Here is a 57,671-nt window from a genome sequence, read left to right on the forward strand (position 1 = left end):
ACAATTATAAAATTATTTAATCCAATACCTAATTTGTTTATTTAAATAGTTTTGATACAAACTAAATTAGTATCATGAGTAAATTAATTTATAGTCAATTTGACATGGAAGTACAACCTCCATACTTAGCTCCAGAATACAAATCGACAATACTAAGATCACCTAGTAAACCTTTAATAATTACCAAAAAGACCTTGTCAGAATTATCGGGTCCAATTTTTAAAGATTTTGAACTAGGAAACTTAGATCATGACTTAACAAAAAATGCCATAAAAGATGGCGAACCTATTGGCGAACGCATAGTGGTTAATGGTAAAGTAACTAATGAATTAGGCCAACCTTTGCCTCATACATTGCTGGAGATATGGCAAGCCAATTCAGCAGGGAGATATGTACATAAAGTAGACCAACACGATGCTCCTCTAGATCCTAATTTCTTAGGAGCTGGAAGATGTATGACTGATGCAAACGGAAACTATAAATTTTACACTATAAAACCTGGCGCTTACCCTTGGGGAAATCATTCTAACGCATGGCGACCTAATCATATTCATTTTTCGCTTTTTGGAGGCGATATTTCTAACAGACTCATTACACAAATGTATTTTCCAAATGATCCTCTATTAGAATTTGACCCTATATACAATGCCATTCCAAAAAGAGGAAGAGAATTATTAATTTCAAGTTTCGACCTTTCTGTAACAGAACCAGAATATGCTTTAGGGTATCGGTTTGATATTGTTTTAAGAGGACATAACGCAACACCATTTGAAAACAAATAACTATGACTACAAAAAATAAAATATCACCTCAAACTCCATCTCAAACTGTAGGTCCTTATTTTGCGTACGGATTAACACCTGAACAATATGGGTATAATTTTAAAAGTTGGGTTGACAATAAAATGGTCGATCCTTCAAAAAACCCAAATGCAATAAACATTTTTGGTAAAGTTTATGATGGCGAAGGAAACACAATAAATGATGCCATGATTGAATTATGGCAAAATGATGGCGAAAAGAAACTATTTGGGAGATATGGCACAGGTACCGATGAAGATAATCAATTTTCGTTTTCAACCATAAAACCAAAATCTGTTGATGGTCAAGCTCCCTATATAAATGTCATTCTTTATATGCGTGGTCAATTATTACATTCTTACACACGCATTTATTTTTCAGACGAACAAGAATTAAACCAGACAGATAGCGTTTTAAACTCTATTCCAAATGAAAGAAGAGATACTATAATTGCTAAGAAAACAAATATTGGTTATGAATTCAACATTTATATGCAAGACGCTAACGAAACTGTCTTTTTTAAAATTTAATAGTCAATATTTATGTCTTTATACTCTGAAACATTTTATTCTAATGAAATAAATCAGCTATTCTCCAATAGATCTGTAATAACCAATATGCTAACTGCTGAAGCTACACTTGCAAAAGCACAAGCAGAATTAGGTTTAATACCTGTTGAAGCTGCTGAAATTATTGAATTTAGCTGTAACGTTGAATATATTGACATAGACAAATTAATTACTGACATAAAACTAGGTGGCAATGCAGCTATTCCATTAGTTCAGCAATTAACAAAAGTTATAAAGAATTCAAATTTTGAAGCTTCAAAATATGTTCATTTTGGAGCTACTAGTCAAGACATTATTGATACCGCTTCAATACTATCTATAAAAGAAGTTATCTCATGGATGGAAGATAAATTAATTACTCTTGAACAAGCTCTATTAAATATTACAAAAAAACACCAAAATACAATTATGATTGGTCGCACTTTAATGCAACAAGCTCGACCAATTACTTTTGGATTAAAAACTGCAAATTGGCTAGAAAGTATAACCCGTTCAAAACTTAGATTACAAACTGTTAAAACTGATGTTCTACAAATACAATTAAGTGGCGCTGTTGGTAGCGGCAATAACAATATTACTGACGAGGTTCAAATAAAATTTGCCGAATATTTAAATTTAAGAAATGCCTCACTATGGCAATCGCAAAGAGATGACTTAAATGAATTTGCTAGCGTTTTAGGGATTTTAAGTGGTTCTCTTGGAAAAATTGCTAAAGACATTTCTTTAATGATGCAAACGGAAGTTGGAGAAGCATTTGAAGGCGCACAAGAAGGGAAAGGGGGCTCTAGCACTATGCCTCATAAAAGAAACCCAGTAACATGCGCACTAATATTAAGCAATAGTACAAGAACACCAGGCCTAGTATCTACAATGCTATCTAGTATGATACAAGAACACGAGAGATCTGCTGGGTATTGGCATGCCGAATGGGAAACATTGACTCAATTAATAGGTTTAACATGCGGATCTCTTGAAAAAAGTATTGATTTAATTGAAAATTTAGAAGTAGAAACAGAACGTATGCTCCAAAATATTGAAATAACAAACGGTCTCATTTATGCAGAAAAAGTAGCCTTCGCTTTATCAAGTACATTAGGCAAAATGCAAGCACATGAAGCTATTAAAAAAGCATGTAAACTATCCATTTCTACTGGAAAGCATTTAAAACAAATAATTATAGAAACGCATACAGAAATAGATAATATTGACGAGCTATTTCAACCTGAAAATGCTATTGGAAATAGCATAAAATGGGTTGAAAAAATAATATATAGGTATTCTTAAATTTAATTAAAAGTTTCAACATAAAACTAAATAAAATGTCTAAAAAATACACCACATTCACCATGAATGAATCTTTTCCAATGAATGCATGGTATGCAGTAGCTTGGGATACAGAATTAAAACATGAGTTATTACCAAGAGTCATTTGCAATAAACCGTTAGTGCTTTATCGTAAAAAAGATGGCACTCCTGTAGTTTTAGAAGATGCCTGTTGGCATCGTTTACTTCCTCTATCCAAGGGGAAATTACGAGGAGACACAGTAGTTTGTGGTTATCATGGTTTAGAATTCAATAACGAAGGACAATGCACATATATGCCTTCTCAAAAAACTATTAATCCTTCAGCTTGTGTGCGCTCATATCCTGCTGTAGAAAAATATCGTTTTATTTGGGTGTGGATGGGCGACCCTGCAGTTGCAGACAGTAGTAAAATACCAGACATGCATTGGAATAATGATCCTGAATGGGCTGGTGATGGTAAAATGATTGAAGTTAAATGTAATTATAGATTGGTAATAGATAATTTAATGGATCTAACACATGAAACTTTTGTTCATTCTGAAAGTATTGGTGATCGAAATGTAGCCGAGGCTCCTTTCGATGTACATTATGATGAACATACAGCTACAGTAACCCGTTGGATGAAAGGCATAAAACCACCACCATTTTGGCATGGTCAATTAAATAAAAAAATAAAATATGACGGCTTAGTTGATCGTTGGCAAATTATAAAATTTGAAGCACCTTGCACTGTAAATATAGATGTTGGTGTTGCCGTTGCAGGCACTGGTGCTCCCGAAGGGGATAGATCTCAGGGAGTTAATGGTTATGTATTAAATACCATTACACCTTCTACTAATCAAACATGTTATTATTTCTGGGCCTTTAGTAGGAACTATAATCTTAAAGACCAAAGCAATACCACCGAACTAAAAGATGGCGTAGCTTCAATATTTGCACAAGACGAAGACATCCTTGAAGCTCAACAGAAAGCTATAAACACAAATCCAACGCGAGAATTTTATAATTTAAATATCGACGCTGGAGCTATGTGGGCTAGAAGAATTACAGACAAAATGGTTAAAAATGAAAATCAAGACTAATGCGATATAGAAACACTTGGGTTAACGCTACTATTACCAATACCGAATTGATAGCTAAAAACGTCGTAAAAATACAGTTAACACCAGAAAATGGTGCTAAAAAATTCACTGTTGGTTCACATATAGATGTTTCTTTTTTAATAAATGGAGTCACAGAAATTCGAAGCTACTCTCTGGTAGGTCAATATAACCCAAAAGAGCCCTATTCAATTGCTATAAAACGTCTACCCTCAAGTCGTGGTGGATCAAACTATATGTGGTCTTTAAAAAAAGGTAGTCAAATAAAAATTTCTCAACCTACCAATCATTTCGAATTAAAACACAATGCTAGTGATTATTTACTTATTGCTGGAGGTATTGGAATCACTCCATTATTAGGCATGGCAGAGCAATTGCACTCCAAAAAAGACATCAATTTACGGATGTTGTATTTAGGACGAAACGAAGAAGAAATGCCTTTTGCTGAACATTTAAAAACCCTCTTAGGAGATAGACTAGAACTACATTACAGTGATGAAAGCGGGTATTATGATATTGGTAAACTCAACTCTATAGCAAATAACCAGACGCAAATATATCTATGCGGACCTTTATTACTTATGAACAGCGTTCGTAAAATATGGGAAGCAAGTCCGTTTGAAAATGCACATTTACATTTTGAAACATTTGGAACTACAGGTTTATTTTCACCGCAAAATTTTACAGTAAAAATTCCACGTTTTAACAAAGAATTTGTTGTGGGTGAAAACCAAACCTTATTACAAGTTTTAGAAGAAAATAATTTAGAAATCATGTACGATTGTAAAAAAGGGGAATGTGGCTTATGTCAAGTTGATATATTGGAATACAAAGGCGATATAGACCATCGTGATTTATTTTTTAGTGAAGAAGAAAAAAGTAAAAACTTAAAAATGTGCGCTTGTGTGAGCAGAGTTGCCAATGGACATGTTGTAATTGACACCGCTTACAGAAGTAACATTTAACATAAAAAATGAAAACTAATTATAAAATTCAAGGCACGCCGAATAGTCCCGTATTGATGTTTTCTAACTCATTGGGTACTGATATGAGTATGTGGGATGAATTAATTCCTTACCTACTTCCATATTTTAGAGTTTTACAGTATGACACACGAGGTCATGGCAGTAGTGAAGCAACACAACACCCATATACTATTTCTTTATTAGGTCAGGACGTTATAGATTTATTAGATAAATTAAATCTTGACAAGGTGTACTTCTGTGGTCTTTCTATGGGCGGCTTAATTGGACAGTGGCTTGGGATAAATCACCCTGACCGCTTATTAAAACTTATTATAAGCAATACCGATTCTAAAATTGGAAATAATCAAGGTTGGAACGATCGCATAAAAACAATTTCAGAACATGGAATGAGCGCCATTATTGACAGTACATTAGAAAGATGGTTTACTGATAATTTTAGAAAAACAAATTCTAGCACAGTTGAACAAACCAAATCTATGTTTCTAGCTAACAATACTTTGGGATACACAAACTGCTGTGCCGCTGTAAGAGATGCCGATTTTAGAGAGACACTAAAAAATATTTCAACAGAAACGTTAATCATCACTGGTAATGAAGATACAGTTACTGGTGTTAATGCAGCAAATAAAATGGCTTTAGAAATCCCAAATTCAAACGTTGAAATCGTAAATGCTCGGCATTTATCCAGTACAGAGCTTCCCGAAATATATTCAGAATTACTTATTAATTTTATTATTGGAAACAATGTTTTTGATAGAGGCATGCACGTTAGACGCACCGTGTTAGGGGATACTCATGTAAACAGATCAAACTCAAATAAAAATAACTTTAATAGTGAATTTCAAGAATTTATTTCCAACTACGCATGGGGCGAAATCTGGACAAGACCGGGATTATCTAAACATAATAGAAGCTTAATTACACTCGCGATGCTAATAGCATTAAATAGAACGCCCGAATTTAAAATGCATCTTAGAGCCGCTTTTAATAATGGTGTTACTAAAAACGAAATTAAAGAAGTTATTATGCAATCTGGTATTTACTGTGGTCTTCCAGCAGCAAATGAGGCAATTCACATCGCAGAAGAAGTATTTAAAGAATTAGGATTATAATATTAGTAAATGAAAACAATTAAAACACAAGTTGGCATCATTGGTGCTGGACCAGCAGGACTGGTTTTGGCGCATTGGTTAAAAAAACACGGCATATCTTCTGTAATATTAGAACTACGTTCTAGGGAATACGTTGAAGGCAGAGTACGAGCAGGATTGTTAGAACAGAATACAGTAGATATTATTAAACACTTAGGTTTAGGAGATCGATTAGAAAAGGAAGGCATTGAACACGACGGGGTATACCTGAGTTTTGATGAAGAACGCATTCACGTACCGTTTTCTGAACTTACAAACGGAAGGAAAATCACTATTTACGGACAACAAGAAGTTGTTAAAGACCTTACAGATATCTGGCTGGAACAAGGTGAACAACTCTATTTTGAAACAGGAGCTAAAGAGATTGTAGATTTTGATACAGATAGTCCGAAAATTCATTTTGAAAAAAATGGTGAAGCAGGCATTCTAGAATGCGATTTCGTAGCCGCTTGCGATGGTTTTCATGGTATTGGCAGAAAAACAATGCCAAAGGATAGTTATAAATCCTATGATATCACCTACCCTTTTAGTTGGTTAGGTATTCTAGCAAATGTAGCCCCTTCAACAGACGAATTAATTTATGCTTATCATGAAAACGGATTCGCATTACATAGCTTGCGTTCAGAAACCGTAAGTCGTTTGTATTTGCAAGTTGATAATGATGAAAATTTAGACGACTGGCCTGATGACCGCATTTGGAAAGAGCTTTCTACCCGCTTAGGAACCAAAGGTTGGAAGCTAAAATCGGGCCCTATCTTCGATAAAAGCATCACACCCATGCGAAGTCATATGATTGATAATCTTCAATCTGGAAGGTTGTTTTTAGCAGGTGATTCTGGTCATATTGTACCTCCAACAGGTGGAAAAGGATTGAATCTAGCCGTTGCAGATGTTAAACATTTGGTAGATGGATTTGTAGATTTCTACAAAAATAACACCACCGAATTCCTTGATAATTATACCGAACAAGCCCTGAAAAGAATTTGGAGAGCACAAGATTTTTCAAACTTTATGACAACACTTTTTCATAAACAAGATAATCATGGTTCGTATACTTACAGATTACAAAAAGCAAAAATAGATTATATAAAAATGTCAAAAGCCTATAAAACAACCATTGCTGAGAATTATGTTGGATTGCCTTTTGAATCGTTTGAATCATAATATTATATAAATGAAAGAAGTACCACAAATAACCGCAAAAGAGGCTGCTACCTTAGTAAAAGATGGTGACATCATACTAGGTGGTGGTTTTGGCATGACCGGAAATCCGGTGCATGTCATTCATGCATTGGCTGAAACAAAAACAAAAAATTTAACATTTATAGCCAACAATGTGGGTGAACCTAACATGGGTGGTGGCCGTTTATTAAATAATGGGCAATTAAAAAAAATGGTGGGTTCGTTTTTTACATCTAATCCTGAAGCCGTCAAAGCCGCACAATCTGGAAGCATTGAATACGAATTATTGCCTCAAGGCACTCTAGCTGAAGCCATTAGATCTGGAGGTGCTGGTATTGGTGGCTTTTATACACCAACTTCGGCAGGAACTTTAATTGCAGAAGGAAGAGAGACCAAATACATTAACGGTAAAGAACAAGTTTTTATTGAAGGTATACGAGGTAATGTGGCAATCATCAGAGCTTGGAAAGCAGATACTTCAGGCAATTTACAGTACCGAATGACCGAGCAAAACTTTAACCGAGCCATGGCTACGGCAGCTGATATTGTAATTGCTGAAGTTCAGGAAATTGTTCCTGTAGGCTCTCTAGACCCCGATGAAATTCACACTCCTGGTTGTTTTATAGATTATTTAGTTGTAAAGAAATTATCTGAAGAAGATTTAGGAACTTCAGCTTCTGTAGGATTGTCTAAAGTCATTGATGAGAAGCGGATGAATATGGCTAAAAGAGCTTTCGCTGAATTAAATAAAGGAGATGTTGTAAATTTAGGTATTGGCATTCCCACTTTAGTTGCTGATTTGATCAAACCTGAAGACGGCATTATTTTACATACAGAAAATGGGATGTTAGGCGTTGGCCCAGAACCAAAAGATGGTAAAGGTGCTATGTTTTATCCGGTAAACGCAGGTAAAGTTCCAGTTACAGCATTACCAGGAAGCAGCTATTTTGATAGTGCCGATAGTTTTGCCATGATACGCGGTGGGCATATCGATGTTGCCATAATGGGAGGATTAGAAGTTGATGCCTCAGGTAATCTAGCCAATTGGTCCGTTCCAGGAAAGCCTTTATTAGGAGTTGGAGGCGCCATGGATTTAGCATCAGGTGCTAAAAAATTAATTATAACTTTAAGTCACTCAGATAGGTCTGGAACATCAAAAGTAGTAAACAAATGTACCTTACCTATTACTGATTATAATTGTGTAGATATACTAATTACCGAATTAGCGGTTTTTAAATTTATTGATGGCCAATTAACTCTAATTGAAATTTTACCAGGAAGTTCACTCGAAGAAATTAGAGCTAAAACGGAAGCTAAATTTATTGAAAAACTTAATTAAAAAAAAATGAGAGAAGCCTTTATAGTTGATGCATTAAGAACACCCATAGGAAGTTTTAAAGGGATTTTAGCTCCCGTAAGAGCAGATGATTTAGCTGCTATTCCGATAAAAGCATTATTAGAAAAGTATCCAAACATACCAAAAGATGCCATTGATGATGTTATTTTGGGTTGCCATAATCAAGCAGGAGAAGACAACCGTAACGTTGCTCGCATGGCTTTGTTATTAGCGGGTCTACCCTATTCTGTACCTGGAGAAACAATTAACAGACTTTGCTCCTCTGGGATGTCGGCTATCATTCATGCCAATAGAGCCATAAAAGCCAATGATGGCGATCTATTCATTGCTGGTGGTATGGAGCATATGTCTCGTGGACCTTTTGTGATTTCAAAAGCATCATCGGCTTATGGGAATGATTCTAAGATGGAAGATTCTAGTTTCGGATGGCGTTTTGTAAACCCCAAATTACATGAGTTGTATGGAACAGATGCTATGGGAATCACTGCAGAAAATCTAGCAGACATGTTTTCTATTTCCAGAGAAGACCAAGACTTGTTCGCGTTCAATTCTCAAATGAAAGCAACTAAAGCCCAAAAAAATGGCGTTTTGGCTGAAGAAATTATTTCTGTTGAAATTCCTCAAAGAAAAGGAAATTCTATTATTGTTGATACAGATGAATTTATAAGACCAAATACAACCCTAGAGACTTTAGCAAAACTTCGTGCCGTTTTTAAGAAGGACGGCACTGTAACTGCTGGTAATGCCTCTGGATTAAATGATGGTGCAGCTGCCATGTTAGTGGTTTCAGAAGAAGCACTAAAAAAATACAACTTAAAGCCTAAGTCTAGAATTGTTGCGTCTGCAGTTGTTGGTGTTGAACCAAAAATTATGGGAATCGGTCCTGTAGAAGCAACTAAAAAAGCACTAAAAAAAGCAGGATTAAAACTTAGTGACATGGATGTTATGGAATTTAACGAAGCATTTTCTGCACAAGCATTGGCTTGTACAAGACAATTAGGATTAGACGATAATGACCCTAGAGTTAACCCCAACGGAGGTGCTATTGCTATTGGTCACCCATTAGGAATGTCAGGCACACGAATTGTTCAAGCTGCTACAAACCAATTAATCCGTTCAGGAGGAAAATATGCGTTAGCTACCATGTGCATTGGTGTGGGTATGGGATATGCTGTTATTATTGAAAATATCACTGTTTAGATCATAATTTCTATCATTTAGCTAATGAAGTACATAAAAAAAAGATTCGAATATAAAAAACTGATCGAATATAAAAAGAGGAATAACCTATATGATTATTAACACCATAGCATTCACTCTTATGAATGCTATGGTAAAATATTTAAAACACATTCCTTCCATGGAACTTGTATTTTTTCGCTCTGTAGGTTCTAGTATATTGGCGACCAGTTATCTTTTAAAGCATAAAATCCCTCTATTTGGCAACAAACGTAAATTATTGATTTTAAAAAGTATTTTAGGATTAATGGCTATGAGTCTTTTTTACCTCCCTAAAATATTTACCAATTGGCATTGCCGTATCATTACGTTATTTGGCACCAATTTTCACAACTATTATTGCTGTATTTTTTTTAAAGGAACGGATACGTTTTATACAATTGTTTTTTATAATACTGGCCTTTACTGGTGTACTAATATTAAAAGAATTTGGGAATGATGTAAATATTTATGGTCTGGTTTTAGTATTATGCGCTTCCGTTTTAAGCAGTATTGATTACGTTATCGTTAGGAAAATAGGATTATCCCATGGTTATTGTAAATTATTTTATGGTTTTTTCAACTATTGTGGCCTTACTATTTTCATTAAATCATTGGGTACCCCCAGTGAATGGCAAAGAATGGCTTATCTTAATAAGTCTTGGTATTGCTGGAAATTACGGACAACTATATGTGACAAAAGCCATTCAGATTGCAGCCATCCATATTGTAACCCCAATAAATTATTTAGAAAGTGTTCTTGCCATTATTATTGGCATTTGTTGGTTTGGAGAGGGGTATGGCTTTTTTAGTATTTTGGGCGTAACAATAATTATTGCAAGATTAGTATTCAATACTTTGTATAAGCAAAAACTCAAAATTTAAATCTTTATTAAAATAAAATTTCTAAGATGAAGGCCTATATAAAATTTGAAAGGTTATTTGCAAAGTCTGATGAATTTGTCATTTTTATACATAATGTTTAAAATTATGTATAGAATTATAAAGTAATCAGACGGTGGACTTACTACATTAGACTGGACAAAAAGTTGTGAGATTTAAAGTTGCATAAATTAACTTTGAATCATAAAAAAAAGAAACAGAAATTACAGCACATCATTTAAACAAAAGGCAGTAGAATTAAGCTATGCCCGTGGTCATGTTAAACAAGTTTGTAAGGAACTGGATATTCCTTACTCCGTACTGCACCGCTGGCGACGAGAATCCCAAGATTATGGCAAGAACAGTTTTCCAGGTAGAGAGGTTCCAAAATTGACAGATGAGCAAAAAGAAATAGTACGACTAAAGAAGTAATTAAAGGATATATCGGAGGAACACGAGATCTTAAAAAAGGATAACTTTATAGAAGTTTTGGAAAATTAAACAGTTCTAAACAAGGGAAGCCTACAACTTATGAAAACACAAAATGAACACTGGCGAAAAAAAACAGCCAAAAAGCAACTTTAGAAACCAAACTTTTAGTCGTTGGCCAAATTCTAAACGATCCAATATATAATTTATACCCTATAAGGTACAAATACATCAATATAAAAATATTTACACCCTTTGAGGTATAATTATAAAATATTTTCCTATATTGTACCCATAAAGGTATAATAAAATGGAATGGATTAGAGATAATACAATAGCCCAATTTGTAAGGGATAGACGTAAAAAAGCAAATCTAACGCAAGTAGAATTATCAGACTTCACAGGTGTAGGCTTGCGTTTTGTACGCGAACTCGAACAAGGAAAACCAAATGTAATGACCGATAAAGTAAATCAAGTATTATTATTTTTTGGGCACACACTAACACCAACACCTATAAGCGATGAGACAAGGAGAAATCTGGGTAAATAAAACCTTAGCTGGTATATTAACCGAGGACGATAATGGCTATCATTTCAAGTATGACAAAGCATACCTAGGAAATGAAAGTGCATTAGCAGTGAGTTTGACGTTACCTTTACAAGAAGAACCGTTTAGTGCCGAACACCTATTCCCTTTCTTCGATGGTTTAATTCCAGAAGGTTGGCTATTAAACATTGCACATAAAAATTGGAAAATAAATCCAAGAGACCGCATGGGCTTATTATTAACCATATGTAGAGATTGTATTGGCAATATTAGCATTATAGAGAAAGTATGAACTACTGTTTAGCATGTCATAAAAAACTAGAAGATGGTGACATAAACTACCATCAAAAATGTCTAACAGCATTTTGGCAAGAAGACACGCCTGTACTAAAATTAGAATATGAGATATCCCAAATCGAAGCGTTGGCAAAAGAAAACGTAGCACAACGCATCATTGTTACAGGCGTACAACCAAAATTATCATTAGGTTTTACACAAGAAAATGCTCAAAATAGGTTAACCATTGTAGGTGCATTAAATGGCAGGTATATTTTAAAACCACCATTTCATATGTATCCACAAATGCCAGAAATTGAGGCGCTATCTATGTTATTGGCAAAAGCTTGCGGTATAGCAACAGTACCCTTTTTATTAATCCCATTAAAAGATGGCGCTTTAGCCTATTTAACCAAGCGTATAGATCGTACAGCCAATAACGAAAAGTACCCAATGGAAGATGCTTGCCAATTCACAGAGCGACTCACAGAACATAAATATCGTGGTTCATACGAGCAAATAACAAAGGGCATTATAACCTATACACAAAACCCATTACTGGATGCTGTAAAATTTTATGAGCAAGTTATTGTTTCTTTCCTTATTGGAAATAACGATATGCATTTAAAAAACTTTTCACTCATTGCAAAAGACAATAAACATTATGCTTTGGCACCAGCCTATGATATGGTAGCGGTTAAATTATTAATTCCAGAAGATCAAGAGGAATTGGCTCTAAACCTCAACGGAAAAAAGCGAAAAATTAAACGTCTAGATTTTAACGAAGCCATGGCCAAAGCACAAATACCTGCAAAAGCGATTGAAAACCTATGGAATCGTATAGAAAGAGGTATGCAACAGTGGCTAGGTTTAATAAATAATAGTTTTTTAAGTTTAGAACAAAAAGAAATATTTAAAGAGCTCATTGAAACAAGAGCTAAACAAATAAATTTAAGTTTTATTAATAACAAGAATAATGATTAGAACTTTATTAACTTATTAAGACTGATGAAATAATGAGATTTTAAAAAAATTCAAATTCCAAATAATCCACTTGATCAATATAAAACATTTATTGACACTCTAGATAACCAAATCCAACTAAAACTATCCATTTTTTATTTAGAATGAACATAAATTAAGTTGCGGTGCGTAACTAGGTGCGTATTAAAAACATGATGCTTTTAACATACTATAAACATTGGGGAAAATAGTTTTTTGGATAGTTCCTCTTTCTCCGCTTAGAGATTAACAAATCTCACCAAAAGCCGATAAACACTATGTTTATCGGCTTTTTTAATTTTATTTAATACCAAATAAATTCATATAATATCAAACAAAAAGTGCGGGATTCGGTGCGTAAATTTCTAATTAAAAATACGCACCGAATAAATCTTTAAACGGATCAAGATCAATTGTTGTGTTTAAGCGAGTATTGTTCTTAATCTAAAAAGGAAAAAGTTTAGATTTTTGATACCTCTAATCCTGATAGTTATTGGGAGTTGTATGGATGCTTTTATTTTAGTGATGAAAGACTCTACACAAGCATTAGTACTTCTATTTAGGATTGACTTATGATTTATGGTTATAAGCTTTGAATCCTGTTTGTTCTACATCTTTGTACCAATGTGCAAATTTGGCATAAGCAGTTTGAATAGATGTAGCAGCAAATATATTTCTTATTCCTTGTATTAAACTAAATGAAATTTAGAGGATAGAAATGAGAGGTACTACAGTTAATTATGACCAACAATAATTTTAATAGATTGATTATTTAATCTTAGAATATAAATCCCATTCGATATATGTTTAACAAATTTAATTTTTGAAATTTTAGTATCTTCATTAAATTCTAATTCAATACTTAAAAATCTTCCATTTATATCAAATAAAGAAATATCATCATTTTTAGAAGTATTAGTTATAAAAATCTCGTTAGAATTGTTTGAAATCGGATTAGGATATACTATAGCTTTATTTAAATTGTAATCATCAATTTTCTTATTATCATCAAAATATTTAACACCATAGTAGAAAGCCTTTTTTCCTATTTTTTCTCCTATTATTCTACCAGGTATATCATCTAATGGTGGATGAATACCTCCCCAAATTCTTGACAAACTACATTGATCTGAAGCATCGCGATACGTTGCCCATTGCAATTTCACATCTACCGACGGACCTTCTTCAAATACCAAAAACTCATTCTTTTTTGCCAAAAACTCACCCATACCTCCTGGAAAATAGGCATCACCTGTTAATAAGGTCATTACTTCGGCTGCAGCTCTTGAATAGGTGGAATGCCCAGAAACATAGCCTGCAAATGGGGGTGTTACAAAAGTGGGACGTTGGTATGGCCACCAATTCTCTGCTAGTATCCAACCTACTCCTGCTTCATCTACTTCTGGATTATTAATATAATCATGTCCTTTCCAAGAAAACAGCTTGATTTTACCAAGGTTTTCATTAGAATCACCCACCAATGGGTCACCTTGTTCTATCAGCTCAATATAACCTTCTTTTAATGGGATTCCCGAAATATCAAAATTTCCCTTAGTTTGATCTGTACATTGCCCTTTTGCACACATATATCGTATGGCAGAAATAGGTCTTATATAATCATACCATCCTTTTATACTCCATGATGATATAGCTGCATCGTGCATGGCTCCACCAAGTATAAAATAGGCTTTCACATCCCATTCTAAATTTTCTAAAATATCGCCTTCACCTTTAAATTTCTTTTGAAATAATTCGTGGTCATTTACATAATTAAGAATCGTAAACCAATGTCCTGGTGGTGTTTCTGAATCTGGACCATCTGCCCAGAATTCTGCTAGTACTCTGGTATAATCACCTCTTGGTACTATTTGTGCTTTATAGGGTGTATTTGTATATGGGTTTACATCATAACCATCTCCTATATCCCCACCGCCTTTTTCATTATAAAAACTTTTATAATCAGAAAACTGTTGTGGAAATTGATTGGATGAAATATTACCGATAGATTTAGGAGAAACATCCCATAGTACGCCATCTCTAGGGTCTAGATGCGAACCCCATTTTGAAACCATAGCAAATGCCCACTTATAATCATCACTTAAAATTGAAGGCGGAGTTCCTGGGTCATAATAAATATGATAATCATTTCCAGATCTATTATAAGTAGTCTTGTCAGCATCTTCAAGTGAAAAAGGATATACATTTCCCCATTCCGGACTTAAAAAACTTGGAGTAGCCCCGCCTATTACATTACCACTTTGGTCTATAAATGAATTAAAACTTAAAGGTTGCCATCTGTTAGGGTTTATCTCAACTATATTTGCTGGCTGAGACAGGTTTAATGGTGTATTTACAGGTTCGTAATAAAGATTCTCGTAATGGTTTATTTCGTTTGAACCATCATGCAAACCATAACTGATAATTTGATTCGCTATATAATTACCCAATGCTATGGGATTACCATTTGTATAATCAGTTTCAGTCATCAACGTATCATAACCCAATTTATTCATAACAGCATCTATGATATTTTGAGATAATACAGGATTTGGTGCTTGCTTAAAACGTTCAGATAAAAGCCTGTATGCCGCATAACTTATGGTTTGTTTTCTCGCTTCCTCTAAAATTTCTGTTGTTTCAAAACCTTTAAACTCACTTTGAAAACCATGTATGGTTTGCCCTAATAAATATGGGGTTGCCTTTTCATCATAAACCGCCCAAGCATCATACATGGCAATACTTGTGTGCAATAAATTTCTAGCATGAACAGTAGGTCGTGCATAATCCTTTCTGATTAAAGACAATAAGGTTTCATTCCACAATCGGGCTACTGACTGTTCTTTAATAATAACTTCTTCTTCCAATAAATTAACAGATAATTCTACCAATTCGCTTATACAAGTACCATTTGACTCCATAAGAGTAACTTTACCTGTATCGCCTGTACCCCATTGTATAATGATGGAATTCTCGCTTTGCTTATCTACAATTTCACCACCAACAACCTGCCAATCTAATGATATTCCAGATTTCAAAGGATACGTATAAAGTTCAATACTATTTTTTTTAGCTTTTATACTACCTGTAATCTTACTTGCTTTTAAATAATTACAAACACCTGTACTAACTACTGCATTTGGATTAAAATTACATGCGTTAGGATCTGTACAACCGTAAGGTTTTATACTAGGCTGAATATCGAGGATCTGATAACCATTACCTTCTATAGCTTTAATAGTCTTATCAGCCGGAATATTAGAATGCAATTCAACCAATCCAGATGGCCAGGTTATTTTAAGCTCTAAAATTTCGGTATCGGCACCTAAACCAAAATGCACAGGTTTTAAACTTTGAGATAAAAAGCCCTTTCCTGAATAATATCTGTGTAAAGACCCTTTCTCTGTTTTAATTGAAAGTTTCGTTCCTATCGCATCACGATTTGAAGTTGTCCCCTCTAATTTTACCTTAAGCCAATGTAATTCCTGACTGGGTTTCACGAAGTCGGTTATTTTATTTTCATAGAAATATGCCCCTGTATTATTATTGGTTACAAAAACATCCAAATCACCATCATTATCATAATCAAAAACGGCTTCAGAAACACTTATTGTAGTTTCTCCCAACTTCACTTTTTCTGAACTATCAATAAATCTAGGATCATTATTATTTAATAAATTTTCGTAATATGTATTTTTAAAAGCACCAGAACTTCCATATTCAAAACCATTTACAATAAATAAATCTTCATCTCTGTCCAAATCAAAATCTGAAAAGGTCACATCCCAAGCCCAACCTGTATTATAAATACCTAATTCCCTTCCTTTATTAACAAAAGTGTTATTTCCTCTATTCTCTAAAAGGGCATTATCTCCTATAGCTGTGATATAAAAATCAAAAAAACCATCATTATTATAATCTCCAATCGCTATGCCCATATTATTATTAGAAAAATTTAAACCATAAGAAGCCGATTTTTCGGTAAATCCAATTCCGTTATCGTTTATAAACAAATCGTCTGTTTGTGTGGTATAATCATTAGCTACATATAAATCTAACCAACCATCATCATTAAAATCAAAAGGCATGCTCTGATAGGAAAGTTTATTGTTTACTACACCTTGAAAGATACTACTAACATTGGTAAATGTTCCGTTCGCATTATTTTTATAGAAACGATTTCCTTCACAATCTGAACCCCAATCGGAAATATAAATATCAAGATAACCATCTTTATCAAAATCGAACCAAGTAGCTCCTGTATTAACACATGTATTATATTTTTGAAAACCAGCCGCAATAGTAACTTCTTTAAAAACTCCATTCGATTCATTATGAAACAATTGAATTTTATTTATGTGTGTCATGAACAAATCTGGGAAACCATCATTATCATAATCACCCCAAAAAGCACCATATTTAAACCCGTTTAATGCTTGAGTAATTGCTGCTGCTTCTCCAACTGGAAATAAATCAACTAGTCCTGAATTATCTGTAACATCGGTAAAAGTTCCATCATTATTATTACGAAATAATAGGCTATGACTTTTATTTACACCTTGAATATCTTGGGCTTTTGCCACAACAAATAAATCTAAATCCCCATCTTGATCATAATCGGCAACAGATACACCATTATTTTCCTCAACAGAGCTTAATCCTGCATAGGATTCAATATGCTCAAAAGTTTGAGCGATTAAAATATTTACTTGTAAAAAACAAACCGATACTATTAAATAAACAAAGTTATCTCTTAACATGCACTTCTATTTTTAAACTCGAAATTAATCTAACATGAAACACTTTAGGAATTAAAAGTTCCTTTTTAGCTTGAAACTTAGTAGCTACGTAAACTAATATTGATTACTTATAAAAATAATTATAAATTAATTTAATCCGCTGTATTTTGCATAAAATCTGGAAAACCACTTTCAGTCCATTGTACTACTCGCGCTCGAGTGGCGCGGTTAGGGTCGGATAATTCATGACCTTTTATTTCCTTATAATCACGTGCATGATAAATCATTAAAGTGGTTTCGCCATCTTCTGCCGTTGTAAACGAATTATGCCCTGGTCCATAGCGTTTTAATTCCTCATTGGTGTAAAAAACTGGTCCTGGCGATTTATGCCAATTGGCTGCATCCAATACATCAGCTTTTTCATCTACCCACAACAATCCCACACAATAATTGTGGTTTGTTGCACTTGCCGAATAAGTTAAAAATATTTTTCCATTTCTTTTTATTACAGCAGGTCCTTCATTGACATTGTATTTCATCCTTTCCCAGCTAAATTCCGGTTCGGTCAAAATGACTTCTGTTCCTGTTAAGGTAGTTGGATTCTTCATTTCAGACAGCACTAAAGCTGTACCATGATTCCCTCCCCTTACATTTTGCGCCCATATCATATATTGCTTTCCGTTGTTCTCAAAAGTGGTTGCATCCAGTGAAAAAGATTCTCTTTCTGTTTTTACCTGTCCTTCTTCTTTCCAGTCGCCTTGCATAGGGTCATCAGATGTGTTGGATAGTACCCACATTCTTATGTTCCAAGCATTTTCTGTTTCGCCAGCGGCAAAATAAATATACCATTTACCATTTATTTTGTGCAGTTCGGGTGCCCAAATATGATGACCCATAACGCCTGTTTCATGTTTATACCAAACAACTTTTTCTTCTGCATTTTTTAAACCGTTAATGGTATTAGCTTTGCGTATAACTATTTTATCATATTCTGGTACCGTAGCTATGAAATAATAAATTCCATCGTTTGTTTTAAAAACCCATGGATCAGCTCTTTGTTCGGCGATAGGATTATTAAATTTAATTGTTTGGGAATGGTTTTGGTATGGATATATAATGGCTATTAAAACGAAAGTAAATATTCTAAATAATTTCATATGTATTTGTTTTTTATTATAATTATATAGTTAAGAGTATTAAAATTAGATGTTTTTTAACATTGTAGTTTAGTTGGTTTGTTTGAACTTAAATCAAGTTTTTCATCTTCAAAAAAGTATTTGTTAAGCACTTCTTTTAATAAGTTAATTATTAAATAATATGATACCTCCGTTAGGTTGCATTGTTATCTTAACTTTTCCTGATTTTTTAATTTTAAGTTCCTTTTTCTCTGGTTGTTGCTTTATATCGTCACCAATACAATAAACTACTTTACCCGACAACATTGGTAATTCAACATTCAAATTAAGTTCCTTATCGCTAGCATTAACACCTGCTATATACCATTTATCTTCTTTACGACGAGCAATGAGACAATAGGTACCTGGATATCCATCAATAAACTTTATGTCGTCCCAAGTGGTTGGCACTTCTTTCATAAAATCTATCTCAAACTGAGAAACATCTTTCAAATTATTTGGAGCTAATGCAAACATCTGTACTGAATTTTGAAACAAAATGGCAGTAGCCAATTGAAACGCATCTGTGGTTTTACGTATTGTACCACCATCGTTTGTTCTATTATGACGTTTATTAAGTAATACCGGACCAAATTCCATACTACCTACAGTATTCCGAATAAATGGATGCAAACTGGCATTAAAGGCCTCCATATCGTTAGCATGCTGTGTAAATATTAAATTCTCTGATGCCAATACGGCTTCGCTTCCAATATAATTTGGGTACATTTTCTCCCAGCCTCTTGGCAGTGTACACCCATGAAAAATAATCATTAAACCATAATCATTGGCATCGCTAAGAATCTCTTCATACAACCTTAAAGTTTCCTGTTTATCACCTCCAAAAAAATCTACTTTTAAGCCTTTAACACCAACCTCTTGTAGCCATTTCATTTCATGCCTTCTGGTTATTTGATGATTCATTATGTTTTTTGGACTTTGGAAAGCATCGTTCCAAAATCCATTTGAATTATACCATAAAAACACATCTACTCCTTTGGATTGTGCATATTGGATTAATTCTTTCATCCTTTCATAACCTATATTTACATCCCAAAAGGCATCCATCAAAATATATTCATATCCCAAAGTAGAAGCCAAATTTATATATGCTAGCTGATCATCATAATTCATACTGTCATCCTGCCACATAATCCAGCTCCAGGTAGATCGTCCGTACTTGTAATCTTGTGATGCTTCATATAAAGGCTCTACCAAATCGAATGGTATAGTAGTTTCTACAATTGGTTTAAGATTATTACTAACGGTAATAGTGCGCCATGGTGTTGATTTAGGTAAGGCTATCCCTGGAAACACACTTCCTATTCCATTATTCTCTTTTGGATTGGGGTACGCAATAGAATAAACACCTTCTTTAGTCCCTTCTCCAAGATGTGCCCCACAATAAGTACCATCTACTCCTGTTTCAGATATAAGAATCCAACCATTTTCGCCTACATGAAATAATGATGGAAAGGTATAACCTTCTCCATATTTTGAAGGTGTAGCCAAAAGTTCATCTGCAACATATTCTTCTTCGTAACTTGGTTTTGTACCTTTCCAACCTAATCCTGGGGAGGCTTGCGGAGATAAAAAGGTGGTTGTATTACTAGGGAAATTAAATCCTGTAACTTCACTTAAAACCCTACAGTTTAAATGATTTTTATCCTCTAATAAATTATACCTGAAACCAATATTATTATTGCTAACTCTAAACTCAATTTCAAATGTTATATTTTCATTATTAACTAATGCTAATTCCAATGCATTTGCATTGTATTCTACGTTTGATCGCTTAATCCTGTCTAGTGTGTAGTTATTCTTTATGGTTTCATATTCATAACCTGTTATTTTAAGCCCTTTCGTAAAATCCCCTATGCTTGTTTTCAATCCTAAGGGAGAGTTTTCAAGCATAATTATATTTTCGTACTTAACTGTATAATAAGGTTTTCCATTGTCTATTAATACAGAAACATTAAGTTTTTTATCGGGACTCCAAACGGTTTGTGATTCAATTGAAAAAGACAAAATTATGGCAATTATAATAGTAAAATACCCCTTCATTTTATGTGTTTTATATTTAAAATTTGAATGGTTTAATTACTTTCAACTTATCACCTGTTAAATCAACTTCAAATAAGTGAGGGATTCTTATAGTCCTATCATTTACCTTTTTATGACTATGCACGGCCATTAATGTTTTTCCTTCAAAGGTTTCAAACAACATACCGTGACCAAAATTAGGTGGTGTTATAGGATTTTTTGCCTGATCCCATGGACCATCAAGTGTACCACTTTTAGAATATGCCACGCCTTGTGTATATACATTATAAATCCAACTAGTCCATATCATCCCTAAGCGTCCTGTTCCAGTGCGAAATAAATAGGGGCCATCAGTAACTTTGTTTGGTTTATCGTTACCCTGACTATCTTTTTCTCTACTCCAAGGCGAATCGCTGGCTTTAAACAATAATTCTCCTTCTCCTAACGAACCACTTAAATCGGATTTTAATTCTATCTTTTCCATAGTACCATTACCGTTTTGTAACCATTCATAACAATACACCATATAAGGTTTTCCATTCATATCTACCCATAATGTACCGTCAAGTGTTGGCTTATTCGCAGGCAAATAGGTTCTATCTGCCATAGGCATATATGGTCCTTCGGGTTTATCACTTACTAAAACATGACTTGCACGACGCTCAATAATGTTTCCTGCTACAGTATCAATTTTCACATCTCTATTAGTGAATGTTGCAAAATAATAATACTTGTTTTTATACTGATGAAGTTCTGCTGCCCAAATCATGGGTTTTTCTCCCATCCAAGAATCAGGATTTGTTTTGGCTACATGATAAGGTCCTTCCCAATATTCTAAATCTTTACTTTTCCAAAGTAGACCACCAGTTCCTGTCATATAATACATTTGCGTATTTTTATCGGCAAGAACAGAGGGGTCGCTTAATCGAATAGAGTCTAAAGGTATACCGCTTTTAACTTGAAACCTTTGTTGTGAAAAATTTTTAGTTACACTAAAAAGACAAATTAATAGAATAGCCCCAAACTGTTTTACAAATATCATTTCTTTTTATTTTAATTCTGAAATACGATACAATCCTGCTCCGTGATAGTTAATTATCGGTGAGAAATCTGAACCCGAATAGGTTCCTAAATCTTTTTTATGCCATAAGTCACGAATACTGCATGTACCCGAAAATCCTAAATCTTCTAAATTAACAGGAATCGTTATAGGTGCTTCATCACTTATTTTTGGATCTTCAGTAGAAATCATAAACTCTACTGTTGAACCTGCTTTAGTATTTGTTCCTACAATATCTAAACCTGCAAAAGCGGTAAAACGCACCGTATTCTCAGGAAGTTTATAGCTTATAATAGACTGTGAATGTGTACCTAAACCATTTTTATAGGTTTTCCCTTTAACATTAAGCTCGCCTCCTGAAACACTTTTGTTAATTCCAACCGTCCCCCAACCAGCAAAAGCGTCTTCCCAGCTTAAATCGGTTAAATTTACTTTATCTCCATTATTTAAATGAATGGTTGGGTTAATCCAGTTTGCGTGATCCCATGAATAACCATCACCGCCATCATTAACTATTAAATATAAATCTGTACTTCCGTTTGGAAGTTTCACATCAATATCTTCTCCAAAGCCATCGGTTAAGTGAGATACTGTCCCACTACGATAAAGTAAATTTTTAGTCGACACAAAACCATCACCAGCACTATTAAACAGGGCTACAAATTTATCGCCGCTATCCGGATCATCAGCTGTCCAGCCAATAAGGTCATTTTCATTAAACCACTGTTTGTTATTAACTGAGTTGCTATGTACTTCTAATACTTCTTCGTTTGTCAACAAGGTATTTGTAAACTCATCATTATCTGGTAGATTACCTCCAAACATAAGTGGCGATTTAAACATCGTCCATAAAGTCATTAAAGTAAATTGCTCATCTTTGGTAAACTTGGTGTAGCGATTAGTAGCACGTTCACCTCGAATAAATTTCCCCATTGGTAACATATCGGCATCTGGCCAAGCACCAGGTGTAATATAAGGTGCCCATTCGGCACATTTATCAAAAGAATAATTTAACTGTGCCCAGTTATCCCAAAAATCATCTATCGTACGCCACATATTCGAATTAGCTGTTGCATGTTCGTGTTTATCAATAGGTGTTGCACCTGGAGACATACTTAATACAATTGGTATTCCTGTTTGATCGATGGCTTTTCGTATCATCTCAATTTCATCGGCATGATATGGACGCGATAAATCATCAACTTTCACAAAATCTAATCCCCAAGAAGCATACATATCGAAGATAGAATTGTAATATTCCTGTGCGCCTGGTTTATCTTTAACTACAGTATAATTATCTTGAAGCCATGTACATTCGAACTCGGTTGAATAAATATCGGCAGCTGTTTTATCAATCCCTTTAATTGGCAGTTTGTTAAACACCGCTTCTTTTGGAACTCCTCGCATAATGTGAATTCCGAATTTCAATCCTAAACTGTGGATGTAATCTGCCAAAGGTTTAAATCCAGCGCCATTAACTGAAGAAGGAAAACGCTTTGGAGATGGCATATAACGACCATACTCGTCAATAATAAAATCGGTTTCATCATATTTATTGTAGTGCCCAGTAGTTTGATTATCGGCGTACCAGCGAATATCAACAACAATGTATTCCCACCCAAAATCTTTAAGGTGTTTTGCCATGTAATCGGCATTGGCTTTCACCTCATCTTCTTCTACCGAAGGCCCAAAACAATCCCAGCTGTTCCAGCCCATAGGAGGTGTTTTAGCCCAATCTTTAAAATTTGTTGTTTCCGACTTCTTATTATTCTCACATGATAAAAAAAGTATAACAATAGCGAATACTTTGAATACGTTAATAATTTTCATTTCAGTTGTTTTGTTTATTTATTTGCTAACTCCTTTTGTGGTCATTACAATTGGTTTAATTGTTCCATCGTCGTTATACTCTAATTTATCAATACAAATCGACCTGCTGAAACTACCGCCATCGGTTTGTATCCCACCATTATGATAAATGAAATACGATTCGCCTTTAAAATCTATAATAGCCTGATGATTGGTATTACTATTTCCTGCAATTTCATTTAAAATTCCTTTATAAACATATGGACCTTCAACAGAATCTGCCATAGCATAAGCTATTTTCTCTGGAAAACCTGTGGCATAGGTTAAGTAATATTTATCTTTTCGTTTATGAATCCATGGAGCTTCGGTAAACTCAAAACTTTCAAAATTAATTTGTTTTATTGTTCCATCAACCTCAACCATATTATCTTTAAGCTTGGCATAATAACATTGTCCATTGCCCCAAAATATCCAAGGTTGTCCATCGTTATCAATAAAAATAGCTGGGTCAATACATGCCCAAGAATGGGTAGATGCAAAACAATCGTCGTTAGTTAATAAAGGCTTTCCCAAAGCATCTTTGAACGGACCTTCAGGTTTATCAGATACGGCAACACCTATACCACTCCAATTCGTACTGATGTACCAGTAGTATTTTCCGTTTCGTTCGGCTACATGTCCAGCATAAGCATCACCACTTTTAGCCCATGAAAAATCTGTTATTTTTAAAGGTACTGGATGCTCTGTCCAAGTTTGCATATCGGTGGTAGAAAACACACACCAATCTTTCATTTTATAACCTTTCTGGCCACCTTCGAAATCATGACCGGTATATAACCACAACGTATTGTCTATGACTAAAGCCGCTGGGTCTGCTGTATATTTATGAGTAAATATGGGGTTACCATGAGATTCAAAAACTTTTGGTCCTTCTTGTATATTTAGCCATTTCTTTTTTAGCTTGTCAAATTCATTTTGAGTAATACCAATAACACTTCCATGTCTCGGATTGAAATCTTTAGTAAACGATTCTGGTTTTTCTGTAAAATGATATAAATCTCTACTTCGCTGAAACTCGTAACGCCCACTTGAATACAAATCGTACATTAAAATATACTCTTCAGAATTATTTAATTTAAATACTGAAGAACCTTCAACCGTTGTTTTATTATTGGCATAAGCATCAATATACTCAAAGGATTCCTTCCATGGACCTTGCAATGATTTACTAGTAGCCTGCTTTATACCATTTTTAATTTCTTTACCATTTTTATCTTTAGTATTTCCTTTGTAGAATAAGTGATATTTACCGTCCTTATAAATGATATCACCATCAATAGCACCATCTTTTGCACTATACATTAATGTTGGTTCAGATTCAAATCCTGAAAAATCGGCATTAGCATAGGCACTATAAAAATCCAACTTATCATCATCTCTAAACTTAACTGTGAAATAAATTAAATATTTCTTAGCCTTTGAATCGTAAATTGTTTGTGGAGCCCAAACCCAATAGGCGTTAGCGAATTTTACAGGGTAATCTTTTGCTAAATTAATAGTACTGTGTTGCCAATCCACTAAGTTATCAGATTTCAGTAAAACAATTCCTGGGTTTTCTTTCCAACCATTTGCAGCGGTAGACATATCTGTTGCAACAATAAAATAGGTGTTCTCTTCTTCTCCCCTTAAAATATGTGGATCTCGAATACCTCCTGATTGCGAAATATCATCGGAGTTTAAGATGGGATTATTATTATTTAATGCCTTCCAATTTATAGCATCATCACTAATTGCAAAACGCAACTGTTCTTCACTCTTTCTGTTTTCTGCTGTTCCCTCAAAATAAGCGAATAAATACCCTTCAAATTTGCTCTTCTGAGCATTTAAAGAACAGGCACTTAAAACTAAGGCAATGAATATTTTTAATTTTAAAAAGTTCATTCTTTTTTCTTTTTACAATGATAAAGATATTCCCCAATGTTTCGCCAATAGTGAAGCTTCCTTTTTTGTTATTGAAATAATGGCACCATGTTTAGGTGATGTAAAATTGGTTGTTTTCATCAAGCCCTCATTAAAGTGTCCTAAATTTTTAAAGGTTTTAAAATCGGTAGTTTCCACGAAACCAAAATTGTGCGGATTTATACTGTATATATCGTACATCAGCACCCAAGTATCGCTGTCAATTCGTTTCCATACATTTGGTGCTTCACAAGATCCTGGTTCTTGATCGATCCATTCAGGGTTATATTCATACCCCTTATTTATGTTATTAGAAAATGCCGTTTTAATACCAATAGGACGTTCCTGCGCCACATAAGTCATACAATAGCGACCGTCTGGCATCTGGGAAATATCGGCATCTAAAACCTGAATGTTTTCATCAGGATATTCAAATAATAGCTTCGGCTCTGAAATTAAAGCTGTAAAATCTTCATTTGCATAAGCGTAATACAACTTCGTCAATCCGTGATTCATGCGCATGGTAAAATATACCATCATTTTCTTTTCTTTAGGGTCATAAATAGTTTGTGGTGCCCATGCGCAACCTATGTTTTCATACCCTTCAAAGGCTTCATCAAATAAAAAGTTACTGTGAGTCCAATGAATTAAATCGTAAGATTTCATGAGTACAAATCCGCGATTATTACCCCAATCGTATTGTTCTCCTGGACGTTCCCACTGGGTGTCACGATATCCTTTTTCTTTTCCAAAAATATGAAGGTCGGTCATTACCACATAAAACGCTCCATCGGGACCACGAGAAATATGCGGATCACGAATTCCTTTCTGACTTGCAATGGTGTCTCCCGCTACTATAGCATTCCCTTTATTTATATCGGTAAAACTATAACCGTCGGTACTTAATGCCATATGTAAACTATGGTCATCATCCTTGAAATACACCATAATATAAGCACTCAATTCATTGTCTTCTGTTGTTTCGGTTTTTGTTGATTTACAACTCAAAAAAACACCTAATGTTACGATTACAACTAAACCTAAAATATATTTACGCATTGGTATCTGTTTTATTTTAATGATGTGATTCCTGAAATGGTTGGTTCTACTGGTTTGATGCTTCCATCTTCATTAAACTCTAACTTATCTATACAAACCTCTCGATTAAAACCAGCTGCTCTACCCATAGTAATACCTTTAGGACGATTGAATCTGTGGTAAACCATGTGCCAAATATCTATACCTGGGGTTTGAATCACACTATTATGTCCAGTTCCGTAAATTCCTTTTTCTGGTCTTTTTTCTAAAATCAAATTATTGTCAGGAATATTTAAAGGTCCAAGTGGAGAATCAGAAGTCGCATATCTTACACGGTAATTAGGGCTCCTAGTATCGTCTTCAGACCATAAGAAGTAATAGGTTCCTTTTCTATAAAACACTTCGGTTCCTTCTCTAAAAGTACTTCCCGGATTAAATAAGGTTAATGAATTTTCTTTAATAGATATCATATCATCATTTAATTCTACACAAGCCATATGACCATTACCCCAATACAAATAATTCTTACCAGAAACTGGATCGCTGAATATATCCGGATCAATTTCTTGTCCACCCCTAGTACCTTCAGGTCGTTCTGCTATTAATGGCTTCCCTGAATCTAGAAATGGCCCTGTTGGGTTATCGGCTACTGCAACTCCAATTTTTTGAGCCGCAGTGAAATAATAAAAATATTTATACTCTCCGTTTATTTTCTTCTCAATAGCACAGGGTGCCCATGCATGTCTATCGGCCCAACTAACATCTTTTTTTAAGTCTAAGATAACACCTTCATCTGTCCAATTTACTAAATCTGGAGATGAAAATGTTTTAAAATAGGTGCCAGACCAACCTGTAAACCCATCACTTGTTGGATAGATATAATATTTGTTGGTTTTATGAGAATAGATAATTTCTGGATCGGCATAAAATCCACTCAACACAGGGTTATTATCTTCATGAACTGAAACCTTATATATTTTTTGTTTGCCTGCAGTTTCAATGGTATAATCTACAGACCCGTTTGAAAAATCCTGTGGACCTTTTGTTAATGCATTAACCCATGGAGTGGTTTCAATATTCAAATCTAAATTTGTAACATCTGTTCCCAATATTACAGGAATATAAATCGTTCCTTCTTCATCGTTAATATCTATATTATTCTTTCTAATTCCTTCTCCTTTAAAACTTGTAAAAGCACTTTTGTCTAAAGTTCCCCATTGCTTTAGTAAAGCATCTTTCTCTTTATCTGTAATACGAATTACCGTTCCGTGACGTGGATGAAAATTCATTGAAATGGCATCATCAACGACTGTGAAATTTTGTAAATCTTTAGTTTTTGTAAACTGATATTTTCCTTTCATATACATATCGTACATTAAGATGTATTCATCAGAATCAATCAGTTTAAAAATCCCAGAACCCTCTACAGCTTCATCTGTCTGATCGAAAAATCCATCCTGCTGCACATAGCCTTCAGTTAACTTATCTGAAACCGCTTTTCTTATACCGCCACCATGGCTTTCATTTTTAAAAAATAAATGATATTTCCCATTATTATAGATGATATCGCCATCTATACAAGCACTATTACTAGGACTATAAAACAATTGCTTTGGTTTCGCTTCTAAACCTGTAAAATCTTTATTAGCATAAGCATAATATATTATATCTGGTCCTTTATCACCTAACATAGACCAATAAATCATATATTTTCCAGTGACTTTATCATAAATAGTTTGTGGTGCCCAAACACGCACAACATCACCAAAATCTGATGGATAGGTTTGAGGTATATTAATTACTGAAGAGGTCCAGTTAATCAAATCGGTAGATTTCATTAACACCATAGCTCTATTAGAACTCCAGCCGTTAGCTGAAACCATATCGGTTACGACCATGTAAAATGTTTTTCCGTCATTTCCTCGTAAAATGTGTGGGTCACGAACACCTCCTGATGAGCTTATTTGTTTGGAGTCTATTATTGGTTTATTATTGTTAAGGGCGTGATAATTATACCCATCGCTACTTAAAGCATAACGTATAGCTTCTTCATCGCCATCATTCCCTGTAAAATAAGCAAACAAATAATTGGTGTATTTATCTTCTTTTTTACAAGAAAACAAAGTTGCTACTGTAAAGCATATTAAAATAAGTCTATATCCTGAATTTATTAGTTTCATTTTTAAATATTTATAGTTATTATTGTTTGGTTTTTTGGGTATGGTGAATTACTACTTGTTTTAACATTTACTGCAAAAAATGAAAAATCCACTTTATAAGCGTACAAATAACACTTATCAAATATAAAGATTATTACAGATACTATTTTACATTAATTCTATTTTTTTGATGTATGGCTTCTATTTTAGGTTCTTATATTGAATTCCATCTCTAACTATTTGATCACTCTCAATAGTTGAGTTACTTGACGTACTATACACAATTCCTAATTCACTGATTTTTTATCAGCTTCCTTTGTCTTATCTTCTAGCAAAATATCATGTACACCAACCAACTTTGTGTATCCAATTTGTACAATTGGTGGATTAATACTTGATATTGTAAAACTTATTTCATTTCCATATCCAATTCCTTTTTCATTAAGGGCAAATGCTTTTGCATAATAAACCTGACCTGATTCGAAGTTAGACAAATCAACCATAAAATCTTCAGATCCTTTTACAACACTAGCATTATTTTTGGAATCGTAGTAAGTTAGATTTTCATTTATACCGTAACAAACACTTCTTACTTGAACGCTACTACCTCCATTATTTAAAAATTTCCCACAAATGGAAGCTTAAAAAACTCCAATACTCTCTGTTTCATAAGTTTGTAGCTCTACTACTGATTTTGATTCTTCATCAACAGAATCTATTATTGTACTCACTGAAGCGCATGAGAACAAAACAAGTATTAAAAACATAAATAAGTTCTTACAAATACTGTTTATTTTCATATTTTTATAATTAAAAGTATTATTTATTAGGTTTTGCTGCAACATAAATATTTTTAGCTTGGAAATATTGTGGTGTCGTTCTTACGATTGAATTATTATTTGTTTTACCACTAGCTCCTTCCATTTGCATATTAATAATGAGCCAAAAGGGTTTGTTTGTAAAATCTTTTATTTCATTAGATTTTAGCTGCCCATCTATATACATTTTTACTAATAAATTGACATCATCTAAACGAATTAAATGGAGTTTGTAGTTATGCCATTGGGTTGCCGCATCTGGAATATCTGTTCTTACAGTGGTCCATTCTGTATGATTCCAATCACGTCCTGTAACTGTATTTTGTAAAGTTTTAGTTGTACCTTTAAATTCTAAAATATCAATTTCTGGAGGCCAATTCGATGCTCCAGTAATCCAAAATGCTGGCCAAGAACCATTAACCGTTGGAGCCTTAAAGTCTCCACTAATTGTCCAACATGATAAATCTTTTGTCACCCTAATCTGTTTATTAAAATGAACGGCACCAGAGTGAAATGTAATAGGCAAATGTGGGTCTGAACTACTCTTGCCTTCAGAAACCTGATTAGTATATTCTGCCTTTATTTTTAATATACCGTTTTCTTCAAGGATAATATTTTCTTTATGCATTCGAGCAGATCCATTGTGATCTGTTCCCCATGGGTAAAACATGTTCCAATGTGCTTCAAAATTTTCTTGCGTATCAAAACTTGTTGAATCTAAATATACAATAGGTTTTATACTATCATTTTCAACAAAGGATATTAATGTTTTAATTGGGTTTAGTTTTGCAACATCAAGTTTTACAAAATTATCTGTTTTAGAAAAAGTCATAAAAATTATAAACAAAAGCGCAAACGGGGTCAACATTTTAAATTTCAATAAATGCATTCTAGATTTTTAAATAGAGTTGAAATGAAAAGAGAAGAAGATGACAAATCCTCTTCTCTTTCTATATAAGTTTTTAAACTCTAACTAATTTGCAACTACTATTTCCCAAGAAATAATATTGCAATAACGTCCAGGATCGCCAGAAGCCTGAATAGTTACCAATCCAACTGAAATATCTGAGATTTCATCTAAACTAAATTCCACTACGTAATTAACAGAGGATGTTTTTAGTATTCTTTTATAAGCTAAAACCTCTGGAGCAGCATCTAAATTTTCGACATCTGGTAAACCACCATTACCTTTTACTATTACGAAATAGGCTCCTCCTTCATCGGTTGCATCATGATTTGTATCTCGCAATGTAACCTTTAACTGAAATGTGGCTGGTTGAGCATTTACTACCTGATAAATTTTACCATTAGTAATTTCTGGAGAACCCCAGCCCGATTCTAAATTAAAGATATTACCATTCCATTCATCCCAGCCACCATAGCCACTATGATTTTTGGCTGCATCGTTTGTTATCCAAGGTTCTGCTAAAATTCCCCATCTACCAGAAGTGGCTGATGCTTGAAACGGAACCGCTGCATTTCCTAAAATTGGAGTTGGCACAGGTGTAATGGCTTCAAAATCGGTGAAAAAGTTATCTATAGCCTCTTCAACTGGGATAAATGCGGTACGGTAGCGGTAAGAAGACTCCTCCATATAATCTGAAATAAACAAACTAGATTCTGAAATATCTACAAAAATAGTTGTTAGTTCACCAGAAGTATTTGTATACTCAACTTCAGATCCGACAACGCCAGAATTTAAATCCATTTCAGCTAAATTTATAGTAAGTTCATTCCCAACTAAAACGTTATTAATTAAAGGCCTGTTAAATAAAGAAGCTATATACCTGTCTCCATAAACTTCAGCCGTTTTAGAAATTGGTATGGAACTATTACCTTCTGAGTCAAAAGTTCTAACAACAAAATTGAAGATATTTTCCTCAAGACCATCAATAATAGTTGAAACTTCATCTATATTAGACGTTCTGTTTACTGGTATTGAGATGGAATCTTTATTCGAATTCCAATATACACGAACTTCAGTTACTTTAGGATCTCCAATAATAAGTCCTTGCACTTTAACACGATTTTTTCCTGGAAATATTGTCAATGAATCAATAGCTCCTGTATATAAAACTTCTCCATCTTGAGTAAATTTTAGATACTCAGTATCACTGGTACAAGAATAAATTCCCAAAATTAATGCAACACTAAAACATGCTGCTATTATTTTACTTAATTTTTTCATCTTCTTCATTTTTTATAAATTCGGATTTCCATATACTTCAACTTCAGATACAGCCATGTATTCTCCACCTGCCCAATTTTCTAAACATTCTATTCTAAGATATCGAACTGCTGGTTTATCTATACTAATTTCATAGTCTGCACCATCTTGAGCTGCTACTAAATCATTATTATCCTCTTGTGCATAAGGTAAGCCTGAAGGCTTTATAACTTCATATTCTCCCATCAAAGTCCATCCAGATAAATCACCATCATTAAGTTCATTTGCTCCCCATATTCTAAATTTTCTCATAGCACCTAAATAATAGTATAATCTCTGTCCACCAATAGGCTCTGAAAACTGCCATATATGCAAACGACTTAATTTAGTTGTACGACCAATATCCCATGTTACCAAATGAGGACCAACATCTATTGTTCTACTTGTAAAATAGGTGTCACTCCAATCCAAGGTACCTCCATTAAACAAATCTCTCACCTCTGTATGCGAAGCAATTAATTCGGCATCATTTGGTAAAGTAATTGGGTTCATTCCTCCCCTTGGAATTATCGCCTCATAAAGTGGTTTTATTTGAGTAAATAAAGTATCCGTTACGTTTAACCATCTATCCCGAACTAGCAAAGCAAAATTTTGAGGAATAGTATCAAACCCTCTAAGACTTTGACCTATCTCACTTACTGAAGTATATATACTTCTTGAATCAGGTTCCCAATCACCTTGAATGTTTTTTTGCATTACCAGTAAAGCAATATCCTCTTCTGTTGGGTTTTCTGCTTCAATTCGGATACCACCAAAGTCTGGACTTGTACCTATAGATCTAAAAATAGCAAAAATAGGTGCTTCTAAAGGAGCTACAGTAACAGTAACTGGATCCGATTCTGTTTCACTTCGATTTACAGCATAAATATTCACCTCCTTTTCAGAAAGTCCTGTAAACCCTTCTAACTCCATAGAATTCTGATAATAAGAGGCTTTCACCTCCATTGAAGTTCCGTTTTCTAAAGTATATCTTGCAACTACGTACAGTAAATCTTTATCATCAGGTAGCGCGTATTCAAGTCTAACTTTACCTGGTAAATTTTCTATAGAAACATTTTCCACTATTCCCGGAGGGTTTGTGTTATTCTCTAGAGGTGCTGGCCCTTGTTCTTCTTCGCAACTAAACATAGCTACTAAAAGAGACCATACGATAATCCATGAGGATTTTATTAATTTTCGTTTCATAATAATTATATTTTTTACCAACCTGGGCTTTGAACCAGATTAGGGTTTTGAATTAATGTTATATCATAAATTGGCCAAAAATAGTCTCTTGGAGCTACAAACCTTTGTTGGTATAAAGTTAATACTTGGTAATAAGAAGCTTCTTTTGTTCCAAATACATTCCACCCTTTTACAGCTTGGTTAAACTCCCTTGTACCTTTTTTCCAGCGTTTAATATCCCAAAAGTTTTTACCTTCATAGGCTAACTCTATAGTACGTTCTCTATGAATTATTTCCCTCATACCAATTTTTGTTGTGTATTTACTTGGGTTCAAAGAGTAATTTTGCCATGATGTAGCAACACCTTCCAATCCTGCACGGGTACGAATGGCATCAACATATTGTAAAACTTCTGTTGTTGGACCAGATACTTCGTTAAGAGCTTCGGCATACATTAAATACAAATCTGCCAATCGTAATTCTGGCCAAGCATACTCTTTATATGATCCACCACCATCACTATTGAAATTATATTCCCAGTTTACCACTTTCTTAATAAAATATCCAGAGATATTAAAATCGAATGCATCAAAACTACCCGCATAATCTTGGAACTTTGACTCAATATGGAATTTTGTCTCATCGGCATTACTATCCTGCTTATAAAAAATAGCACCATCAAAACCTAAATCAGCATAAAAACGAGGTTCTCTATCAAAATTTAAAATGGATGTTCTATAGCCTTCCAATATATTAAGTGCATCTTCAGGACCAGATTCTCTAATTTTAGTAATATCTGAAAAATCCAATGTTTTATCCTCTTCTATAGGTACACCATTTATTGTATAAAACTTTGAAGCAGATCCAATTGTTGGTGAAAATATCATTCTGGCTTCCCTTGCTGGAACAACATTAGATAAAGGCATCATACATGTCCTTTGTAACCAATAGGTACGACTATTTGTATTGGACCAGATTACTTCATCATTAAATGGCTCGCATATCGCTTGTCTAATGTTAATTTTCGTTTTAGAGGTCTGTGATACATCAAATGTAAAATCATTTTTATAGTAAATTTTATGTCCATTTGCTTCTGCAACATCAATAGCTGTTTTAAGAGCATCTGCAGCTCTTTGCCATTTTGATTCATCATAAGTTGTATTAAACAATACAGTACCATCATTATTGGTAAAACCTGCCATATCTGAATTACCATTGAACAAAGGGCTGGCAGCCATTAACAACAATTCTCCTTTAATACCCAACGCAACCTGTCTTGTTACTCTTCCTAATTCATTTTGAGTATCTACAATTTGAGGAGGAAGATGTGCTGCAGCTTCATCTAGTAATAATACTAAATAATCTACACTTTCATCAATGGGCTCTCTAGCTACTTGTAATTCTCTTTCTGGTGCATCTACTGGGATTACCTCCTTGATAATTGGGATTGGCCCATACATACGCATTAGGTAGTAGTGATAATAGGCTTTTAAGAATTTAGCCTCTGCTATCCATCTTAATCTTTCTGCTTCATTAATATCTGGAACATTGCTACGATCTTCCATAGCTTCAATAAGAATATTACAGTGTCTTATACCATCATACATTGGGTACAAATCGCCTGGTCCGGCACCTTGATAGCGTCCTTCCCATGCATCCATGTAAGGGTTTGACGTTCTTTGCAAACCTCTAGCAATATCAAAAGCATTACTATTTAAGGCAGCATCATTTGGAGGTATCCATGTTTCGTTACCTGCCAAAAAACCAATATTATAAAGGGCATCGCCATTTTTAGGTAGATAGGCATAACAGGTAAACAAATACTTTTCGGCTTCGTTTCTTAAATTAAATGCCTGATCAATTGTTACTACATTATCTGGAACAACATCCAGAAAACTGTCTTCACATGATTCTAAACCAAAAAGGCTAAGAATCATTAAGGAAACACCCAGAAATTTATATCGCTGGATTCCCATTGTTAACATTATTTTCTTTATAGTTTTCATATCTTGTTTTTTAAAAATCAATTTTTAAACCTAAATTGTAGACAGATTGTATTGGGTAACCTAAACCATTACCTCCCATTTCTGGATCCCAAAGTCTAAACTTACTCCAAACAGCCAAATTATTTCCACTAAAATAAAGTCTTGCTGATTGCATTCCTAATTTAGAAACAAACGATTCATTGAAATTGTAGCCCGCTTCAACAGTTTTTAATCTTAAAAAAGACCCGTCTCGCATCCACCATGTTGATGGCTGATTATTATTTTCTACAAACTGATCACTTAATCGTGGCCAAAAAGCATAAGAATCTCTATTATCTTCTGACCAATGATTGTCTGCAATAACCTTTAACAAGCCATTTTGAGCAGAACCATTTATTACAAATGGTGCAATATTTTGTGGATTAATAAAAAATGATGATCTCGCAGCTCCTTGCATAAAGACACTAAAATCAAATCCCTTATATCCCACTGTACCTCCAAAACCATAAACAATTTCTGGAACTGTAGGATAGCCTATGGGCACCCTATCATTTTCTGTAATTAAGCCATCACCATTTACATCGCGATATTTAATATCACCCCCTGTATAATCTCCAAACTGTGTTGGCGAATTCAATGTTTCTTCATGATCTATAAATAAACGTTCAGCTATATAACCATAACCTTGACTAGCACTATTACCCACAAGAGAACGATAGGCCAAATCTTCTGGATAGGATACTTCATCATGTACCAAAATCTCACTTGTAGCATAAGTAAAGTTCGCTCTTAATTGTGTATACCAGTCTTCATTAAAGGACTTATTATAAGTAATATTACCATCAAAACCACTACTGTTCATTTCTCCAAAATTTGTAGATGGTATAGCCGTAAGCCCTAATGTTGCTCCAATATTTTGGCGTACCTCTAGAATATTAGTTCTTTTTTGTTTAAAAGCATCTACTGTTATATTTAATGAATTGAAAAATTCCAAGTCTAAACCAACGTTTGTTTGTTCAGATTTTTCCCAACCAATATTATAATTGGAATAACGATCTGTAAAAACACCTGGTCTAGAATATCCAAATTGTTCACCAAAGGTAGAGCTATAATTAAAATCATTAAGATTTACAGTAGATAGATAAAAGAAGCGGTCATCTACATTCCCAATGGCATCATTACCAACAAGACCATGAGTGAAACGAATTTTAAAATCGCTAACTACATCTTTTAAAGAGCTCCAATAATCTTCATTAGAAACACGGTATGCAAACCCTAAAGAAGGGAAATACCCATATCTGCTTCCTTTAGCAAAACGCTCAGATCCATTATAACCAAAATTGAATTCAAATAAATATCTATCGTCATACCCATAAGTAAATCTACCAGAAAAACTATGGTTCCTATTGGGTAAGGAAGCTTGAACACTTCCAGCATTACCTAGCTCATAACTTGACATTAGGTTAACTAACATACCTGTTATAGTATGAACGTCATTAAAAGTTCTATTATAATTAATCGCCGCTTCTAAATAAATACGTGAATCCAATTCCTTTCCACCTTCACTATAATTAAGATATTCGGTTCCTGTAACTCCAACACTTCCTTGTCCACCGTCATTCAATACATCTATATTAAGTTCCCCAGTTACTGGGCTTATAGTTGATGAATAATAAAATGGATTATATGCTCTTGATACTTGGAAAAAAGAATAACGTCTAACATACGCCATAGCTCTTGCAGACAAGCCTTTTGTAATAAAATTCAAATCTTGTTTAAGTTCTACCTGAGCTTGTATGGTTGAAGCCTTACTAGTTTGATACCCTCTTACCATTTCTGCATACGGGTTAATTAATACTGCTGACCCTGTGTTATTGCTCGCCTGAGCACCACCAAATAATGGATGATCTACGAAAGGTAAAAAACTAGACGGATATACCTTTGGAAATTTAACTGGGTTAGACCAAAGTGCCAGATTAAAAATACGTCCACCACCTCCCACTGGTCCTGTATAATCATCAAATTGTCCATAAATATTAACCGCTGCAGTCGTTGTAGATGTCAGGTTCATATCTATATTACTTCTTAAAGAGTAATTTCTTAGTTTAATATTGTTATTAAAATTATTAATACCTTCAACATTCAAAACACCATTATCTACATTATAAGTACCTGAAACGTAATATCTGGCTTTATCACCACCACCAGAAGCACTTAAATTATAGCCCTGATTAAAAGTATTATCAGAAATTAATTCATCAATCCAATTATTACTAGGGTATAATAATGGATTATCACCAACAGATGTTCTGTATATTTTATTTTGATTATATGGAAGAGCCGCTTTTGGATTTCGTGTTAAAACAGCTTCATTAGCCAATTGCATGTAGGTGATGTTATCAGCAAAATTAAAATTCTTTACATTAGAAGATAATCTCGATTCTGATCTTAGGCTAAACGATGTCTTACCAGCTTTTCCTCTTTTAGTCTTAATCAATACTACCCCATTGGCACCACGTGCTCCATAAACGGCAGCGGCAGCAGCATCTTTTAACACAGAGAAACTGTCAATATCATCTGGTTGTAGTCGCGCCATATCGGTAGTACTGGATTCAATACCATCAATTAAAATTAACGGGTTAACCTTACCTGATCCAAACGACCCTAAACCACGAATAAAAAAATCTGAATTATCTGCTCCGGGTTCTCCGCTTCGTTGATAGGATATCATACCAGGTACTCTACCTGCCATCATTGTGGTTAAGTTACTGGTGGGACCTTTTATTTCTTTAGGAGAAATAGTGGTAATGGAACTTACTAAGCTTTCTTTCTTCTGGGTACCAAAACCAACAATAACCACTTCATCTAATGCTTCTTGGTTTTCATTTAATACAATTGAAAATACTGATTTATTTCCAATTGCAACATCTATAGTTTCATATCCAATAAATGATACCTCTAAAATTTTTGCAGATTCATCAATATTTAACTCGAATTCACCGTCAAAATCGGTTACTACTCCATTCGATGTTCCTTTTACAATAACGTTGGCACCAGGTAATGGCACCCCTTGGTTATCTTTAACTACACCTGTAATGGTTCGCTTTTGGATTTCATTTCTAAAATCCGTTACTTTTTCTTCCTTTGCTTGAACTTGAAATACTGTAATACATAGTAACAGTATGATCAATTTAAATTTAAAATCAAATTCAGGACAAGAAAAGAATACTTTTCTCATTTTGATTAATTTCATCATATTTAGTTTGTTTTGTTAGTTAATTTTTGAATATTTTTTTCCTGGTTATTGGAAATAATATTGCAATGTTTTTGGTTTTAAAGTTGGTCTCAGGTCATATTTTTTTAGTTTTTTTTTAGTTTTTCTAGTTTTATTAGTTTTATTAGTTTGTTAAATTAAGGTTGAATATTTTTTTCTTGGTTTTGGAAATAATATTGCAATACTTTGGTTTTTAAGTTGGTCTCAGGTCATATATTTTAGTTTTATTAGTTTGTTAATTATAGTTGAATATATATTATTTTCACTCTAATCATTTATCAGTTTAATACTGTAACTGTATGAATATTTATTGTCATGTAAACGGTATGGTTCATGTGGATATGCACCCCAACTGTTATCACCGCCAACGCCTCGTTGTTTTAAATCTAAATGCAAGTAAATTTTTTCTTTTTCTACTACAATATCGGTAGGATGTTTTTGAGATTTAGTTGCACCACCATCTAAGCTCTCGGTTGACATTTGTAAAGCACTAAAACCTAATTGCTGCTCTCCAACAATTTCAATACCTTTATTATTTTTATCTTTTAAGGTTAACCAACGTACATCTGTTTTATATCCAGCTTCTTGCGGGCGAATATATTCCCAGGTGTATTGATTCTCAACTTTATCTTTGTATATGCCTAAAAATGACGATGTATTTCTATCTGAATAATTTTCCCAAGGACCTCTTCCGTAATATGATAAATTATCGAAATTTCCATCTAACACCATACGCATACCAAATCTTGGTAATTCTGGTAATTCTTTACCTTCCATATCAATACTGGCCGTAATTTTTAGAGAACCATCATTTTGAATTAAATAATCTACAGTATAAGGAATATCTAATTTTTTGATTGTAAATTCTACTTTAACAGGAAGTCCTTGTGCATTCTGTTTTCCAACTTCTACATTCTTAACTTTTAAATCTTGATGTGCTAATTTCCAATCTCCTAAACGCTCTGGCATTTTGTTTCCATAATCGTTATCGGTTGGCGCTCTCCAAAAATAAGGTTCAGGAAAGTTTGTTATCGTTTTTATATCACTTTTAGCAAACGAATACTGAATTAATTTACCCGTACTCAAATCTAATGCGCCTTGAACAGCTCCGCTTAAGAAAGACAATACTTTGTCCTTTACAGAATATTTTAATTCACCATTATGAGTTACTTTATTTTCAAAATATGAATGATTCCCTATTTTAAATTGCTCTCTGGCTATTTCATGATTTGCAGAAACTAAAGGCGCCTCATGTTTAGTGTAACCATAAACATCTAAATAATATTCCTTGTCACCATCTAACAAAGGCAGGTTTAGAATCACATCTTTAGATTCATTTGGTTTTGCTGAAATTTCAAAGACTTCTTCTTTAACTACTTTACCATTAGCTTTAAGCACCCATTTGAATTTATATGCTGATAAATTAGTGAAATTATATTCATTTGTTATCTCTATTTTTTTATTTTCTAAAAGCTTAAATGAAATATTTTGAAATACTTTTTTAACTTCCTCTAGTGCTGGATGTGGTGTTCTATCGGCTGACACCAACCCGTTAGCACAAAAATTTTGGTCGTGTTGTAAGTTTTCGCCCCCTAAATCACCTCCATAAGCCCAAAACATTCTGCCATCTTCAGTTTCTGTTTTCAAGCCTTGGTCTACCCAATCCCAGATGAAACCACCTTGCATTTTTTTACTGGTATTCATAATGTCGCGGTATTCCTGAAAGTTTCCATTACTATTACCCATAGCATGTGAATACTCACACATAATGAATGGACGGGTTTTATTGGACTCAGCGTATGCCTTCATTGTTCCTATTCCTGGATACATTGGTGCTACAATATCTGTATTTCTATTTTCATTAGCCTGCTCAAAAGTTACATAGCGGGTTTTATCACGTTCTTTAATCCAATCGTAAGCGTCATAAAACACAGGACCGTTACCACATTCGTTGCCCATAGACCACAAAATGATTGAGGTTGCATTTTTATCCTGCTCTAACATGCGCTTTATTCGATCTAAATGTGCAGGAGCCCATTCTGGTAAATAGGCTGGATGTTTTTCTTTATCGAACCTGCCTTGTTTTTCAGCTCCCATTGCATGGGTTTCGATATTGGCTTCATCTACAATATAAAATCCATATTCATCAGCAAGTTCATATAAATAAGGATCATGTGGATAATGACTCATACGAATCGCGTTGATATTATTTTGCTTCATCACTTTCATATCCAGAAGCATGGTTTCTCTATCAGGTGCGTGACCTTTAATACCATCATGCTCATGAAGGTTTACACCATTAACCATTAAAGGCTGTCCGTTTACCATTAACTGAGCTTCTTTTATCTCTACTTTTCTGAAACCAATTTTCTTAGAAATTACCTGGGTATTTTTCTTATCGAATAATTTGATGATGTAGCGATATAAATACGGTGATTCTGCACTCCATTTCTCTATATTATTTATTGTAGCTGAAAAATTAACCTGACTGGTTGAGGCATCAACTTTCTTAGATTCAGAATACACCGCGTTTCCATTTGCATCCTGTAAAACGATAGACGCTACTTGATTTTTAGAAGGTTTCTTTTTGAATTGTCTTAAATCGATATCAACATTAAAAAGTCCGTTTGTGTAAGTATCATCTAAATTAGCCTGAGCAAAATAATCCCAAATGGTGGTTTTTGGCATCGCCTGTAAATACACATCACGCTCGATACCACTTAAACGCCAGAAATCCTGATCTTCTAAATAGCTTCCGTCGTGCCAACGAAACACCTGCACAGCCAAAACATTATCTCCTTCATTTAAATACTTGGTGATATCAAACTCCGCAGCAGTTTTAGATGCTTTTGTCATGCCAATTTCTTGACCATTTAAAAATATTCTAGCATAACCAGAAATTGAGCCAAAATGTAAAATAACTTCTTTGTTTTTCCATGTATCGGAAACCTCAAATGTTGTTCTGTAACTACCTACAGGATTATAATCTCCATCTATAAAGGGCGGGTTTTTAGGAAATGGATATACAATATTTGTATAAATTGGAGTATCAAAACCTTGTAACTCCCAATTAGAAGGCACATCTATTGTATTCCAATTAGAATCATCTAAATTAGATTCATGAAAATTTAAAGGTCTATCGGCAGGATTTTTAACAATACTAAATTTCCATGTACCATTTAAACTTTGATATAGACTTGACCTTTTAGGGGAACCTGTTATTGCAGATGCTTCATCGTCATACAACACAAAAGATGCTCTTCCTATTTCCTTATTACGGTCAATTACAGATGGGTTCTCCCATTCATTTGCATTATTTTGTGCAAAAAATAATTGAAGAGACAATGAAAACATTAGTATTAAAATAAGTCTAGACATAAATAATATTAAATAATTTTAAAAAGTATTATACTTCGTTTTGTTATTATCAATTTCAGGTTAAACTTCACTAAAAATCTAAAAAATGGTAAACATATAGTTTTATGTATTTTTAAAAGTGTTACAAGCACACTTACAGATTTTAAACAAATATGATCTATTTCTTTAATTTGAATAGGGTATAAATTGACCAATAATAGGGTATAAATCGACCAATAAAAAGGCGTAATATGCCCAAACTATATTGCTAAGACCTTACTATGAGGCAGATATATATTTTAAATTCAAAAAAAATCAGTTTTTAAGTTAACTCAAAACTCCTCTTTGAAATAAAAAATAAACTATGCGTTAAACAAATCTCCTTTTTAATAAAAAACTCTTTAAGGTGTCTTAAAGAGTTTTTCTTAACGTAAAACTTTACATTTAATAATAACAACTATACAAATTTCAGTAAAACATATCTATTAATAAGGGTATAAATCAGCAAAAAAAAGGATACAATATGTCCATGCATTAATATAGGTATTTAATATAGAACCTATTAACGACTATTTAGAAAATAACAACTGCTAAAGTTTGTTAAATAAACTAATGGTCTAATAAAATTTTATGGTTCTTTATTAAATTAGATTATAGGTTCTTATCACGAATTAATTCAGAAGGCACTTGATCAAACTGTTCTTTAAACAGTTTTCTAAAATACTTGACATTTTTAAAACCAACCTCGTAAGATGCTTGGGCAATAGTATAATTTCCACTCTTAATTAACTCTGCAGCCTTATCCAATTTCACCTTTCTTATATATTGATTAATATTCAATCCTGTAATCGCTTTAATTTTACGAAAGAGAGATGTTCTACTCATTCCTATGCTTTGAGCAACAACCCAAACATCCATTTTTTCCTCATCTAAATGTTCTAGTATAACTTGTTCTAATTGATTTAAAAACCCTTTTTCTTGTTCTAATAATGTGGAGGAATTATCATTAATATTCTCTGGTTTTATTTCTTCTTTATTTAAGAAATAATTACGGAGTTGTTTTCTACTGTCCAATAAATTTCGAATTCTTGTTTGTAGAATCTGACTACTAAATGGTTTTACGATATAATCGTCGGCTCCATGTATATAACCTTCTTGTACACTTTCAATATTTGCTTTGGCTGTTAGCAATATTATTGGTATGTGGGTTGTTTCAATCTTTTCTTTTAAAACGTTACAAAGTTCTATACCATTTAACTTAGGCATCATTACATCTGAAACAATTAAATCGGGCACATAACGTAATGCCTTTTCTACACCCTCTTCTCCATTATTGGCATAAATAAGGTCGTATTTACCTTCCAAAAGCCCATCCAAATAATTAAGAATATCGGGGTTATCATCAATTAATAAAATAAGTTCCTTATTTTGATTTAAATTTATATTTGAAGATTTATTTTCTGAAGATTTTAATTCAGGTGAAGTAATCCATTCTTCTAAATTCACAATTTCACTCTCCTTTCTTGAGTCTTTGTTGTCTAAAACTGCATCTATAAATAATGATTTGTCTCTAGGAATAACAATTGAAAAAACACTTCCTTTATCTAATTCACTTTCAATATGAATAGACCCCATATGCAATTCTACAAAATTTTTAGACAATGCTAAACCGATTCCTATTCCATCTTTACTTTTTACCGAATTAGATTGATAAAACCTTTCAAATACATGTTTTAATTCATTTTGGGCAATACCATAGCCTGTATCTTTTACTTTTATTTCAAAACTTTCCTCATCATAACTAAGTGATACGTGTATTTCTCCTTTGTCCTCTGTATATTTAAATGCATTGGATAAAAGGTTATTGAAAATAATATGCATTTTTTCTAAATCAAACCAGGTCAATAAACTTTCTTCAGGAAAATCATAGCTTAATGCTATATCTCTTGTTTTTGCCAAAGGAAAATAGTTATGAACCCATTGCTCTAAACAATCTGTAAGATTGTGTTCTTCAATCCTTAATTTACTTAAACCTAAATTAGATTTTCTAAATTCCAAGAGCTTATTTATAGATTGCAATAATATCTTAGCATTTTTCTGAATGAGTTTTAAGCTATTTTTGTGCTTTATTAATTTAACTTCAGAAACCAAATCTTCTAATGGTGCTAGAATTAGAGTTAATGGTGTTTTTAATTCATGAGAAAAACTTGTAAAAAACCGGATTCTTTCCTCGCTAAAATTATACTCTAATTGACGTTGTTTTTTTTCAAATAACAAAGAGTTTATTAACTTAATACGTTCAGAATAATAACGCATAAAACCATAAATAAGGGACACTAAAAATAACAAATAAAATATATAGGCTAAAGATGTTTGCCATAAGGGAGGATTAATTTTAAAACCTATTTTCTTCATAACCTCATCTCCAGATCCAAATTTAGCCTTTATATTTAAGATGTAATTACCATGCGGCATGTTTATTAAATTGACCTTCCCAGCTTGATTGGTATTAATCCAGTTGTCATTATAGCCATCTATACGATATGAATAAATAACATTTTTTACAAAGGGATATTTTAAAGCGGCATAATCAATAGAGAAAAAAGTGTGATCATGATCTATAGAAAATTGATCTTCGTATAGAATAGATTGATCTAAAATTCCATTTTCATTGCTTTCTGAAACTTGAACTTGTTTGCCTAATACTTCTAATTTTCGAAAAACTATTGGATGCCTTTCTTTTTTTCTTTGCAGATTATCTGGATTAAAAATATTAAGTCCTTTATCGCCTCCTAAATATACTATTCCAGACTTTGAAATTAAACCAGATCTAAAAATGCCTTGTTGAATATTGGTATAAGTGTTTAAATTGTATAATTTATTAGTTAAAGCATTATAATTACTAATCCCATTATAGGTTCCCAGCCAAACATTATTTTCATTCCCCATAACAATATTACAAACTGTATTGTTACTTAATCCGTTATTTTCTAAGAAATTCAATGCTAATTCTTCTGCTGGCTTTAATCTAATTAGTCCTTCATTTTCCGTTCCAGCCAATATATCTCCCGTTGAAAGAGCTAAAACACTCAGAATGTTGTCACTTTTTAAACCTTTTGTATTTGTTGTCGTATATAAAACTAATTCTTCATTATAAGGATTGTACCTCAAAATACCGTTCCCATAAGTTGCCAACCACAATAAACCATTATCATCTTCAGTAATATCTCTAATATCTATTTTACCTAAAGAACTTATAAATTCAAATTGATCTAATTTATCTTTATACATAAACAAACCTCCCCTGTTTGTCCCTACCCATATTTGGCTTTTACTATCTTCAAAAATCACTCGAACATCGCTACCTTCTTCAATGCTACCTTGTAAATAATGGGTACAATAACCTGTTTCTGGGTTCATTTTGTTTAAGCCCCCTTGGTAAGTTCCTACCCAAAGTCTTTTTTTACTATCTTCACATAAGGATATAATATAATCATTACTTATACTGGTTAATTTGTTAGGATCATATCTATAATGCTTGACTTGCTCTGTCTTTGGATTAAACAAATCTAAACCTGCACCATCTGTTCCTATCCAAATTTCACCTTCAAAACTTTCAGCTAAAGCCGCTATCCTGTTATGGCTCAGGCTATGTACGCGTGAATGTTTTTTTTTAATAATCTGACTGGTTCACCATTAGGATTTACAAAATTTAATCCCGTACTTGTTCCAATCCACATATTACCATCCCTATCCCTTCTTAAAGCCGACACGGTTCTGTTAAAAATACTAGAACCATCATCTGTTGGCAAAAGCCATTTTACTGAAAAATTTGATTCTTGCCCTAAAAACTCCGATTTATTTATAATATTCAAACCTCCATTTCTGGTGCCAATCCATAATTTCCCTAAATTGTCTTCCTCAAAACAGAGCACATTATTATCACTTAATCCATTTCCTTCAATTAGTGATTTTTTTAACCGTAGTATATTTCCCTTATGAGTAAGCACATGCACTCCTTCATTAGAACCAACCCATAAATTACCTTCTTTACCTATATAAAGTGCATCTACCTGTAATGAAGATACATCGCTATTCTTGTTAAGTAAAATACGAGTAACTTTTTTTGTTTTAAAGTTTATTTTATTCAACCCATTTTCTTTGGTACCAACCCATAATAAAGAATCTGCCTGTCGCGCCATACAGGTTATTTTATTAGAAGAAAGTGAAGAGATATTATCTGGACTATATGAATATATTGTTGATTTGTTATTATTATCGATAATTTGAATTCCTCTATCATAAATACCGACAATAAATTCACTTTGGGCTCCAAATTCAAAGCAACTAATATTATTGCCAATTAAGCCATTTTGTTCATTTAAAATTTCAAAAGTTTCCTTTCTTGGATCGTAGATGTTTAGTCCTTCATCAGTAGCTATGACTAGCTTACCTTTATTTATTAAACTTAACTGACGAATAAAATTGTTGCTTAAATTTTGATTTTCTCTAAGGTCACCTTTTTTATAGACCGTAAATTTAGTTCCATCATACCTGTTTAAACCTTCTGGCGTTCCAATCCAGATAAATCCAAGAGAATCCTGAACTATATTGTTTACATAATTATTTGACAAGCCTAACTCTGTATCTAATAGGTAAAATGAAAGTTCTTCATCAATTGAATTAAGTTGTTTCTCATCCCCCTGAGAATAACCAAAATATAAAACAAAAAAAGGTAAGTAAAAATATAACTTCTTCATATAATTTATTTAAAAAACAAATCTTATTTAATTTGAATTAAATATTGCATTTGATCAATAATATTAAAAAAATTGATTATTAAGAATAGAGGTTAAATATAACAAAACCATTTCAATTTGGTTAATAAATGTAATATTTACATTTCATAAATCTGGATGTTAAATACTAAAATTACTGTATCAAACGCCCATAAAGAAATCTGTTTTTTGTTTCAGGATAATCTATATAGTATTCCCCCTTTCCAAATAGGCTTGCAATATATACTAACGAATCTATATAGATTAATAAAAAAGGCTATAATAATAACCTTATAATTCATAATAGAATCTCTCCTTATATAAGAAACATTAACTACTATCTGTTTTTATTTTAAGTTATAGATATCTTTTAACAGAAGACTTTTATCTTTAGTATCTGTACCATTTAAATCATATCTAATTTGAATTTTAGTACCTATTGGAGCATAATAATAAACAACCCAAGCATCTTCCTCTTTTGTTCCTATACAACCATTGGAATAAGCCTTATTTAAAGTCTCAGGGTTGGTTGTTGGATGAATTAATTGCCCATGTCTTATACCGTTTATTTCAGTTTCTATAAAAGGAATTTGAGGTAGCTTAGTTAGTTTTCCGTCATCTCTTTTTGTTACAAAATATCGATGGCCATTAACAGGATTATAATAACTTGGGTTTCGAACGTGCCTTACTATAAAACCACTACCCGTTTTAGTTTTTAAATCTAAGACTCTGCCTGCCATCTTAAGGTATTTCTTTTCATTCCTCCCAACTCGAATTGGGAATTCATAAAGTTTTATTGAATCTTCGTAAATACGAAGTTTAAACTCAGGTATATTAATGTCTATAGTCGTTTTTTTAAATGAATTAAGAAGTTTTATTGCCGTTGTAGAATCAGGAATAGTTATATAAGTGCCTTTAGGTATAACTATCATTTTTTTTTGATTATATATAAAAGAATCACGTGCTTTCATAATATAATAATCTGTATTTTTCAGGGTATCAATAATCCAAGAATTAGCTCTTACTAAAAGATGTTCACTTAATTTATAAGATGTTACAGAATCATATTTATTTACAATAGAATCTAAAAACTGAAAATAATGCTCAATTGTAATTGGTTTATCAACAACAATACTAATATATTTAATTAAAGAACTTTGGACTATAATATTAGAGGGTTTCTTTAAGTTATCATTCTTATTAGAGCTGTAAAATGTTATTGCAGCTAACAAGATTAATCCAAAAAAAAGTAATTGTTTAAATTTAGATAACATCTTGTTAATTTTTATAATTATTTTTTAACTTCACCAATAACACTACTCAATACGACTTTGTTTTTTTATGTATAGCATTTTTTTTACCAAAAGATGGATACCCGATTTTTGATAGCATTTGCTTTACGCGTTCAACATCTTTTTTATTTTCATGTTCAAAAGTAACGGTAGCATATTGAAATTTAATAGTTATATTAGAAATACCTTTAAGAGCAGAAAGCTTATTTATAATGGTTGCTTCTCCTCCTCCACTTTTTAAGTTTTGCATATATAAAGTAGTCTTCATAATGTGTTTATTATATATATTAATAAAGATCTATTTAAAGATACATTTGAAAAAAAAACACAGAAATGATAACTATCAATTTTGCAAAATGTTAATAGGAAATTTTAAAAAAGATTGTTCATTATAACTACCTAAACACTATGGGGTTTTATTTAAGAAAAATTTAATGATATCTGCAGTCGAAACAATACCAACAATGCTTTTATTTTCAAGAATAGGAATGGCATGATAATGCCCTTTTGCCAAAAGTTTGGCAGCATCTTCTATCGTAGCAGTAGTAGGTAAACAAAATGGTTTTTGACTCATAATATCTTTCACCCTTAGCGTTTTATAAATTTCATTATCATCATTAATTCCAGCTCCTTTAATATTATACATAAAATCTATAAGACTAATTATACCAACCAATTTCCCGTTTTCTACAACTGGAATATGGTGGTGAAATTTTTCTTTTTCGTAAATATGCTTAACATCTAAAAGAGATTGCTCTGGAGCGACGCTAATTACATCTTTAGTCATTATTGTTTTTATCGAATTGGTTTTCATCAGAATAGAATTAATGCTTTAATCTACTTTAAAATTAAACCATTAGTACATGACCCAAAATGATTAATATCATTTTGAACCATATTATTTGTCAATATATTTAGTATAGTTTAAGTTAAACACAATAAGTTATGAAAACAAAAACGATTTTAGAGCTACTTACGCTAAGTTCTAGCATTTATTATTTGGCAAAAGATACTCAATTTTTAAATAAAATAAATGAGTTTTCAGAAAAAGGAAAAGAGACTCTAAATAAAACCATGTCTGAATCTCAATTAGACGAGAACGGCAACGAGTTAGAATTTGTAGACAAAATAATTTTAAAAACTCATGAATTAAAAGAAGAGCTTAATGAAAAAATTGAAGAATTGGTGGTTAAATTCTACAAAAAAATAAATGTGGCTCATTTAGACGAAATTAAAGCTCTAAACGAAAAACTAAAAAAACTTGACGCTACTGTTGCTTTGTTAGAAGCAAAACTAAATAAAATGGAAGCATAATATACAATGGGAATTATAGCAGGCATTGGTAAAAATTTTAGATCTATTTCTAGGTACAACCAAATACTGAAAGTTTTAATTAAATATGGCTTTGAGGATTTAGTAGAATATCTTGAGGAGCATAATCAATATACATTTATACGAAAATTTATTCCTAAAGCCTTAAAAAAGCATGCTACAAATCATACTAAATGGGCAAAAATGAGATTGATATGTGAAGAATTAGGGCCTACATTTGTGAAATTCGGACAAATTTTAAGTAACAGACCAGATTTAGTGCCTTTTGAATTAACTTTTGAATTAGAAAAACTTCATGACAATGTACCACCAATGTCCAAAGGTGCCGCCAAACAAGTTGTAGAAACAGAATTAAAAGATACCGTAGAAAACTTATTTGCTTGGTTTGAGCCAACCCCCTTTGCTTCTGCCTCCATAGCTCAAGTACATAAGGTAACTTTACATTCTGGCAAGCGTGTTGCTTTAAAAATTCAACGAAGAGGTATTCTTGAAGTTATTGAAGAAGATATTAAGGCTATGTATAAAATTGCCCGTGTTTTAGAAAACAAAATACCTTCTATTAAAAGTTTTGACCCTATCGGACTTGTTAAACATTTTGAAGAATCTATTTTAAAAGAAATTGATTTTATTAATGAATCTATTAATATCCAAAGATTTTATAATAATCTGCAAAATGATAACTCTTTAGAACAATATGCTGAAGCCCCATTAGTTTATTCTGATTTTACAACTTCAAAAGTTCTAGCTATGGAGTTTATCTCAGGGATTAAAATCAATCAAATAGACGAATTAAAAGCCCAAAACATAGACACTAAAGTCATTGCTAAACGTCTTACGATTAGCTATTTTAAACAAATTTTCGAATATGGCTTTTTCCATGCGGATCCACATCCTGGAAACTTATTAGTGTTGCCAAATAGCCATATCTGTTATCTGGATTTTGGTATGATGGGGAGCATGCTTCCTAGAGATGTTTCAATTTTCGGTAAATTATTCGTGGCTATTACAAATAGGGATGTTAAAAATATAATTAAAACATTACAACAGCTATCTAATAATGCTTCTATTCCTAATATGAGAGACTTGGAGTTTGATATTAATGAGTTTGTAGAAAAATATTATGTAAGAGATATTCATGAAAACGAAATGAGCACAATTCTATTAGAACTAAAAGATATTATCATTGCTCATGGTTTAAAAGTACCAACTTATTTTTTTCTTTTTGCTAGATCTTTAGTTACTATTGAAGGTGTTATTAGTAAACTAGATGCTAACTTGGAACAGTTCGAAATTGCAAAGCCATATCTAAAAGCAAGTGTAACAAAAAAATATAATCCTATAAAAATAGGTAAGAAAGTTGTAAATGCTATTGTAGAACTTACAGATTACATGGAAGATTTCCCATCAGACTTAAAAAATGCCATTCGTAAAATAAATTCTGGAAAGGTAAAGGTCGATTTAACACATAAAGGTATAGACCCTATGGTACATACCATCCAAAGAGTTACAAAACAACTTATTACAACTTTTATCATGGTAGCCTTAATATTTGGTGCTATATTATTTATCGTTTTTGAAATACATCCGCTTTGGAAAGGCTTTTCTGTATTAGGAATTTTAAGTTTTATTTTTGCAATCATTTTAGGGTTTAGTGTTTTTTCTAATATAAGAAAAGGTGATTATGATTATTAATCAAAAACCCCTCGACACTTTACGTCTAAGATCCCTGGCATCAACAAACTCTTTATTTTACTAAAGTTTTTTTAATAAAAATAGACCTTCTAAAAAACACTAATCTTCTAGTTATAAACTTAATCTTGTTGAAACCTATTCTTGGTTATGCATAAATAGATTTATGTCTACAAGCTCAATATACCATAAAATTAGTCTTTTTTAGAAAGCCTATTATGAATATTAATATGCTTAAGGCTTTACAAATGCTTTTTTAAAATGATCAAAAGCTTCAGAAATTTCATTTTGAAAATGCTCTAGCTTTGTTTCTTCTTTTTTCTTTCCATATTTACCCTTAAACCTATCAATAAAGGAATTGAAATCTTTTTTTCCTTTTTCAAATGTATCTTTAGCTTCGCTTTTATCTTTACTAAACTTTTGTTCTAAAATCTCTAATTGAATTTTAAATTGTTCTATTTCAATTAAGGTTAACGCATACATTCTATTTAAAGTTTCATTCGTTTTAATTTTTACTTCAATATCATGTAATATTGAAAGTAATTGTTTTTTTTGTTTTTTAAAGACCTCTTTAGTTTCTGCTTTCCCCAAAGCTAATTGTACACGAAGTTCGTCAAACTTTGTATTAAGTTCTTCTATTTTTTCTTTAATACCTTTAATTTTAAACTCGCTATCGTGTATAAATAGATTAAATTTCTTTTTAACCTCTTCATATTTGTCATGAGCTTCTGCCTTTCCTAAAGCAGCTTTTACTTGAAATTCTTCTAACTCTACTGCCGATTTTCTGAGCGCTCCTATAACTTTATCTACAAATTGAATATCCTGTGTATTTTTCATGATTATTTAGTTTTAATGATATTAAATATATGAGTAAAACTTATAACACTAAATGATACCCATCAGTTTTCTTAAGCTTTTATTAAAAGTGGATTCTTCTTATTTGTTAATGATAATGAAGTGTTTTCTTTAAATTTTATAATTCATAAAAATCAGTTAACTAGGCTTGGTTGAAAAGATGCTAAACAATATCAAAGTGGTATAAGCCTAACTGTATATGGAATTTTACCATTTTCGAAAATTATAGTTTCAAAACCATCTGCAGAAATTTCGACATAATAAAAGTCTATCCAATTATGACATGAGTACCCTTCTGAATTTGTAAAAAGTATTAATTCTAGTTTTTCATCTTTCTCATCTAAATATTTCGCCGTTGTTTTTGCATTATAAATAGGAGCTTCTGTAGTATTGTTTAATACTCGGTAACAATAAGGCCAATTAAAATGGAATATTCCATCTAGAGAATCACCAATATCAATATCTGAACTACACGTATTGAAAGAAAAGCATCCAATAATAATTAAAATAGATATGAAAAATTTATTTTTCATAATACTGTTTTATGTATAATAATAAATATAACCATATCCACTTTAATAGAAAATGAGGAATATCAGTTGAAGAAAAACCGATAATACCTCGTGGAAATAATAATCTTAAAATTAGAGAAAACCAAATGATATTTACTAAAACAGGCATCAGTACTAGACTGATTTTAATCATTTTATATTTAGCTGTGTTGTTATAAATTTAAATGATATAATATTTGCTTTATGCTAAAATTAATCAAAATAAAGTCTTTCTTCATAGAAATTGGTGAACTTACTTATTTTGCTCATCGGTTCTTTGTAGAACTTTTTAAAAAACCTTTCGAATTTAAAGAGTTACTAAGGCAATGTTATAGCATAGGAAATAAATCTGTTTTGTTAGTTGGTGTTACAAGTTTAATTATAGGTTTAGTTATAACCCTTCAAACCCGACCTACATTAGAAGAATTTGGAGCTGAATCCTGGATGCCTTCGATGGTTAGTATTTCTATTATTAGAGAAATTGGCCCCGTAATAATAGCCTTAACCTTTGCTGGAAGAATAGCCTCTGGAATTGGTGCCGAATTAGGCTCTATGCGAGTAACAGAGCAAATTGATGCCATGGAAGTTTCTGGCACGAATCCTTTTAAATATTTGGTAGTTACGCGAATTTTAGCTGCGACACTTATGCTCCCCATTTTGGTTATTTTAGGAGATGCAATAGCTCTTTATGGCTCTTATATTATTGAAAACACAAAAGGCGAAGTGTCCTTTCTATTATATTTTAACAAGGTATTTAATTCGCTACAGTTTGGAGATATTATTCCTGCTATTATTAAAACGTATTTCTTTGGATTTGCTATCGGTCTTGTTGGATGTTTTAAAGGGTATTACTGTGAAAAGGGAACTGTTGGCGTGGGTATATCAGCAAATTCTGCTGTGGTATTTTCATCTATGTTACTATTCATAATTGACTTTATTGCGGTATTTGTAACTGATATATTTTTTGAAATTTAAACGATGAATCTCAAACAAAACATACAAGAACATCAAAAAAACTTAAAAACAAAAAAGGTGGTTCTAGAAATTAAAGATTTAAAAAAAAGTTTGGTGAAAACCATGTTTTAAACGGATTCAATTTAGAACTTTTTGAAGGTGAAAACCTTGTTATAATGGGAAAATCGGGTTCAGGCAAGTCGGTTATGATAAAATGCTTAGTCGGTTTATTACAACCAGATTCTGGTAGTATAAAAATAATGGGAAAAAATATAAGTATATTAAACCGTAAAGATTTAGATGAATTACGTACCGAAATAGGCTTTTTATTTCAAGGAAGCGCATTATATGATTCTATGACGGTAAGAGAGAATTTAGAGTTCCCGTTAAGACGACACAAGCATAAATTTGGAAATATTACAGATACCACACAATTGGTTATAGAAGCACTAAAAAGTGTTGGGTTAGTTGATGCTATAGATTTAATGCCTGCAGAACTATCTGGTGGCATGCAAAGACGTGTTGCATTAGCAAGGTCATTAATACTTAAACCAAAAATAATTTTATATGATGAGCCAACAAGTGGATTAGACCCTATAACCGCTAAAGAAATTATTGAACTTATGCGAAGTGTACAGCGTCAATATAAAACTTCATCACTTATAATAACCCATGATGTAGATTGTGCTCGCGTAGTATCTGAACGTATGATTTTGTTAGTAGATGGAATTAATTATGCTGAAGGCACTTTTTCAGAATTAAAGGCATCTAAAGATGAAAAAGTAAAAGCATTTTTTAAATAAAACTTAGTCATGATGAAATGAGATATAGCAGGTAATTTGATAGCAACAAAATGTTGAAAATGAAATTACATCTGATAATTGAAAACAATAAAAAATATACAGATGAAAAAAACAACTAACGAAAAAATAAAATTAGGCATCTTAGTTATTATTGGATTAATATTATTTATGGTCGCAGTATATTTAATTGGTAACCGCCAAAACATGTTTGTAAAAACATTTACTATTAGTGCCAATTTTAACAATGTTAATGGCTTGTTGAATGGAAATAATGTGCGTTATTCTGGTATAAATGTGGGTACCGTAAAAGCCATTTCTATGATAAACGATTCTACAATAAATGTGAATATGGTTATTGAAGAAAAAATGGTGAAACATATAAAAAAAGACGCCATTGCTACTATTGGAACAGATGGTTTAGTTGGTAATATGATCGTAAATATTATTCCAGGAAAGGGAGATACAGATATTATTTCGTCTGGAGATATTATTAAATCTTACACAAAAATTGGTACAGGAGAAATGCTTAACACTTTAAATGTGACTAATGAAAACGCAGCTTTATTAACAGCTAAACTACTTAACATAGCAGATGCCATGGCAGATAGTAAAGGTACTTTCGGGATGTTAATAAATGACACCATAGTCTCTAATAATTTAAAACAAACTGTTAATCAATTACGAATAATGAGTATAGAAGCCAATAAATCTATGAGAGCGCTTAATTCAATTATTAATACCGTAAACTTTAACGAAAGTGTTGCTGGTGCATTACTTAACGATTCTATTGAGGCTCAAAAGGTTAAAATAATACTTACCAACCTAGAAACATCCACTGAAGATATTAAGCAGGTAATTAATAATATGAATGAAACTATTACCAATTTTAAAAATGGAAAAGGAACTGTTGATTTTCTTTTTAATGATGAAGAATTTGTAAAAACTCTAGAACAATCTATTCAAAATATTAATGAAGGCACCGATAAATTTAACCAGAATATGGAAGCTTTTAAACATAATTTTTTAACACGCGGCTATTTTAGAAAACTAGAACGAAAACAGAAAAAATTAGAAAAAAAACAACTAAATCATTAATCTATGCCATTTGTCTTTCTCTCCCTGTTAATTCTTCAATATCAATTTTAAAAACAATTGGTGAGTCTCCTTTATATGCTTTACTAGAAAATTCACTTAAATATTTTAAACTTTTCCCTTCTGTTTTTCTAATAACTTCTTTTACTCCTTCAGAAAACTTATGTAAGTTAATCTTAGCGGTACTCCCTTCAAATTCGCGATAAACACCTTGTACTAATACCGATTTCCAAGTTTTAGCAGAATCAATATCAGTAACTTCCATTGATACATTATTTTCAATTCGTAAAGCATTTATTTTATGCCCCTTACCAGAATAAAATAATAAAGCATTAGTACTATCATCATAATAATACGTGATAGGTAACACATACGGTCTATTTTTATAAATATATGCCAAATGACCTATATAATTATTACTTAGTAGTAATCTACATTTAGATTTTCCGAGTTTAACAATCATTACTATAAGAGATTAAGGATTTAACTAGATAACATAAAAAAGCATGCTGTTTTTATTGTTAAATAGTATTATTAAAAATAATTAACATTTTATCTAAACTATTTAATAGCAATGATATATGAAATGATTTTTATCAGTTTAAATTAATTAGAATCAGAGGCATTACATCTAAGTTGAAAAAAAGTAATTTCTGGACGCATCCCTAATCTACCTGGAAACCCTAACCAACCCAACCCTCTATTAACATATAAATATTGTTGTTTTTGCTTATATAATCCAGCCCAATGTTTGAACTTATATTTTATCGGACTCCACTGTTTTTTTCCGATATTTATCCCTGCTTGCATACCATGTGTATGACCAGACAAGGTAAGCGCAATATCTGTTTTATCAACTACTTCTTCCTGCCAATGACTTGGGTCGTGACTTAACAAAATCTTAAAAGCAACATTTTGGGAAGATGATAAGGCCATTTGTAAATCTCCATATTGCTTAAAAGGTGGAGTACCCCAGTTCTCTACACCAAGAATAGAAATTTTTTCATTATTATTTTTAATAGTATCTGATGTGTTTCGTAATAATTTAAAGCCTGTATTTTGATAAAATTTTTCTATAGCATTAAAATTTTTCAACTTCTCGGTTTCACTTTTCCATTCACTATAATCTCCATAATCGTGATTTCCTAAAACAGCATATTTATCAATTTTAGCATTTAAATTCACAAAAACTTTATTCCATCCTCTTAATTCCCAAGCATAGTTATTAACCAAATCTCCAGTAAAAAAAATAAGGTCTGGTTTTAAATTATTTATCAATTTTACGGCGCGATCTAACGTTTTATATTGGTAATTAAAACTCCCCAAATGTAAATCGGATATTTGTACAATTTTTAATCCATTAAACGATTTTGGAAAATGGCTAAAACTTATTTTATGATGATGAATTTTAAAATGATAAACGGCTTTAAAAATAGCATATACTATAATGAAAAATGGAAGAAATCCAGAAAACAAGCCAATAAGTGGAATTATTAAAATGGATTCTTTTTCTAAAAAAACATAGTTGGTAAAGAATAGTATAGATATAATAATTACAAATAATATTTTAGGAATAAAAGACGAAACGGTAAGTCCGTATAGTGATGAAATTAGCATGTGCTTGCGTCTTGGGTTTATATCATCTAGTTTAATCTTAAGTATTATTATAGCTGTTATTAAACCAACAGTAAATATCCAAAAAAGCACAATAATTAGTTGTTTTATAAAAGTTGAAGTTAGTAAAATGGTAATAGATTGCAACCAATAAAATGTTATAACATCTACCAATAATATTGCTAAACATAAAAGCAAAATAGTAAAAATCGAATAACTACGCATAAGATTATAGGTGCCTTATTATTTCTTCTTTTTTAATCTTCGTTTATCTCGAATAGCCCAATAAATTCCTTTGACATCTGCGACCCACTTATCGTAAATAAAAATAAGGGTGATTTCTTCAAAAGTTTCTAATAAACCAATAATAATCATAGCGTAAAACAAAATATATTCTGGATTAAAAAATAACGACCATAAAATAAATAAGCTTTGAAATACAGCTGAAAGTTTTGCTAAATATGTATGAAATGCGGTTGCCTTGCCATATTTTAAATAAGCAAATAACATTTGAATAATATATGGAATAAATGCAATTAGTATTAAAACAAGGTTTGTTTTAATAAAATCCGTTTCAAAATAAAACAAACCAATTAATCCAACAATTAGTGTTACTTGGTCACCAAACGAATCTAATTGAGAACCTCTAGGGCTTGTTATTTTCAACTTTCTTGCTAAGTAACCATCAAAAGCATCTGTAATATAACTAATTAATAATAACCAAGTAAAAACCGTGCGCAAATCGAACCAAATTAAAGCTAATAAAAGCGGGGCAGCTAATATTCTATAAAATGAAAACCAATCGGCTATATTGAAGTTTTTAAATGTAAGCATACACTTTTTCTGTATTTATATAAAAATACAACGAGTAAGGCATAGAAAAAATGAGGAATATCAGCTTAAAACTTGTCTTTTTTTAAATTTTAATCTAAATAAATTGAAATGACATACCTCTTGTTATTAAAATGTTCCCAAAAAAAGAAAAACTACTTCTGGTCTGATATATATCATTTCACGTTTTAGGTATCCATAATACATTTAACTGTTAATCAGAATATTAATTAAAATTTATTAAATCATGAGAACAGATTCAAAAATTAAAG

General features: G+C 32.4%; 43 protein-coding genes and 2 pseudogenes (1 of these 45 running past the window's edge). 20 read left to right on the top strand and 25 right to left on the bottom strand.

The window, feature by feature from the left end:
* The first annotated feature begins 74 nt into the window (after nucleotides 1–74).
* From pcaH to RHP49_17165, 14 genes and pseudogenes are all read left to right on the top strand, one after another.
* Entirely contained in the window at nucleotides 75–782 is a 708-nt protein-coding gene (gene pcaH, locus RHP49_17100) for a protocatechuate 3,4-dioxygenase subunit beta (GenBank protein WNH12593.1), read from the top strand.
* Nucleotides 783–784: 2 nt separating this feature from the next.
* Complete coding sequence (gene pcaG / locus RHP49_17105) at nucleotides 785–1,330, top strand: protocatechuate 3,4-dioxygenase subunit alpha (GenBank protein WNH12594.1); 546 nt, start codon at nucleotides 785–787, stop codon at nucleotides 1,328–1,330.
* Between the two features lie 12 nt (nucleotides 1,331–1,342).
* Entirely contained in the window at nucleotides 1,343–2,653 is a 1,311-nt protein-coding gene (gene pcaB / locus RHP49_17110) for a 3-carboxy-cis,cis-muconate cycloisomerase (GenBank protein WNH12595.1), read from the top strand.
* A 35-nt stretch (nucleotides 2,654–2,688) separates the two neighbouring features.
* Nucleotides 2,689–3,756, top strand: a complete 1,068-nt coding sequence (locus RHP49_17115) for an aromatic ring-hydroxylating dioxygenase subunit alpha (protein ID WNH12596.1) — start codon at nucleotides 2,689–2,691, stop codon at nucleotides 3,754–3,756.
* Complete coding sequence (locus RHP49_17120; protein WNH12597.1) at nucleotides 3,756–4,739, top strand: PDR/VanB family oxidoreductase; 984 nt, start codon at nucleotides 3,756–3,758, stop codon at nucleotides 4,737–4,739. The genes RHP49_17115 and RHP49_17120 overlap by 1 nt, the downstream gene beginning before the upstream one ends.
* Nucleotides 4,740–4,747: 8 nt before the next feature.
* Nucleotides 4,748–5,872 (top strand): 3-oxoadipate enol-lactonase, encoded by a 1,125-nt coding sequence (gene pcaD / locus RHP49_17125; protein WNH12598.1) that lies wholly within the window; start codon nucleotides 4,748–4,750, stop codon nucleotides 5,870–5,872.
* Nucleotides 5,873–5,881: 9 nt separating this feature from the next.
* Nucleotides 5,882–7,075, top strand: a complete 1,194-nt coding sequence (locus RHP49_17130) for a 4-hydroxybenzoate 3-monooxygenase (protein ID WNH12599.1) — start codon at nucleotides 5,882–5,884, stop codon at nucleotides 7,073–7,075.
* 10 nt (nucleotides 7,076–7,085) lie between these two features.
* Nucleotides 7,086–8,432: a 3-oxoacid CoA-transferase gene (locus RHP49_17135; protein WNH12600.1), complete on the top strand. Its 1,347-nt coding sequence runs from the start codon at nucleotides 7,086–7,088 to the stop codon at nucleotides 8,430–8,432.
* 6 nt (nucleotides 8,433–8,438) lie between these two features.
* Nucleotides 8,439–9,650 (top strand): 3-oxoadipyl-CoA thiolase, encoded by a 1,212-nt coding sequence (pcaF, locus tag RHP49_17140; GenBank protein ID WNH12601.1) that lies wholly within the window; start codon nucleotides 8,439–8,441, stop codon nucleotides 9,648–9,650.
* A gap of 567 nt (nucleotides 9,651–10,217) precedes the next feature.
* Nucleotides 10,218–10,553 (top strand): EamA family transporter, encoded by a 336-nt coding sequence (locus RHP49_17145; protein WNH12602.1) that lies wholly within the window; start codon nucleotides 10,218–10,220, stop codon nucleotides 10,551–10,553.
* Between the two features lie 198 nt (nucleotides 10,554–10,751).
* A pseudogene (locus RHP49_17150) lies at nucleotides 10,752–10,979 on the top strand (transposase).
* Nucleotides 10,980–11,289: 310 nt separating this feature from the next.
* Nucleotides 11,290–11,529, top strand: coding sequence for a helix-turn-helix transcriptional regulator (locus tag RHP49_17155; GenBank protein WNH12603.1), 240 nt, complete (start codon nucleotides 11,290–11,292; stop codon nucleotides 11,527–11,529).
* A complete protein-coding gene (locus RHP49_17160) occupies nucleotides 11,501–11,818 on the top strand; it encodes a HipA N-terminal domain-containing protein (GenBank protein ID WNH12604.1) in 318 nt (105 codons plus the stop codon). The genes RHP49_17155 and RHP49_17160 overlap by 29 nt, the downstream gene beginning before the upstream one ends.
* Nucleotides 11,815–12,786 (top strand): HipA domain-containing protein, encoded by a 972-nt coding sequence (locus RHP49_17165; GenBank protein WNH12605.1) that lies wholly within the window; start codon nucleotides 11,815–11,817, stop codon nucleotides 12,784–12,786. Before RHP49_17160 ends, RHP49_17165 begins: the two co-directional genes overlap by 4 nt.
* Before the next feature lie 752 nt (nucleotides 12,787–13,538).
* Here RHP49_17165 and RHP49_17170 read toward each other — a convergent pair.
* The 20 genes from RHP49_17170 to RHP49_17265 form a co-directional block, all read right to left on the bottom strand.
* Nucleotides 13,539–17,561, bottom strand: coding sequence for an FG-GAP-like repeat-containing protein (locus RHP49_17170; protein ID WNH12606.1), 4,023 nt, complete (start codon nucleotides 17,559–17,561; stop codon nucleotides 13,539–13,541).
* Nucleotides 17,562–17,692: 131 nt separating this feature from the next.
* Nucleotides 17,693–18,697 (bottom strand): glycoside hydrolase family 43 protein, encoded by a 1,005-nt coding sequence (locus tag RHP49_17175; protein ID WNH12607.1) that lies wholly within the window; start codon nucleotides 18,695–18,697, stop codon nucleotides 17,693–17,695.
* Between the two features lie 144 nt (nucleotides 18,698–18,841).
* Nucleotides 18,842–20,779, bottom strand: coding sequence for a glycoside hydrolase family 97 catalytic domain-containing protein (locus RHP49_17180; GenBank protein ID WNH12608.1), 1,938 nt, complete (start codon nucleotides 20,777–20,779; stop codon nucleotides 18,842–18,844).
* A gap of 16 nt (nucleotides 20,780–20,795) precedes the next feature.
* The gene (locus RHP49_17185; protein WNH12609.1) at nucleotides 20,796–21,800 is read right to left on the bottom strand and encodes a glycoside hydrolase family 43 protein; all 1,005 of its coding nucleotides are present in this window, start codon (nucleotides 21,798–21,800) and stop codon (nucleotides 20,796–20,798) included.
* A 6-nt stretch (nucleotides 21,801–21,806) separates the two neighbouring features.
* Nucleotides 21,807–23,648 carry an NPCBM/NEW2 domain-containing protein gene (locus RHP49_17190; protein WNH12610.1) on the bottom strand — a complete coding sequence of 614 codons (1,842 nt, stop codon included), beginning with the start codon at nucleotides 23,646–23,648 and terminating at the stop codon, nucleotides 21,807–21,809.
* Nucleotides 23,649–23,666: 18 nt separating this feature from the next.
* Entirely contained in the window at nucleotides 23,667–25,568 is a 1,902-nt protein-coding gene (locus RHP49_17195) for a family 43 glycosylhydrolase (protein ID WNH12611.1), read from the bottom strand.
* A 12-nt stretch (nucleotides 25,569–25,580) separates the two neighbouring features.
* Nucleotides 25,581–26,645, bottom strand: a complete 1,065-nt coding sequence (locus RHP49_17200) for a glycoside hydrolase family 43 protein (GenBank protein ID WNH12612.1) — start codon at nucleotides 26,643–26,645, stop codon at nucleotides 25,581–25,583.
* An 11-nt stretch (nucleotides 26,646–26,656) separates the two neighbouring features.
* Nucleotides 26,657–28,804 carry a family 43 glycosylhydrolase gene (locus RHP49_17205; protein ID WNH12613.1) on the bottom strand — a complete coding sequence of 716 codons (2,148 nt, stop codon included), beginning with the start codon at nucleotides 28,802–28,804 and terminating at the stop codon, nucleotides 26,657–26,659.
* Between the two features lie 266 nt (nucleotides 28,805–29,070).
* Nucleotides 29,071–29,286, bottom strand: a complete 216-nt coding sequence (locus RHP49_17210) for a hypothetical protein (protein WNH12614.1) — start codon at nucleotides 29,284–29,286, stop codon at nucleotides 29,071–29,073.
* Between the two features lie 316 nt (nucleotides 29,287–29,602).
* On the bottom strand, nucleotides 29,603–30,433 hold the full coding sequence (locus RHP49_17215) for a family 16 glycosylhydrolase (protein ID WNH12615.1): 831 nt from the start codon (nucleotides 30,431–30,433) through the stop codon (nucleotides 29,603–29,605).
* A 141-nt stretch (nucleotides 30,434–30,574) separates the two neighbouring features.
* On the bottom strand, nucleotides 30,575–31,789 hold the full coding sequence (locus RHP49_17220; GenBank protein WNH12616.1) for a DUF4998 domain-containing protein: 1,215 nt from the start codon (nucleotides 31,787–31,789) through the stop codon (nucleotides 30,575–30,577).
* Between the two features lie 12 nt (nucleotides 31,790–31,801).
* A complete protein-coding gene (locus tag RHP49_17225; protein WNH12617.1) occupies nucleotides 31,802–33,013 on the bottom strand; it encodes a DUF4959 domain-containing protein in 1,212 nt (403 codons plus the stop codon).
* A gap of 14 nt (nucleotides 33,014–33,027) precedes the next feature.
* Nucleotides 33,028–34,998: a RagB/SusD family nutrient uptake outer membrane protein gene (locus RHP49_17230; protein ID WNH12618.1), complete on the bottom strand. Its 1,971-nt coding sequence runs from the start codon at nucleotides 34,996–34,998 to the stop codon at nucleotides 33,028–33,030.
* A gap of 10 nt (nucleotides 34,999–35,008) precedes the next feature.
* Entirely contained in the window at nucleotides 35,009–38,233 is a 3,225-nt protein-coding gene (locus tag RHP49_17235; protein ID WNH12619.1) for a TonB-dependent receptor, read from the bottom strand.
* Between the two features lie 285 nt (nucleotides 38,234–38,518).
* A complete protein-coding gene (locus tag RHP49_17240) occupies nucleotides 38,519–41,629 on the bottom strand; it encodes a glycoside hydrolase family 2 TIM barrel-domain containing protein (GenBank protein ID WNH12620.1) in 3,111 nt (1,036 codons plus the stop codon).
* Nucleotides 41,630–42,259: 630 nt separating this feature from the next.
* Nucleotides 42,260–45,175: an ATP-binding protein gene (locus RHP49_17245; protein WNH12621.1), complete on the bottom strand. Its 2,916-nt coding sequence runs from the start codon at nucleotides 45,173–45,175 to the stop codon at nucleotides 42,260–42,262.
* 77 nt (nucleotides 45,176–45,252) lie between these two features.
* Nucleotides 45,253–46,368, bottom strand: coding sequence for a two-component regulator propeller domain-containing protein (locus RHP49_17250; GenBank protein WNH12622.1), 1,116 nt, complete (start codon nucleotides 46,366–46,368; stop codon nucleotides 45,253–45,255).
* 365 nt (nucleotides 46,369–46,733) lie between these two features.
* The gene (locus RHP49_17255; GenBank protein ID WNH12623.1) at nucleotides 46,734–47,660 is read right to left on the bottom strand and encodes a L,D-transpeptidase; all 927 of its coding nucleotides are present in this window, start codon (nucleotides 47,658–47,660) and stop codon (nucleotides 46,734–46,736) included.
* 46 nt (nucleotides 47,661–47,706) lie between these two features.
* Nucleotides 47,707–47,946 carry a heavy metal-associated domain-containing protein gene (locus RHP49_17260; protein WNH12624.1) on the bottom strand — a complete coding sequence of 80 codons (240 nt, stop codon included), beginning with the start codon at nucleotides 47,944–47,946 and terminating at the stop codon, nucleotides 47,707–47,709.
* Between the two features lie 138 nt (nucleotides 47,947–48,084).
* Nucleotides 48,085–48,492 carry a CBS domain-containing protein gene (locus RHP49_17265; GenBank protein WNH12625.1) on the bottom strand — a complete coding sequence of 136 codons (408 nt, stop codon included), beginning with the start codon at nucleotides 48,490–48,492 and terminating at the stop codon, nucleotides 48,085–48,087.
* Between the two features lie 131 nt (nucleotides 48,493–48,623).
* Here RHP49_17265 and RHP49_17270 point away from each other — a divergent pair, with 131 nt between their 5' ends.
* Together RHP49_17270 and RHP49_17275 are read left to right on the top strand one after the other, a co-directional pair.
* Entirely contained in the window at nucleotides 48,624–48,992 is a 369-nt protein-coding gene (locus RHP49_17270; protein WNH12626.1) for a hypothetical protein, read from the top strand.
* Nucleotides 48,993–48,998: 6 nt separating this feature from the next.
* Complete coding sequence (locus RHP49_17275) at nucleotides 48,999–50,702, top strand: AarF/ABC1/UbiB kinase family protein (GenBank protein WNH12627.1); 1,704 nt, start codon at nucleotides 48,999–49,001, stop codon at nucleotides 50,700–50,702.
* 231 nt (nucleotides 50,703–50,933) lie between these two features.
* Here the strand turns inward: RHP49_17275 and RHP49_17280 are convergent, their stop codons facing one another.
* Together RHP49_17280 and RHP49_17285 are read right to left on the bottom strand one after the other, a co-directional pair.
* A complete protein-coding gene (locus RHP49_17280) occupies nucleotides 50,934–51,536 on the bottom strand; it encodes a hypothetical protein (protein WNH12628.1) in 603 nt (200 codons plus the stop codon).
* A 191-nt stretch (nucleotides 51,537–51,727) separates the two neighbouring features.
* Complete coding sequence (locus RHP49_17285) at nucleotides 51,728–52,087, bottom strand: hypothetical protein (protein WNH12629.1); 360 nt, start codon at nucleotides 52,085–52,087, stop codon at nucleotides 51,728–51,730.
* A 222-nt stretch (nucleotides 52,088–52,309) separates the two neighbouring features.
* Here RHP49_17285 and RHP49_17290 point away from each other — a divergent pair, with 222 nt between their 5' ends.
* The 3 genes and pseudogenes from RHP49_17290 (at nucleotide 52,310) to RHP49_17300 (ending at nucleotide 54,957) form a co-directional block, all read left to right on the top strand.
* Entirely contained in the window at nucleotides 52,310–53,080 is a 771-nt protein-coding gene (locus RHP49_17290; protein ID WNH12630.1) for an ABC transporter permease, read from the top strand.
* A 3-nt stretch (nucleotides 53,081–53,083) separates the two neighbouring features.
* Nucleotides 53,084–53,862: pseudogene (locus RHP49_17295) on the top strand (ATP-binding cassette domain-containing protein).
* A 102-nt stretch (nucleotides 53,863–53,964) separates the two neighbouring features.
* On the top strand, nucleotides 53,965–54,957 hold the full coding sequence (locus RHP49_17300; GenBank protein ID WNH12631.1) for an MlaD family protein: 993 nt from the start codon (nucleotides 53,965–53,967) through the stop codon (nucleotides 54,955–54,957).
* 1 nt (nucleotide 54,958) lies between these two features.
* Here the strand turns inward: RHP49_17300 and RHP49_17305 are convergent, their stop codons facing one another.
* The 3 genes from RHP49_17305 to RHP49_17315 all read right to left on the bottom strand — a co-directional run bounded on the left by RHP49_17305 (nucleotide 54,959) and on the right by RHP49_17315 (nucleotide 57,402).
* Complete coding sequence (locus tag RHP49_17305; GenBank protein WNH12632.1) at nucleotides 54,959–55,417, bottom strand: pyridoxamine 5'-phosphate oxidase family protein; 459 nt, start codon at nucleotides 55,415–55,417, stop codon at nucleotides 54,959–54,961.
* Between the two features lie 143 nt (nucleotides 55,418–55,560).
* On the bottom strand, nucleotides 55,561–56,793 hold the full coding sequence (locus RHP49_17310) for a metallophosphoesterase (protein WNH12633.1): 1,233 nt from the start codon (nucleotides 56,791–56,793) through the stop codon (nucleotides 55,561–55,563).
* 18 nt (nucleotides 56,794–56,811) lie between these two features.
* Nucleotides 56,812–57,402, bottom strand: a complete 591-nt coding sequence (locus RHP49_17315; protein WNH12634.1) for a CDP-alcohol phosphatidyltransferase family protein — start codon at nucleotides 57,400–57,402, stop codon at nucleotides 56,812–56,814.
* Between the two features lie 244 nt (nucleotides 57,403–57,646).
* Here RHP49_17315 and RHP49_17320 point away from each other — a divergent pair, with 244 nt between their 5' ends.
* Nucleotides 57,647–57,671, top strand: the 5' portion of a protein-coding gene (locus tag RHP49_17320; protein WNH12635.1) for a BON domain-containing protein. It continues 629 nt past the right edge of the window; only the first 25 of its 654 coding nucleotides appear in the window; its start codon is at nucleotides 57,647–57,649; its stop codon lies beyond the right edge, outside the window.

The sequence above is a fragment of the Flavobacteriaceae bacterium HL-DH10 genome (assembly GCA_031826515.1).
GTDB lineage: Bacteria > Bacteroidota > Bacteroidia > Flavobacteriales > Flavobacteriaceae > Thalassobellus > Thalassobellus suaedae.

Coding starts and splice junctions, on each gene's coding strand:
- pcaH (WNH12593.1), top strand. CDS start 75: ATGAGTAAATTAATTTATAGTCAATTTGACATGGAAGTACAACCTCCA.
- pcaG (WNH12594.1), top strand. CDS start 785: ATGACTACAAAAAATAAAATATCACCTCAAACTCCATCTCAAACTGTA.
- pcaB (WNH12595.1), top strand. CDS start 1,343: ATGTCTTTATACTCTGAAACATTTTATTCTAATGAAATAAATCAGCTA.
- RHP49_17115 (WNH12596.1), top strand. CDS start 2,689: ATGTCTAAAAAATACACCACATTCACCATGAATGAATCTTTTCCAATG.
- RHP49_17120 (WNH12597.1), top strand. CDS start 3,756: ATGCGATATAGAAACACTTGGGTTAACGCTACTATTACCAATACCGAA.
- pcaD (WNH12598.1), top strand. CDS start 4,748: ATGAAAACTAATTATAAAATTCAAGGCACGCCGAATAGTCCCGTATTG.
- RHP49_17130 (WNH12599.1), top strand. CDS start 5,882: ATGAAAACAATTAAAACACAAGTTGGCATCATTGGTGCTGGACCAGCA.
- RHP49_17135 (WNH12600.1), top strand. CDS start 7,086: ATGAAAGAAGTACCACAAATAACCGCAAAAGAGGCTGCTACCTTAGTA.
- pcaF (WNH12601.1), top strand. CDS start 8,439: ATGAGAGAAGCCTTTATAGTTGATGCATTAAGAACACCCATAGGAAGT.
- RHP49_17145 (WNH12602.1), top strand. CDS start 10,218: ATGGTTATTGTAAATTATTTTATGGTTTTTTCAACTATTGTGGCCTTA.
- RHP49_17155 (WNH12603.1), top strand. CDS start 11,290: ATGGAATGGATTAGAGATAATACAATAGCCCAATTTGTAAGGGATAGA.
- RHP49_17160 (WNH12604.1), top strand. CDS start 11,501: ATGAGACAAGGAGAAATCTGGGTAAATAAAACCTTAGCTGGTATATTA.
- RHP49_17165 (WNH12605.1), top strand. CDS start 11,815: ATGAACTACTGTTTAGCATGTCATAAAAAACTAGAAGATGGTGACATA.
- RHP49_17170 (WNH12606.1), bottom strand. CDS start 17,561: ATGTTAAGAGATAACTTTGTTTATTTAATAGTATCGGTTTGTTTTTTA.
- RHP49_17175 (WNH12607.1), bottom strand. CDS start 18,697: ATGAAATTATTTAGAATATTTACTTTCGTTTTAATAGCCATTATATAT.
- RHP49_17180 (WNH12608.1), bottom strand. CDS start 20,779: ATGAAGGGGTATTTTACTATTATAATTGCCATAATTTTGTCTTTTTCA.
- RHP49_17185 (WNH12609.1), bottom strand. CDS start 21,800: ATGATATTTGTAAAACAGTTTGGGGCTATTCTATTAATTTGTCTTTTT.
- RHP49_17190 (WNH12610.1), bottom strand. CDS start 23,648: ATGAAAATTATTAACGTATTCAAAGTATTCGCTATTGTTATACTTTTT.
- RHP49_17195 (WNH12611.1), bottom strand. CDS start 25,568: ATGAACTTTTTAAAATTAAAAATATTCATTGCCTTAGTTTTAAGTGCC.
- RHP49_17200 (WNH12612.1), bottom strand. CDS start 26,645: ATGCGTAAATATATTTTAGGTTTAGTTGTAATCGTAACATTAGGTGTT.
- RHP49_17205 (WNH12613.1), bottom strand. CDS start 28,804: ATGAAACTAATAAATTCAGGATATAGACTTATTTTAATATGCTTTACA.
- RHP49_17210 (WNH12614.1), bottom strand. CDS start 29,286: ATGGTTGATTTGTCTAACTTCGAATCAGGTCAGGTTTATTATGCAAAA.
- RHP49_17215 (WNH12615.1), bottom strand. CDS start 30,433: ATGACTTTTTCTAAAACAGATAATTTTGTAAAACTTGATGTTGCAAAA.
- RHP49_17220 (WNH12616.1), bottom strand. CDS start 31,789: ATGAAAAAATTAAGTAAAATAATAGCAGCATGTTTTAGTGTTGCATTA.
- RHP49_17225 (WNH12617.1), bottom strand. CDS start 33,013: ATGAAACGAAAATTAATAAAATCCTCATGGATTATCGTATGGTCTCTT.
- RHP49_17230 (WNH12618.1), bottom strand. CDS start 34,998: ATGAAAACTATAAAGAAAATAATGTTAACAATGGGAATCCAGCGATAT.
- RHP49_17235 (WNH12619.1), bottom strand. CDS start 38,233: ATGATGAAATTAATCAAAATGAGAAAAGTATTCTTTTCTTGTCCTGAA.
- RHP49_17240 (WNH12620.1), bottom strand. CDS start 41,629: ATGTCTAGACTTATTTTAATACTAATGTTTTCATTGTCTCTTCAATTA.
- RHP49_17250 (WNH12622.1), bottom strand. CDS start 46,368: ATGAAGAAGTTATATTTTTACTTACCTTTTTTTGTTTTATATTTTGGT.
- RHP49_17255 (WNH12623.1), bottom strand. CDS start 47,660: ATGTTATCTAAATTTAAACAATTACTTTTTTTTGGATTAATCTTGTTA.
- RHP49_17260 (WNH12624.1), bottom strand. CDS start 47,946: ATGAAGACTACTTTATATATGCAAAACTTAAAAAGTGGAGGAGGAGAA.
- RHP49_17265 (WNH12625.1), bottom strand. CDS start 48,492: ATGAAAACCAATTCGATAAAAACAATAATGACTAAAGATGTAATTAGC.
- RHP49_17270 (WNH12626.1), top strand. CDS start 48,624: ATGAAAACAAAAACGATTTTAGAGCTACTTACGCTAAGTTCTAGCATT.
- RHP49_17275 (WNH12627.1), top strand. CDS start 48,999: ATGGGAATTATAGCAGGCATTGGTAAAAATTTTAGATCTATTTCTAGG.
- RHP49_17280 (WNH12628.1), bottom strand. CDS start 51,536: ATGAAAAATACACAGGATATTCAATTTGTAGATAAAGTTATAGGAGCG.
- RHP49_17285 (WNH12629.1), bottom strand. CDS start 52,087: ATGAAAAATAAATTTTTCATATCTATTTTAATTATTATTGGATGCTTT.
- RHP49_17290 (WNH12630.1), top strand. CDS start 52,310: ATGCTAAAATTAATCAAAATAAAGTCTTTCTTCATAGAAATTGGTGAA.
- RHP49_17300 (WNH12631.1), top strand. CDS start 53,965: ATGAAAAAAACAACTAACGAAAAAATAAAATTAGGCATCTTAGTTATT.
- RHP49_17305 (WNH12632.1), bottom strand. CDS start 55,417: ATGATTGTTAAACTCGGAAAATCTAAATGTAGATTACTACTAAGTAAT.
- RHP49_17310 (WNH12633.1), bottom strand. CDS start 56,793: ATGCGTAGTTATTCGATTTTTACTATTTTGCTTTTATGTTTAGCAATA.
- RHP49_17315 (WNH12634.1), bottom strand. CDS start 57,402: ATGCTTACATTTAAAAACTTCAATATAGCCGATTGGTTTTCATTTTAT.